Below are 57,671 nucleotides of genomic sequence, written 5' to 3'. Positions count from 1 at the left end.
TAGGTATTCAAGTGAAAATTGGCAGGGAAAATTCTTCGATAGCTATGGAAGATTGTAGTTTAATTTCTGCAACGTATTCGATTGGAGAAGAGCAACTAGGAACAATTGCGATTTTAGGTCCGACGAGAATGCAATACTCTCGTGTAATTAGTTTGCTGCAGTTATTTACAAGACAATTTACAGACGGACTTAAAAAGTAAATGAGAGTAATACATTCGCTCAAGTGATGAAATTTTCATTGCTGTGTGTAATATATAATGCTTAGGTAATCATGCTATACATGATACCTAATACCTTTTAAGGAGGTGAAAATTGTGGAAGAGCGTAACGAACAAGTGGTAGAAGAAGTGAAAGAAGCGCAAGTTGAAGAAGCTGTCACGACAGAAAACGGTGAAGAAGCTGTAGAAGAAAAAAGTGAAGCTGCTCTTTTACAAGAGAAAGTAGATGAGTTACAAGCGAAACTATCGGAAACGGAAGGTCGCACACTACGTCTACAAGCTGATTTTGAAAATCATAAGCGCCGCGTCCAAATGGATAAACAGGCTGCTGAAAAATATAGAGCACAAAGTCTTGTGTCAGATATTCTGCCAGCTCTTGATAATTTTGAAAGAGCAATGCAAGTGGAAGCAACTGATGAGCAAATGAAGTCCTTATTACAAGGTATGGAAATGGTGCATCGTCAATTGTTAGAAGCACTGACTAAAGAAGGTGTTGAAGCGATTGAAGCTGTTGGTAAACAGTTTGATCCTCATGAGCACCAAGCTGTTATGCAAGTAGAGGACAGTGAGTTTGAATCAAACGCGGTTGTGGAAGAATTCCAAAAAGGTTATAAACTAAAAGACCGTGTGATTCGCCCATCAATGGTAAAAGTAAATCAATAATTTACATAAATGTAGGAGGATTCGCTATGAGTAAAATTATCGGTATTGACTTAGGTACAACAAACTCTTGTGTAGCTGTTATGGAAGGTGGAGAACCAAAGGTTATCCCAAATCCAGAAGGAAACCGTACAACACCTTCTGTTGTAGCTTTCAAAAATGAAGAGCGTCAAGTTGGGGAAGTTGCGAAACGTCAAGCAATTACAAACCCAAATACAATTATGTCTGTTAAACGTCATATGGGTACAGACTATAAAGTAGAAGTTGAAGGTAAAGATTATACACCTCAAGAAATTTCTGCAATCATTTTACAAAACTTAAAAGCTTCTGCTGAAGCGTACTTAGGTGAAACAGTGACGAAAGCTGTTATTACAGTACCAGCATACTTCAACGATGCAGAACGCCAAGCGACAAAAGACGCTGGTCGTATTGCTGGTTTAGAAGTAGAACGTATTATTAACGAACCAACAGCAGCAGCACTTGCTTATGGCTTAGAGAAGCAAGACGAAGAACAAAAAATTCTAGTATATGACTTAGGTGGCGGTACTTTTGACGTATCTATCCTTGAGTTAGCAGATGGAACATTTGAAGTTATTTCAACTGCTGGTGACAACCGTCTTGGTGGAGATGACTTTGACCAAGTTATCATCGATCATTTAGTAGCTGAATTCAAGAAAGAAAACAACATTGACTTAAGTCAAGATAAAATGGCACTTCAACGTCTGAAAGATGCAGCTGAAAAAGCGAAAAAAGATCTTTCTGGTGTAACGCAAACACAAATTTCATTACCATTCATTAGTGCTGGAGCTGCTGGTCCATTACACTTAGAATTAACGTTAACAAGAGCGAAATTCGAAGAGCTTTCAGCAGGTCTTGTTGAAAGAACATTAGAGCCAACTCGTCGTGCATTAAAAGACGCTGGTTTTGCTCCAAGCGAATTAGATAAAGTTATCCTTGTTGGTGGTTCTACTCGTATCCCAGCTGTACAAGAAGCAATTAAACGTGAAACTGGTAAAGAGCCATATAAAGGTGTAAACCCAGATGAAGTTGTAGCATTAGGTGCTGCAGTTCAAGGTGGCGTACTTACTGGTGATGTAGAAGGCGTTCTATTATTAGACGTAACTCCACTTTCTTTAGGTATTGAAACTATGGGTGGTGTATTTACGAAACTAATCGAGCGTAACACTACAATTCCAACAAGTAAATCACAAGTATTCTCAACAGCTGCTGATAATCAACCAGCGGTAGACATTCACGTGCTACAAGGTGAGCGTCCAATGTCAGCTGATAACAAAACACTAGGTCGTTTCCAATTAACAGACCTTCCGCCAGCACCACGTGGTATTCCACAAATCGAAGTAACATTCGATATTGATGCGAACGGTATTGTTAACGTACGTGCGAAAGACTTAGGAACAAGTAAAGAGCAAGCTATTACAATCCAATCTTCTTCAGGTCTTTCTGATGACGAAGTAAATCGTATGGTACAAGAAGCTGAAGCAAATGCTGACGCTGACCAAAAACGTAAGGAAGAAGTTGAACTTCGTAACGAAGCTGACCAACTTGTATTCCAAACAGATAAAGTTGTAAAAGATTTAGAAGGTAAAGTAGATGCAGCTGAAGTAGCGAAAGCAACAGAAGCGAAAGAAGCATTACAAGCGGCAATCGAGAAAAATGAACTTGATGAAATCCGTGCGAAAAAAGATGCTCTTCAAGAAATCGTACAACAATTAACTGTTAAATTATATGAGCAAGCTCAAGCGGCTGCAGGGCAAGCGGAAGGTGCGCAAGGAGCACAAGACGCTGGTGCGAAAAAAGACAATGTAGTTGACGCTGAGTTTGAAGAAGTAAAAGAAGACAAGTAATACAATAAGTAAGATGACAAAAAGTCAAAGTCAAGCGTGCCTTGGCTTTGGCTTTTTTCACGAATAAGAAAAAAGTGGTTATTTGAGCTAAGACATTCTTGATAAGATCTTAAGTTTTAGGCTTTGCATATTGTAAGTGAGGAAACTTTGTTGCAAAGCACTTTCTTTCGGTGTTAAAATTACGTTTATGTGAAAGATTCGGGGGTTACAAATTTATGAATAAACGAGACTATTATGAGGTGCTTGGACTTAGCAAGGGCGCTTCTAAAGATGAAATTAAAAAAGCGTATCGTCGTTTGGCTAAAAAGTACCATCCAGACGTAAGTAAAGAAGAAAATGCAATTGACAAGTTTAAAGAAGTACAAGAAGCATATGAAGTATTAAGTGATGATCAAAAACGCGCACAGTATGATCAATTTGGTCACGCTGGTCCAAATCAAGGTTTCGGTGGTGGAGACTTTGGTGGAGGTTTCGGCTTTGAAGATATCTTTAGTTCATTCTTTGGTGGCGGCGGCAGACGTCGTGATCCGAATGCTCCGCGTCAAGGTGCTGATTTACAATATCAAGTTACTTTAGAGTTTGAAGAAGCAATTTTTGGTAAAGAATTAAACGTTGAGATTCCAGTAGAAGATCCATGTGATACTTGCCACGGTAGTGGAGCGAAGCCGGGAACTTCAAAAGAAACATGTAAACATTGTTCAGGAACAGGTCAAATAAGTGTAGAACAAAATACACCATTTGGCCGTATTGTAAACCGTCAAGCGTGTAACCATTGCTCAGGAACAGGCCAAATGATTAAAGAGAAATGTACGACATGCCATGGTTCTGGTAAAGTACGTAAACGCAAAAAAATTAATGTGAAAATTCCAGCTGGTATTGATAATGGTCAACAAATTCGCGTGTCTGGTAAAGGCGAAGCAGGTGTGAATGGTGGGCCGGCAGGTGACTTATATGTTGTTGTTCATGTGAGAAATCATGAATTCTTCGAACGTGATGGCGATCATATTATTTGTGAAATGCCATTGACATTCGCACAAGTAGCGCTTGGTGCTGAAGTAGAAGTACCTACAGTTCACGGGAAAGTGAAGTTGAAAATTCCAGCAGGAACACAAACAGGAACGGAATTCCGTCTAAAAGGAAAAGGAGCTCCGAATGTACGTGGATATGGTCAAGGAGATCAATACGTAGTGGTTCGTGTCGTTGTACCGACGAAATTAACTTCGCATCAAAAAGAATTATTACGTGAGTTCGCAGGTCAGGAAAATCAAGATGATAGCTTATTCGGAAAGCTTAAACGTGCTTTCAAAGGGGAATAATGGAAATAAAAAATGGAGTTGGTAAATTGTGAAATGGTCAGAAATTAGTATTCATACAACAGAAGAAGCAGTAGAAGCTGTCTCTCATATTTTGCACGAAGCAGGCGCTAGCGGGGTTGCAATTGAGGATCCGGCTGAGTTAACGAAAGAGCGTGAGCAACAATACGGTGAGATTTATGCACTTAACCCAGATGAATACCCAAGTGAGGGTGTTTTGGTGAAAGCATATTTCCCACAAACGGATTCTTTACACGAAACGGTTGCAAGTGTAAAATCATCTATTGATGCGCTACCATCTTTCGACATCGAAATTGGTACAGGAAACATTACAATTAATGAAGTCGATGAGGAAGATTGGGCTACTGCTTGGAAGAAATATTATCATCCAGTTCAAATTTCTGATACATTCACAATTGTGCCGACGTGGGAAGAATATACACCGTCTTCTCCAGATGAAAAAATTATTGAATTAGATCCAGGTATGGCGTTTGGTACAGGGACACATCCAACAACAACGATGTGTATTCGTGCGTTAGAAAAAACAGTTCAGCCAGGTGATACTGTAATTGATGTGGGGACAGGTTCGGGGGTACTTAGTATTGCAGCAGCAAAATTAGGTGCGGCTTCTGTTCAAGCGTATGATTTAGACCCAGTCGCAGTTGAAAGTGCAGAGATGAATGTGCGCTTAAATAAAACAGATGACATTGTCAATGTTGGACAGAATAGTCTATTAGAAGGTATTGAAGGTCAGGTTGATTTAATCGTAGCAAATTTATTAGCGGAAATTATTCTTCTATTCCCTGAAGATGCAGCGAGAGTTGTGAAGCCAGGTGGATTATTTATTACATCTGGTATTATTGCGGCGAAAGAAAAAGTAATTTCTGAAGCGTTAGAAAAAGCTGGATTTACAATTGAAGACGTGCTTCGAATGGAAGATTGGGTAGCAATTATTGCACGAAATGCGTAATATAGATTTTAGTCTATAAAGAACAGGGGAGTCTCTCACTATATAAGGTGAGGGACTTGCCGTTTGTTATATGAAAATGATAACGTTTCGTTCTTTTCGTAAGTATTGACTTACGAAAGGAACGAAACTCTACTAAGGTGATTATATGCAACGTTATTTTGTAGAAGAGAAATATGTAAATGAGACAAGTATTCGCATAATGGGTGATGATGTCCATCACATCGCAAGAGTGATGCGTATGTCAGCTGGCGACCACATTTATTGCTGTGTAAATGGTAAAACAGCAGAATGTTCAATTGCTGAAATTACCAGTGAATTTGTGGATACCGCTATTGTAGAATGGATAGAGGCGTCAAGCGAACTTCCTGTGTTCGTGACGATTGCAAGTGGACTGCCGAAAGGAGACAAGCTAGAGTTAATTTTTCAAAAAGGAACTGAGCTTGGGGCAGCTGCATTTTTACCCTTTCAAGCATCTCGCTCTATTGTAAAATGGGATGCGAAAAAAGCAGATAAAAAAGTTGAGCGTTTGAAAAAGATTGTGAAAGAAGCTGCGGAACAATCACATAGAAGTGAAATTCCAGAAGTGCATGCTCCTGCATCATTTAAGCAATTACTTGCAATGAGTAGTGAGTATGATAGTTGTCTTGTTGCGTATGAAGAGGAAGCAAAACAAGGTGAGAAATCTAATTTTGCGAAAGCTTTAGCGACGATTAAACCGGGTCAAAAGCTGTTAATTGTATTTGGACCAGAAGGCGGTTTAGCGGAGGAAGAGATTACTGCACTTCGTGAACATAAATTTGTACCATGTAGTTTAGGACCAAGAATTTTAAGAACAGAAACGGCTCCGCTTTATGCGTTAAGTGCCGCTTCTTATCATTTTGAATTGATGGGGTGATAATCAATGGCAACTGTTGCGTTCCACACGTTAGGTTGTAAAGTAAACCACTATGAAACAGAAGCGATTTGGCAATTGTTTAAACAAGGTGGTTATGAAAGAACTGAATATGAAAAGAAATCTGATGTATATGTTATTAATACATGTACAGTAACAAATACTGGAGATAAAAAAAGCCGTCAAGTAATTAGACGTGCTGTACGTCAAAATCCAGATGCGGTAATTTGTGTAACTGGATGTTATGCACAAACATCTCCAGCAGAAATCATGGCAATTCCAGGTGTAGATATTGTTGTTGGTACGCAAGATCGTGAGAAAATGTTAGGATACATCGAAGAGTTCCGTAAAGAGCGTCAACCAATTAATGCTGTCCGCAATATTATGAAAACACGTGTATACGAAGAACTTGATGTACCATATTTCACGGACCGTACACGTGCATCTTTAAAAATACAAGAAGGTTGCAATAACTTCTGTACATTTTGCATCATTCCTTGGGCGCGTGGTTTAATGCGTTCTCGTGATGGAAAAGAAGTTATTAAACAAGCGCAGCAATTAGTAGATGCAGGTTATAAAGAAATCGTATTAACAGGTATTCATACAGGTGGATACGGTGAAGATATAAAAGATTATAACTTAGCTGGATTACTTCGTGATATGGAAGCAGAAGTAGGCGGATTGAAACGTCTTCGTATTTCTTCTATCGAAGCGAGTCAAATTTCAGATGAAGTAATTGAAGTGCTGGATAAATCTGAAGTAGTTGTACGTCACTTGCATATTCCACTGCAATCAGGATCTAATACTGTATTAAAACGTATGCGCCGTAAGTATACGATGGAATTTTTCCAAGAGCGTTTAGATCGTTTGAAAGAGGCGCTACCAGGTCTTGCGATCACATCAGATGTAATCGTTGGATTCCCAGGTGAAACAGAAGAAGAATTCATGGAAACGTACAATTTCATTAAAGAGAATCGTTTCTCTGAATTACACGTTTTCCCTTATTCAAAACGTACAGGTACACCAGCAGCACGTATGGAAGATCAAGTTCCTGAAGATGTGAAGAACGATCGTGTTCATCGTCTAATTGAGCTATCTAATCAATTAGCGAAAGAGTATGCTTCTGGGTTTGAAGGTGAAGTACTCGAAATTATTCCGGAAGAGACATTTAAAGATGGTGACCGTGAAGGGTTATATGTAGGTTATACAGATAACTACTTAAAAATTGTGTTTGAAGGATCTGAAGAATTAATTGGTAAGTTAGTAAAAGTGAAGCTTACAAAAGCTGGTTATCCATATAACGAAGCGCAGTTTGTTCGTGTTCTTGAAGATGATGTGAAAAAAGAATCAGCAAGCGCGTAATAAAAAGCATGCAAACAAAAAGGGTTTGCATGCTTTTTTCGTTTGTGGAGAAGTTAAGTATTGAAAGAGGATGTAATGGATTGCTCGTTAACTGAGTATTTTTAGCGGTTCTCTGTATAAAAATAATTTAGTGATAAAAATATATTTATTTTTAAGGGAAAGAGATAACAGCTATCTACATAGTTTTTGAAAAAGGAAGAGCATCTATTCTTCTTTTATTCTGCCAAATGGTTGACCTGAAGTGATAAAATGTATTATAATCGTAAAAGACATGCTGAAGAAGTGTTTCTTTTTGCATGCTGAAGTTAGTATGTAAGTGTGATGTTTCGGAGGGAGGGAAAGAGAATGTCAAAAACAGTCGTTCGTAAAAACGAGTCTTTGGAGGATGCACTTCGCCGTTTTAAAAGATCGGTTTCTAAAACTGGTACACTTGCTGAAGCAAGAAAGCGCGAGTTTTATGAAAAACCAAGTGTAAAACGTAAGAAGAAATCTGAAGCGGCAAGAAAGCGTAAATTCTAAGAGAGGGTGTAAGTTATGAGTCTTCTCGGTCGTTTAAACGATGATATGAAACAAGCGATGAAGAATAAACAAAAAGAAAAATTAACCGTCATTCGTATGGTTAAGGCTGCTTTACAAAATGAAGGTATTAAACTGCAACATACTCTTACTGAAGAAGAGGAATTAACAGTTTTAGCTCGTGAAGTAAAACAGTATAAGGACTCCCTCCTTGAATTTAAAAAAGCTGGTCGTGAAGACCTTGTTGATAAACTGCAAAGTGAAATTCAGATTTTAAGCGCATATTTGCCGGAGCAATTAACAGAAGAAGAATTAGCTGATTTAATTAAGCAAGTTATTTCTGAAGTTGGTGCTACTTCTAAAGCAGATATGGGTAAAGTGATGACTGCTATTATGCCGAAAGTAAAAGGTAAAACAGACGGATCACTAGTGAATAAGCTGGTTATACAGCTATTAGCATAAAAAAACGTCTCATTTCGTATGAGACGTTTTTTTATGCTTTTTTTCAGTTTGGACGTGATATTACAAGCTCTTTTTTCATACATATGGGATGAGAGGGGGTCTTTTGGAGATGAAGAAATTAGAACAAATGAAGAATTGGTTAACGAAGCAAATAGACCTGCCAGTGGATGTGTTAATGGATCTACCTCGGATCACGCTTGTTGGGCAAGTGCATATCTATATAGAAAATCATCGAGGATTATTAGTGTTTTCAGATAAAGAGGTAAGATTGCTATTAAAACATGGTCAATTATTAATTAAAGGTCAATCCTTTGTTATTAAAACAATCCTTCCAGAAGAACTTTTACTTGAAGGGATAATTGAACAAGTGACATTTTTAGAAAATGAAAAGAAAGAGGAGTGAGGGGAAACTTCCGTTTGTGAAGTTTTTCTTCCTTATCCCCATTAACAGGTAGTAATCCAATCTTAATATTCAGTTCATACAAAGAAAATGCCCGATTAGTGAGGGGATAATTAGTGGGGATGAAACCCTCGCTGATTAAAGTTCCGCTTTATTTCATTTTAGTACGAGCTATTTTGATACTTAGAGTGAAAGGTATTGTATCTACTTTTAGAAAGGTAGTGGAGATAGTCGATGAAAAATAAATGGTTTATAAAGTGGCTTGGGTATGTAAAGGTACGGATTGAAGGTAGAGGGGCGGAACGCTTTGTTAACGAGTGTGTTCGTAGAAAATTATTAGTTTGGGATGTAAAGAAGATTGCAGATGAAACGTTAGTTTTTTGCATGTTATTACGAGATGTGAAAAAAATAAAACCAATCTATAGAAAAAATGAGTGCAAATTATATTTTATTGGACGTTACGGTTTTCCTTTTTGGAATAAGCGTTTAATTAAAAATAGTGGATTTTTAATTGGTTTTTTAATATTTTTTTTCGGAATGATTGCATTATCGAATATGGTGTGGAAAATTGAAATTACAGGAGCAAAACCTGAAACAGAATATATATTGATAAAAGAATTGGACAAAATGGGTATTAAAAAAGGGAAATTACAGTTCCAAATGCCTAATGTAGAAGATGTTCAACGTCATTTAACGGATAATATTAATGCGATTACTTGGGCAGGATTGGAAATAAGAGGGACAACATATCATTTTAAAATTGTTGAAAAAAATGAACCGAAAAAAGAAAAGGAACAACAGCCACAAAACTTAGTGGCAAAAAAAGAAGCGACTATTACAAAAACGTTTGTGGAAGTTGGAAAACCAGTCGTCATGAAAAATGACCATGTAGAAAAGGGGCAACTGCTCGTATCAGGGGTGTATGGTAATGAGGAGAATCCAACAGTTGTTTCGGCTAAAGGTATTGTATATGGAGAGACGTGGTACAAATCTGAGGTGGATGTGCCGTTAAAGACACAATTTCATGTGTATACGGGTAATTCGTATAATGAATATTTTCTTAAATTTGGGAGTGCTAAAATAAAAATTTGGGGATTTAAACATGATAAGTATAAGCGCTCTCGTACTGAAAGTGTAAAACATGATGTGAAATTATTTGGTTTTACATTACCAATTGCATACGAAAAAGATATTGTGCGAGAAGAGGAAGAAGCGAACCGAGAATATACTGAAAAGCAAGCGATGAAAGTAGCAAAAGAGATGGCAGAAAAAGAACTAAAGAAAAAATTGGATGAACATGCTATGATTGTAAGTGATAAGATTTTGAGTCAAGAGGTTGAGGTGGATCACCTAAAGGTCACATTACATTATACAGTGATTGAAAATATTGCAGAGCCACAACCAATATCTGAATCCGATATTCAAGGAGACTGAGTAATGGCAGAACAATTAGTAGAAATGAACCAACAATTGGAAAATCCCAACGAGGCAATCGCTCTTTTTGGGGTAAATGATGCTCATTTAAAAGTAATTGAACGAGAACTTAGTGTATCGATTGTGACTAGAGGAGAGTCTGTTCGTGTATCTGGCGCAGATGAAACTGTGGCGCTCGTAGAAAAAATCTTACAACAGTTACTTGTTGTTATCCGTAAAGGTGTGTCAATTTCGGAAAGAGATGTTGCGTATGCAATTCAGCTTGGGCAACAAGGAAAAATCGCTCAATTCGAAGAACTATATGAAGAGGAAATTTTTAAAACAGCAAAAGGTAAATCCATTCGTGTGAAAACGATGGGACAAAGACGATATATTCATGCAATGAAAAAGAATGATATTGTATTTGGAATAGGACCTGCTGGGACAGGAAAAACATACTTGGCTGTAGTAATGGCTGTGAGAGCGTTAAAGCAAGGGTATGTAAAGAAAATTATTTTAACAAGACCTGCTGTAGAAGCTGGGGAGAGTCTAGGGTTTTTACCGGGTGATTTGAAAGAAAAAGTAGATCCGTATTTACGTCCACTATATGATGCATTGCACGATATTCTTGGACAAGAATATACACAGCGTATGATGGAGCGAGGTGTAATTGAAATTGCACCCCTTGCTTATATGAGAGGGCGTACTCTTGATGATTCATTTGTTATATTAGATGAGGCGCAAAATACAACTGGTGCCCAAATAAAAATGTTTTTAACACGATTAGGTTTTACTTCTAAAATGGTTATTACTGGAGATCCTTCACAGGTAGACTTGCCAAAAGGGGTAAAATCAGGTCTTTCTATTGCTGCTAATGTTTTGTCTGGTGTATCAGGTCTTTCGTTCATTACACTGGAACAAACAGACGTTGTGAGACACCCGTTAGTGCAACGTATTATTGAGGCATATGATAAAATGGAATGATCCTATTTGTCAGGATCATTTCTTTTTGTATGATAAGGTTGGCGAACGGCATATTTTTTACTATCATTAAAGACGAGGGAAATAAACTATAGGTGATGTTGTATAAAAATGTTGCCCCAAAAAGCATCATTGGCTAGAAGAGATGAAAGTATGAATAGTTTCACTTTATTTCTGGAGAGGAGAAGGTATTGAAATCATGTCAAGATCTCAAGAAATTTCTAAGTGGTTTCGTAATTTACAACATTCGAAAAAACTAAGTTGGATTTCTTACGTTTTATTAGGAGCGGTACTGTTTTTTGCACTTATGAATAATGTGAAACCAGAGCAATTAGATGTTGAAATATACTCTATTGCAAAAAAAACAATCCACTCTCCTATTAAAATTGAAGATAAAGTTACAACGGAAAAAAAGAAAAAAGATGCCGCTACAAAAGTTGAAGATCAGTATACATATAGAAGTGAGCTTAAACAAAATAAAGTGGATATTGTTAATGATGTTTTTGCTAAGGTAGATGAAGTGGTACAAGAGATTAAAGCTATTGGGCCAGATGAGCAAAAAAAGATTACTGATGCTGATAAAGTGGACAAGTTGAAAAAGAAATTACCTGTCGATTTAACAAAAGATTTATCTGATTCAAACTTACTGAACTTGATTAACGCAGATTCAAGCCAATTGGTATTAGCGAAAGATGCAGCAGTCACAGCCATTAATAGTATAATGACTATGCATATTAAAATGGACGAATTGAAGGACGCAAAAGAGCGGTATGTAAGTGAGATGAATAGTGTTAATGTCGATAGTGGTCTAAAAGAGGCTGTTAAGGCACTAGGGAAATATGCAATTTCAGCGAATTATTTTTATGATCCGACTTTAACAAAAGAGAAGAGAAAAGCAGAGGAAGATTTAGTTGCACCTGTTTATATCCTTCAAGGACAAGTTCTTGTTAGGGAAGGAGAAACGATTTCAAGTGATATGTATAATCAGTTGAAATTAGTTGGGTTGCTAGAGAAAGGTAATACCTTCCAACCTTATGTTGGTTTGGCGGTGCTCATTTGTGTGTTGCTATACTTTATGCATAAGCAGTTTGAATTATTTTTACAGCGAAAAAGAGAAGATAGGCCGTATGTCTTAGCGTACATCACAATTCTGTCTATCACGATTGTTTTAATGAAAATCATTAGTTTATTTCAAAAGCTTGAATATGCGGGGATTGCGTATGTTGTTCCGGTCGCGATGGGGACGATACTTGTAAAATTAATGATTGGTGATCGATTTGTATTTTTAACAAGTATGATTTTTTCTGTGTGCGGAAGTATTATGTTTAATGAAGGTGTAACGAGTACACTGAATTATAGTGTAGGTATTTATGTTTTATTAAGTTCATTATCGGTTAGCATCTTCTTGAGAGAAAAAAATCGTCGTACGATGATTTTACAAGCTGGTATACTCGTTTCTGTATTAAATGTAGTCGTATTGGCGGCTTTGCTACTATTGCGAAATGGGAACTTTTCGCCTCTTGAAATTGGTATGCAATTATTAATGGCTGCAGTTTCAGGGATTATCTCTTCTGTTCTAGCTATGGGGATTTTACCGTATTTAGAAAGTGGACTCGGAATTGTATCAAGTATGAAATTAATGGAACTTTCAAGTCCGAATCACCCGCTCCTGCGTAAAATTTTATTAGAAGCACCGGGTACGTATCACCATAGTGTAATGGTAGCGAATCTGTCTGAAGCTGCTTGTGAAGCGGTTGGAGCAAATGGAGTGTTAGCGCGTGTAGGGGCATATTATCATGATGTAGGAAAGACAGTACAACCGCAGTTTTTTATTGAAAACCAGATGGGAATTAAAAACCCGCATGATAAATTAGATCCTGTAACGAGTAAAGATATTATCATTGCTCATGTAACTGATGGGGTGAGGATGTTGGAAGAGTATCATATTCCTCAAGAAATTGTTGATATTGCCGGACAGCATCACGGTACAACGTTGCTTAAATATTTTTACTATAAAGCGATTAAAGAGGATAAAGAGAAATATAAGGAAGAGATATTCCGCTATCCAGGATCAAAAGCGACATCTAAAGAGTCGGCAATTGTTGGTATTGCTGATAGTGTAGAAGCGGCGGTACGTTCGATGAATCATCCAACGCCAGATCAAATTAATAATTTAGTGCAAAGTATTATTAGAGATCGTTTGCAAGATGGGCAATTTAGTGAATGTGATTTGACATTTAAAGAATTACAAATTGTTGGTAAAACGTTATGTGAAACATTAAATGGTATTTTCCATTCTCGTATTACATATCCGGAACTGCCGGAAGAAAAGGAGAAAGAATGAGTTTATTAATTGATTTTATTGATGAAACAGAAGAAGTGAAAGACGAATATATAAGTTTGATTCGAGGATTGGTAGAGAAAGCAGCCCAAATGGAAAATATAGAAGAAGGAACAGAATTATCGGTTACGTTTGTAGATAATGAACGTATTCGCGAAATTAACCGTGACTACCGAGACAAGGATCAGCCTACAGACGTTATTTCTTTTGCAATGGAAGAAATGGGAGAAGGCGAAATGGAAATCGTCGGTGCAGAGATGCCACGTATGTTAGGGGATCTTATTATTTCTATTCCAAGAGCAAAAGAACAAGCTGAGGAATATGGACATTCTTTTGATCGTGAACTCGGGTTTTTAGCGTTACATGGCTTTTTACATTTGCTTGGTTATGATCACATGACAGAAGAGGATGAAAAAGAAATGTTTGGAAGACAAAAAGAAATTTTAGAGGCATTTGGATTAGGACGATGAAAAAAGGAAAACTTATAAATAGTTTTGGATATGCTATAGCTGGCATGTACTTTTGTCTTCGTCATGAACGAAATATGAAAATTCACTATTTGGCCGCAGTCATTGTTATATGCTGCGGCTTTTATTTCCATATTACAAAAACAGAATGGATTATATTACTTATTGTGATTGGGATTGTAATAAGTTTAGAGATGGTGAATACGGCTATTGAAAAAACAGTAGACTTAGCAATCGCTGATATTCATCCGTTTGCAAAAATTGCAAAGGATGTTGCAGCGGGAGCGGTTTTATTGTTTGCAATTATAGCTGTTGTAATTGGTGCTATTATCTTTTTACCGTATATGGTATAGTTGGCATTCCAAAGCTTTTATTAAGCTTTGGGAGCGCCGTGAAGGCCTTTAATGAAAGAATGTATCTATTCACATCTGTGAAGGGAAAGGATGCGGGAATATGAATAGCAAACAATTAATTCAAGAAGCAATCGAAGCGCGTAAACAAGCGTACGTACCATATTCTAAATTTCAAGTAGGTGCAGCTTTACTAACTAAAGATGGAAAAATATATCGTGGATGTAATGTTGAAAATGCATCATATGGTTTATGTAACTGTGCAGAAAGAACAGCTTTATTTAAGGCGATTTCTGAAGGGGATAAAGAGTTTGTAGCTATTGCAGTCGTAGCGGATACAAAGCGCCCAGTACCTCCTTGTGGAGCATGTCGACAAGTTATGGTAGAATTATGTAAACAGGATACGAAAGTATACTTATCAAACTTACATGGTGACGTTCAAGAGACAACAGTCGGAGAATTGTTACCAGGAGCATTTTTAGCGGAGGATTTACATGAATAGAAAAGGTTATAAATCAGGTTTTGTCTCTATTATTGGCAGACCGAATGTTGGGAAATCTACATTTTTAAATCGTATTATCGGCCAGAAGATTGCTATTATGAGCGACAAGCCACAAACAACTCGTAATAAAATTCAAGGTGTATATACAGAAAATGATTCACAAGTGATTTTCATTGATACACCAGGAATACATAAACCTAAACATAAACTAGGTGACTTCATGGTGAAGATGGCTCAAACGACATTGAAAGAAGTTGATATTGTTCTGTTTATGGTCAATGCAACTGAAGGATTTGGTCGTGGTGAGGAATTCATTATTGAGAAATTACAAGAAACGAAACAACCGGTATTTTTGGTAATTAATAAAATTGACCAAGTTCATCCAGAGCAATTATTAGAGTTAATTGATCAATACCGTAAGCTACATGAGTTTGCAGAGATTGTACCAATTTCTGCATTAGACGGTAATAATGTGGAAGCGTTAATTGGAGCAATTAAAAAGTATTTACCAGAAGGACCACAATACTACCCAGATAATCAAGTAACGGATCATCCAGAGCGATTTATTATTGCAGAGCTTATTCGTGAAAAAGTATTACATTTAACACGTGAAGAAGTGCCACATTCTGTAGCTGTTGTTATTGATGCAATTCAAAAACGTGAAGGCGGGGCAGTTTATATAAATGCAACGATTGTTGTTGAACGCGCATCACAAAAAGGAATTATTATCGGTAAGCAAGGGAAGATGTTAAAAGAAGTTGGTAAGCGAGCTCGCTTTGACATTGAAGCACTTCTCGGTTCTAAAGTATTTTTAGAAGTATGGGTGAAAGTGCAAAAAGATTGGCGCAATAAAATGTCACAGCTGCGTGACCTTGGTTTCCGTGAAGACGAATATTAATATGAAGTAAAGTTATGATCAGTGGATGTTTTGTTCATCCACTGATTATTGGTTTTCATAAACCTTGATAAATTAGGAAAAATTTTTCTCACATGAAAATGAACAAAATGGGTCAATTTAATAACAACAAAAGAAATTGGTTTATAGGCTACGCTTATTGAGAAAGGTGGATTCTTATGCTAGATTTTACCTGGAAGTTTTTCTCCAAAACAGGAAGCATTGAAACGTATTTGCTTTTGAAAGAAATGGAAAAAGACGTAAACGATGAGATGGATCAACATGAAGAGGAGTTAGCGCATTTAGATTCTCCAATTTCTTGACCCGTTTTGTTCAAACCTTGGATGGTGACGAACATGTTTCAAAAAGTTGAGGGCATTGTTATCCGTACGACAGATTACGGAGAAACGAACAAGATTGTTACAATATTCTCACGGGAATTTGGTAAGGTAAGTGCAATGGCAAGAGGGGCGAAAAAACCGAAAAGTCGGTTAGCAGCTATTTCGCAACTTATGACACATGGTCATTTTCTTATTCAAATGGGATCTGGACTTGGAACTTTGCAACAAGGCGAGATTATTTCATCTATGAAAGAAATTCGTGAGGATATATTTTTAACTGCTTATGCATCATTTATTATTGAATTAACTGATAAAGCAACAGAAGATAAGAAGCATAATCCGTATTTATTTGAAATGTTATATCAAACGTTGCATTATATGTGTGAGGGTGTTGACCCAGAGGTATTATCGTTAATTTATCAAACGAAAATGCTTCCGGTATTAGGGATGCGTCCGTATTTTGATACATGTGCTATTTGTCATCAAGCAACAGATTTTGTCGCCTTCTCTGTCCGAGAAGGTGGTTTTCTGTGCTCGCGTCATGCGGAGCAAGATCCGTATCGTATCCCGGTGGGAGAGGCTGTTCATAAATTATTACGTCTCTTTTTTCACTTCGATCTACACCGGCTCGGTAATGTATCGGTGAAGGATAGTACAAAAAAACAAATGCGCACAGTATTGAATACATATTATGATGAATATTGTGGGATTTATTTGAAATCAAGGCGTTTCCTAGAACAACTTGATAAGTTTCAGATATAATTAGGGCCGTATACGGTCCTTTTTACATACTTTCTTTTTCGAATAGCATATTTAGTATATAATATTTAAGAGATAGTATAACTTTTTTCGTTGTGCATTAAAGGTGGTGATTATCATAGAGCTGAATAAACGGCAAGAACATATCATTCAGATTGTAAAAGATCACGGTCCTATTACAGGGGAGTCAATTGCTGCGCAATTGGGTTTAACACGTGCAACGCTAAGACCAGACTTAGCAATTTTAACGATGGCTGGTTATTTAGAAGCGCGTCCACGCGTAGGTTATTTTTATACGGGTAAAACTGGGGGACAGCTATTATCTGAAGCTGTTAAGAAAATTAAAGTACAAGATTATCAATCTAGACCGGCTGTAATTGATAAAAATGTATCAGTATACGATGCAATCTGTACTATGTTTCTAGAGGATGTTGGTACATTATTTGTTGTAGATCAATCTACTTTATTAGTTGGCGTTGTATCTCGTAAAGATTTATTGCGAGCTAGCTTAGGAAAGCAGGATTTAACCTCTCTTCCGGTTAATATTATCATGACAAGGATGCCAAACATTGCGATGTGTCGCAGAGAGGATTCTTTATATGATATTGCGATGGAATTAATAGAAAGACAGATTGATGCGATGCCAGTTGTAAAGGATACGAAACAAGGTCTAGAAGTGATTGGACGAATTACAAAAACAAATATTACGCGTGCATTTGTCAATTTAGTAAATAACGAATAAGTGTAATTTGTTTAAAGTGAGGTAATGTAATGGATAATAAAATCGTATATGTCGTATCTGACTCTGTAGGAGAAACGGCTGATTTGGTTGTTAGAGCGGCAATGGGGCAGTTCCCATTCGCTCCTGATATTAGACGTGTACCGTATGTAGAAGATACAGGGACATTAAAAGAAGTGATCTCGATTGCCAAGAGCAATCAAGCGCTTATTTGTTTTACGTTAGTAAAGCCTGATATGCGTCAATATTTATTGACAGAAGCGGCAAAAGAAGGAGTAGAGGCATACGATATTATCGGACCTCTTATCGATCAAATTGAAGAAATTACAGGGCAAGTACCAAGGTATGAGCCAGGTGTCGTTCGAAGATTAGATGAAGAGTACTTTAAAAAAATTGAAGCGATTGAATTTGCAGTTAAATATGATGATGGCAGAGATGCACGTGGTATTTTAAAAGCCGATATCGTGTTGATTGGAATTTCACGTACATCAAAAACACCACTTTCACAATATTTAGCGCATAACAAACGTTTGAAAGTTGCTAATGTACCACTTGTACCGGAAGTGGATCCGCCTGAGGAATTATATCAAGTGGCAAAAGAGAAATGTTTCGGTTTGAAAATTACACCGGATAAGTTAAATCATATTCGAAAAGAACGATTAAAATCACTTGGATTAAGTGATGGAGCAACATATGCAAATATTAATCGTATTAAAGAAGAAATTGATCATTTTGAGGAAGTAATTAGTAAAATAAATTGTCAAGTGATTGATGTATCGAATAAGGCGATTGAAGAAACAGCAAATATTATTGTGAATGCAGTGCAAAACCAAAAAATGTTTTAGCACATTTACCAAAGGTGAATGTGCTTTTTTCGCTCGTGAGAAGTAGGTAGAGGAAGATGCGAAGTAGAGCATGAACTTTAGTCTTAGTAATAGAATATAGCGGAATGGTTATACTTATATTCTTCTGTTTTTTTATTATGCTAACGGAACGAGTTTGTTATCTTTAAATGCAAGATGAAAATTAAAGGGATATGTAGCGTAGTTGAAGAAAATATATTATAATAAAAAATTGTGATAAAAACCTATATTTTACGTTTAGACTTTAATTTTTCAGAATAAACTAGGGATAGGATTTGCGAAAAAGACATGTATTTACGTTAAATCGACAAAATCTAAACAAGAAAACGCACATTATGGAAGGATTCACAGAAGGGATGTAGAATACAGAAATATGCAAAACATCAATAACATGTTAGTTGATGCAGATGCGTGTCCCGTGAAGAATGAAATTGTGCAAGTTGAAACAAAATTTTATGTCGAAATTTTGTTTGTCGCATCTTATGCTCATCGTTCAAGAAAACAGCAAGGTATTGGGTCTATGTAGATTCTGAACAAGATGAAGTTGATTTTTATATTTATCAACATGCAAAAGTTACAGATCTCGTGATCACACAGGATGTGGGTCTTGCTAGTCTTCTTGTAAAAAATGGAGTATTGGTATTGTCTCCAAGAGGTACATTTGTAACAGATGAGCAAATGGATACAATTTTATATAGTAGGTATGTATCTGCGAAGTTACGCAGGTAGGGGGCTTATACGAAAGGCCTAAAATCATTTGTACAACGTGATCGACAGCACTTTCTAATAAATTTAGAAAAAATATTGTCGAATTATAAAGGAATCTTTTAATTTATATCGAATACAAAATACGACACGGAGCTGGAGTTATGGGGAACAGAATTCCCGAAGAAGTTGTTGAACAGATTCGGACATCATCCGATATTGTAGAAGTGATTGGTGAGTATGTTCAACTTAGAAAGCAGGGGCGTAACTATTTCGGCCTTTGTCCATTTCATGGTGAGAACTCACCTTCATTCTCTGTTTCATCTGATAAGCAAATCTTTCATTGCTTCGGATGTGGAGAAGGTGGAAATGTATTTTCCTTTCTTATGAAAATGGAAGGACTCGCTTTCACTGAGGCTGTTCAAAAGCTTGGTGAAAGAAATGGGATTACAATTGCAGAGTATACATCAGGGCAAGGACAACAAGAAGACATATCTGATGACACTGTCATCATGCAACAGGCTCATGAACTTTTGAAAAAGTATTATCATCATTTGTTAGTAAATACAGAAGAGGGAAATGAAGCACTTTCTTATTTATTAAAACGTGGTATCACAAAAGAGATGATAGAGAAATTTGAAATTGGTTATGCATCACCAGCTTGGGATGCAGCAACGAAAATTTTACAAAAAAGAGGTTTGTCGCTATCTAGTATGGAACAAGCTGGCCTTCTTGTAAGAAGTGAGAAGGATGGTAGTCATTATGACCGCTTCCGAGGAAGGGTTATGTTTCCAATCTATACTTTACAAGGTAAGGTGATAGCGTTTAGTGGAAGGGCGCTAGGAGATGATACTCCGAAATATTTAAATAGCCCTGAAACACCGATTTTTCACAAAAGTAAGCTGTTGTATAATTTCCACCAAGCAAGACCGTTTATTAGAAAACGTGGGCAGGTTGTCCTATTTGAAGGTTATGCCGATGTGCTAGCCGCGGTAAAAAGTGGCGTGGAAGAGGCTGTTGCGACAATGGGAACGGCTTTAACTGAAGAACAAGCGAAACTTCTGCGACGTAACGTTGAAACTGTTGTTCTTTGCTATGATGGTGATAAAGCAGGGCGAGAAGCGACGATGAAAGCAGGGCAATTATTATTGCAAGTTGGTTGCCAAGTGAAAGTTACACCATTGCCAGATAAGCTTGACCCTGATGAATATGTGCAACAATATGGAACAACGGCTTTTGAAAATCTTGTGAAATCAAGTATAAGTTTTGTTGGTTTCAAAATAAATTATTTGCGTTTAGGGAAAAATTTGCAAGATGAGTCTGGCAAAGAAGAATATGTGAAAAGTGTTTTAAAAGAGTTATCATTGTTGCAGGACGCGATGCAGGCCGAGTCATATTTAAAGTCATTATCGCAAGAATTTTCGTATTCAATGGAAACACTTTTGAATCAATTACACCAATATCGCAAAGAACAAAAGGTACAGCAAAAACAAATAAAGCAGGTCTCTAAGCCATCTCAAATTGTTCAAACTAAACCGAAATTAACAGGTTTTGAAAGAGCAGAAAGAGAAATTATTTACCATATGTTGCAAAGTGCAGAAGTGGCAGTGCGTATGGAATCTCATATAGAAGATTTTTATACAGAAGAACATAAAGGGATTTTATATGAACTATACGCATATTATGAAAAGGGAAATGAACCTTCAGTCGGAACATTTTTAAGTTGGCTCTCTGATGAAAAGTTGAAAAATATTATCACTGATATTTCGACGGATGAATTTATTAATCCAGAATACACAGAAGAAGCGTTACAAGGCCATTTGGAGGCGCTCAGACGTCATAAGGAAAAACTTGAAAAGATGGAAATTATCTTTAAAGTAAAACAAATGGAAAAAACAGATCCTGTAGAGGCTGCTAAATATTATGTAGCATATTTACAAAATCAAAAAGCAAGAAAATAGCTTTTTCGATAAAATTTTAGTATAATGAATGTTTGTATCTCGCGTAAGGAGGGGAACAGATGGCTGACAAACCAGCTCGTTCTAAACAAATTGAAACTGAAATGACCCTTGAGCAAGTGAAAGAACAACTCACTGAGCTCGGAAAAAAACGTGGCGTTCTTACATATGAAGAGATTGCAGAACGCATGAATGGATTTGAAATTGAATCCGACCAAATGGATGAATACTACGAATATTTAGGTGAACAAGGGATTGACTTAGTTGGTGACAATGACAACGACGAAGGTCCTAATAATCGCCAAATTACAAAAACGGAAGAAGAATTCGACCTCAATGATTTAAGTGTGCCACCAGGTGTGAAAATCAATGATCCTGTTCGTATGTACTTAAAAGAAATTGGTCGCGTTGACTTACTATCCGCTGAAGAAGAAATTCGACTTGCGACACGTATTGAAGAAGGCGATGAAGAAGCAAAACGCCGTCTTGCGGAAGCAAACTTACGTCTTGTAGTAAGTATTGCAAAGCGCTATGTGGGCCGCGGTATGCTTTTCTTAGACTTAATCCAAGAAGGGAATATGGGTCTAATTAAAGCGGTTGAAAAGTTCGATTATCGTAAAGGGTTTAAATTTAGTACGTATGCAACTTGGTGGATTCGCCAAGCTATTACACGTGCGATTGCAGACCAAGCGCGAACAATTCGTATTCCAGTTCATATGGTTGAAACAATTAATAAGTTAATTCGTGTACAACGTCAATTATTACAAGATTTAGGACGCGAACCATCTCCTGAAGAGATTGGTGAAGAAATGGATCTTGCTCCAGAAAAAGTACGCGAAATCTTAAAAATTGCACAGGAGCCAGTTTCTCTTGAAACACCGATTGGTGAAGAAGACGACTCCCATTTAGGTGACTTTATTGAAGACCAAGAAGCAACATCGCCTGCGGACCATGCAGCGTATGAATTGCTAAAAGAACAATTAGAAGATGTGTTAGATACACTAACAGATCGTGAAGAAAATGTTCTGCGTCTTCGTTTTGGTTTAGATGATGGACGAACTCGTACGCTTGAAGAAGTTGGGAAAGTATTCGGCGTAACGAGAGAACGTATTCGTCAAATTGAAGCAAAAGCACTTCGCAAATTAAGACATCCGAGCCGTAGTAAACGTCTTAAGGATTTCTTAGAATAGGTTATTTTTAAGTTTACTTCACGATTGTGAAGTAAACTTTTTTATTTTGTTAATTTTTGTTAAAATTTAGCTATCAGCAACGATTACAATTTCTTGTAATTTATTTTACAGAATTGTCTTTTGATTTGCAAATGCTCATTTTTCGATTTTTCGATTAATTTTGTTTATTCTATACAAAAAAATATGTAGAAAAGTGAAAAATATGATGAGAAACGTTAATATTTATCGAAATAATATGCGATATAAAAGTGAAAATCAATAAACTGAATTTATGGAATATTTTCAACGAGTAATAGTTTACTCTTTTCTGATAGAGCGTTTTCAAGTACAATGGAAATGACTGAATCATCTAACTATTTAGGGGTATAGAGGGGGGAGAAGAGATATGAAACGTAATCCGCTGATTCCGTTCGCTCTTATTGCAGCATTAGGTATTATCGTTATGTTTGTATTTTCATTTCAAGGGCTACATAAATCTAAAGAGTTAGCTGATGCAAAAAATGGCGGGAAACCAGCACAAACAGTATCAAAGCCAGAGGATATTGTGAAGCAAAGCTGTACGAGCTGTCATGGTGATCAGTTACAAGGAGCAGTAGGACCTAATTTACAAAAAATTGGTGGGAAACTCTCGAAAGATGAAATTAAAGAAATTCTTTCAAAAGGAAAAGGGAATATGCCACCAAATGTAGTTCCAGCTGATCAAGCAGCTAAAGTAGCTGATTGGTTATCGAAGAAAAAATAAAGTATAGAAAAACAAGCCTTTTGCTTTTGTGCAAAAGGCTTGTTTTTCTATACTTTCTAAAATACGATTAGTAATAGAGAATTGAAGTGTTGTTCTGGACTTGCAACAACTACTATAAATTCATTATCATGGAGACAGACTGACAAGAGAAGGAGTAATGGAAATACATGAATGAAGTAAAGCTTTCAAAACGATTAGAAGAAGTTGTGCGGGAGATTCCGGTAGGATCTACAGTAGCTGATATTGGGTCGGATCATGCGTATTTACCGTGTTATACAATTATAAATAATATTGCTACAAAAGCAGTTGCAGGAGAAGTTGTAGATGGGCCGTTTCGCTCTGCGCAAGCGACTGTAGCTGAGAGTGGCTTGCAAGATAAAGTAGATGTTCGTAAAGGTAATGGGTTAGCTGTTATTACCCCAGGAGAAGTAGATGTTATTACGATTGCTGGTATGGGTGGAGCGTTAATTCGTGACATTTTAGAAAGTGGTAAAGAAAAATTAAAAGGTGTAACGCGTTTAATCTTACAGCCTAATATTGCTGCACATCATATTCGTGAATGGTTTATTGAGAATGGCTGGGAGCTTATCCATGAAAAAATCGTAAAAGAAGACGGGAAAATTTATGAGATTTTAGTCGGAGAGCGAGGAGATATCGCAGTACCTTACTCTGAACATAAACAAGCTGAATTGTTTATGGGTCCATTTTTAATAAAAGAAAAAAGTGAGGCTTTTGTTGAAAAGTGGGAAGGGGAATTGAAAAACTTCCAAAATATTTTAAAGCAGTTAGAGCGTGCAGCAGAGTCTGAAGAGACAAAAGTGAAGCGTGCAGAAGTAGAAGCGAAAATGAAAATGATAGGGGAGGTTTTATCATGAGTAAAATTCCGAATGGCCATGAAATTATTTCTTTATTTGAAGGTATGTATCCGAAGCATTTAGCGATGGAAGGGGATAAGATTGGCTTACAGATTGGAGCGCTTAATAAACCTGTTCAGCACGTATTAATAGCGTTAGATGTAACGGAGGTAGTTGTGAACGAGGCGATTCAATTAGGAGCGAATGTCATTATTGCGCATCACCCTCTAATTTTTAATCCGTTAAAAGCGATTCATACAGATAAGGCGTACGGAAGAATTATTGAAATGTGTATTAAAAATGATATTGCAGTTTATGCGGCCCATACAAATGTAGACATTGCTACAGGCGGGGTAAATGATTTACTTGCTGATGCATTAGGGTTACAAAATACAGAAGTATTAGTTCCGACATACGCAGAAGAAATGAAAAAAATTGCTGTATTTGTTCCAGTAACTCATGCAGAAGAGGTGCGCAAAGCTCTTGGAGATGCGGGTGCTGGTCATATCGGTAATTATAGCCACTGTACGTTCGGTAGTGAAGGGGTAGGTACGTTTATCCCTAGAGAAGGGACAAATCCTTATATCGGGGAAACTGGGCAGTTAGAGCGTGTGGAAGAGGTGCGTATCGAAACAATTATTCCAGCTTCACTACAAAGAAAAATTATTAAAGCGATGTTGGTAGCTCATCCATATGAAGAAGTGGCCTATGATATATATCCGCTGGATAATAAAGGTGAAACATTAGGTCTTGGTAAAATAGGATATTTACAAGAAGAAATGACACTTGGACAGTTTGCTGAACACGTGAAACAATCATTACATGTGAAGGGTGCAAGAGTTGTTGGGAAGTTAGAAGATAAAGTGCGTAAAGTTGCTGTGCTTGGTGGTGACGGTAATAAATACATAAACCAAGTGAAATTTAAAGGGGCAGATGTATATGTAACGGGTGATATGTATTATCATGTTGCTCACGATGCGATGATGCTCGGTTTAAATATAGTTGACCCAGGACATAATGTTGAAAAAGTAATGAAGCAAGGCGTACAAAAACAATTGCAAAACAAAGTAGATGAAAAGAAATTTAATGTGCAAATTCATGCTTCGCAGTTACATACGGATCCTTTCACATTTGTATAAAAATAACGAAAACCGTTGCTCATGTAGGCAACGGTTTTTATTATTGCTGTTTTTTTACTTTTACACGTGGCAAAATCTTTTGAAGTGGTACATTTCGAGTTCTGTCCCATGTAGCTGGATTCATTGGATCATATTGCTCTAAGAAAGCTATAACCTCTTTCGTAATTGGCGTTGGAGTAGAAGCGCCTGCTGTAACTGCGACGTTTTCGATACCTTGTAGCCATTCTAATTGAATTTCACTTACATCTGCAACACGGTATGCTTTCGTACCAGCAATTTCTTGTGATACTTGCGCTAAACGGTTGGAGTTGTTACTTTTCGGATCACCGACAACAATTGTTAAATCCGCAACATCAGCTTGTTTAGCGACAGCTTCTTGGCGAACTTGAGTTGCTAAACAAATTTCCTTATGGAATTCTGCTGTTGGGAATTTTTTTTGGATGTCCTCCATTAAATGTTGAACATCCCATTGACTCATTGTTGTTTGATTCGTAACTAAAATTTTATCCGTTGGGATTTCTAATGTTCTTAAATCATCAGCTTTTTCGATAAGATGAACGATATCAGGTGCAATACCAACTGCGCCTTCTGGTTCTGGATGGTTTTTTTTGCCGATATAAATGACATGATATCCTTCAGCTTTCTTTGCTTCAATAAGGTCATGTGTTTTTGTAACGTCTGGACAAGTTGCGTCGATTGTCGTTAAACCTTTTTCTTTTGCACGTTGTTTAACTTCTGGAGAAACACCGTGTGCAGTAAAAATAACAGTACCAGAATCGATTTTATCTAAAATTTCTAATCGACTTGGACCGTCTAATGTAATGATGCCATCCTCTTCGAAAGCATCTGTTACATGCTTATTGTGAACAATCATACCTAAAATATAAATGGGTCTCGGTAATGATTTATCTAATGCGGCGTTACGTGCAATAACCATCGCGTCAACAACGCCGTAGCAATAACCACGAGGGGAAATTTTAACAATCTTCATGTGAGTAATCCTCTCCTTCTAAACAAGGGATACTTTTGTGCATAGTCCATTACATTATAAAGGAGGAGTGGATAGAAAACAAAGGATTGTTACACATATAGTTTTGGTTTTGTTGCTATTTGTTGGATAGGCTCTTCAGGTAATTCTTTTTCTATTATTGGCTCAATCACAATTTTTTTTCTTTTTCTCTTTTTTGGTGGAGGAGGTGGAGTGACTACTTCAACTTCTCCTGGCTGGTCTTCAGCTTGTTTTTCCTCCGTGCCTTTTCCAGAGGTGAGGATTTTAACAATGCTTGGTAGACTACGCATAATTGGACCGTATTGCTCGACGACAGGTCCTACCGATTGAACAACTTGGGATACTTTTTCGATATTATTTATCATATTAGTTGGATTCGAAATTAGATTCGAAAAAAAGCTTCCGATGCCGCTGCTAGATGTCGCAGCAGCTGTAGTTGTCGCCGTACCGCGCGTTTCATTTGATTCATACATTTGAGGTGGTATCATTTGTTGAGGATGTTGCTGCATATATGGTTGATATTGCTGTGAGTATTGTTGCTGGTATTGCTGTTGATATTGCGGTGGCGGTTGCTGGTGCATCATCGGCGGCCCTTCCATTTGCCGATAGGGAGGGACCATTTGCATGAAAGGCTCCGTAGGATCGTGTTTTTTAAAGAGTTTAGCAAGAAAACTTTTCTTTTTTTGTGCCATCGGTGGTAGTTGGGGAATTGGGTATGGTGTATAAGGATGATGTCCTTGATTAGGATGCATTTGCCCTATAGGGGGTTTCGGATACATATGAGAAATCCTCCTTTCTTCAATTAGGTATATACACATACAATATGCAGTGGAAGGAAAGAAGGTTAGTTTTTATGATGAAAACCTAAACTAAAGAAAAGATGGATTTTACTTGTAGATTTCGATATAATGTAGACTTGACTGATTTGTGCGCGCAGTAGAAATTTTAGAAAGAAGGTGTAACTTATGACACTACAAACTTTTACACAGTATGATTTTAAACCATTTTTAATAGATGCAGTTCGTGAACTACGCTTTTCAGAGCCGACAGGAATTCAACAGAAAATTTTCCCGGTTGTGAAAAAAGGTGTGAGTGTAATTGGACAATCCCAAACAGGTTCTGGGAAAACACATGCATACTTACTTCCTACATTAAACAGAATTGATGCAAGTCGTGAAGAAGTACAGCTTGTTATTACAGCGCCTACTCGTGAGTTAGCACAACAAATTTACGAAGAAATCGTGAAATTAACAAAGTTCTGTGCAGAAGAGCAAATGATTACAGCACGTTGTTTAATTGGTGGAACAGATAAGCAACGATCAATTGAAAAGTTGAAAAAACAACCTCATATTGTAGTTGGAACACCAGGACGTATTAAAGATTTAGTAGAAGAAAAGGCGCTATTTGTTTATAAAGCGGATACTATTATTGTCGATGAAGCGGATTTAATGCTTGATATGGGATTCATTCAAGATGTAGATAAAATTGCAGCACGTATGCCTAAAAACTTACAAATGCTAGTTTTCTCTGCAACGATTCCTCAAAAATTAAAACCGTTTTTGAAGAAATATATGGAGAATCCAGAACATATTCATATTAATCCGAAGCAAGTTGCAGCAGGAAATATTGAGCATTACCTTGTGCCTTCAAGACACCGTAATAAAATTGAATTAGTGAAAAATATGCTACTTCAATTTAAACCGTACTTAGCAATTGTCTTTACAAACACAAAGAAGAAGGCTGATGAAGTAGCCGATGGATTAGCAGAACGTGGGTTAAAAGTAGGGCGTATACACGGTGATTTATCACCACGTGATCGTAAAAAAATGATGAAACAAGTTCGTGATCTTGAATTCCAATATATTGTTGCGACTGATTTAGCGGCACGTGGTATCGATATTGAAGGGATTAGTCATGTTATTAACTATGAACTTCCATCAGATTTAGATTTCTTCGTTCACCGTGTTGGAAGAACTGCACGTGCGGGTCATTCAGGTATTGCAGTGACGATTTATGATCCAGCAAATGAAGAAGCGTTAGATAGTTTAGAAAAACAACGTCATATCGAGTTTAAGCATGTAGATTTACGCGGAGATGAGTGGGCGGATTTAGGTGAACGTCGTCGTCGTAAGAGTCGTAAAAAACCAAGTGATGGACTGGATGTTATGGCAACGAAAGTTGTTAAAAAGCCGAAAAAAGTAAAACCAAACTATAAACGAAAACTTGCAACAGAACGTGAAAAAGTTAAGAAAAAATATAGCAATAAAAAAAGATAAGGGATTTCCCTTATTTTTTTTTATCTCGCTACTTGTGAGAAAACCGATTGATGCGGGCTAATAATTAGTGAGGGATTAGAAACAACGTTGACTAAAGTTTCACTTTATCCGTTTAATTTCAGTGTAGAGTGCGGACTGTTTAAATAGTCATTTTAATTTGTGTAGTGCCTTTTTTATGAACAAACAATTCACTACATATTTCTACAAATTATGCTATCATTATATCTATTGTATATTGAAGAGGTGATTGTATGTTAAAGATTGGATCTCATGTTTCAATGAGTGGTAAGAAGATGTTATTAGCAGCAAGTGAAGAGGCTGTTTCATACGGTGCAACAACGTTTATGATTTATACAGGTGCACCACAAAATACGCGAAGAAAACCAATTGAAGAATTGAATATAGAAGCAGGAAGAAAACATATGGAACTGAACGGTATTGAAGAAATTATCGTCCACGCTCCGTATATTATTAATGTTGGGAATACGACGAAACCTGAGACGTTTCAATTAGGTGTTGACTTCCTTCGTATGGAAATTGAAAGAACTGCAGCATTAGGTGTGGCGAGACAAATTGTTCTTCACCCAGGAGCTCACGTTGGTGCAGGAGCAGATGCTGGTATTCAGCAAATTATTAAAGGGCTTAATGAAGTAATAACGCCAGAACAAACGGTTAATATTGCGCTAGAAACGATGGCAGGAAAAGGAACAGAATGCGGTCGTAGCTTTGAAGAAATTGCGAAAATTATTGATGGCGTAAAATATAATGAAAAGTTATCTGTATGTTTTGATACGTGTCATACGCACGATGCAGGTTATGATATTGTCAATGATTTTGACGGTGTGTTAAACGATTTTGATAAGATTGTTGGGATAGATCGTTTACAAGTACTTCATATTAACGATAGCAAAAATGTCCGCGGAGCTGGAAAAGACCGTCATGAGAATATTGGTTTTGGTCATATTGGCTATAAGGCATTGCATCACATTGTGCATCACCCGCAACTAAAGCACGTACCAAAAATTCTTGAAACACCGTATGTAGGTGAAGATAAAAAAGATAAGAAGCCACCATATAAATTAGAAATCGAAATGCTGAAAAATGGTACTTTTGATGAAGGACTTCTTGAAAAAATTAAAGCGCAATAAGGAGGGGATTTTCCCCTCCTTATTTTAATAGTTGCTGAAATAAAGTATTTACTTGTTGGGCAGTGGCGGGAGAGGTTACTTTTGCGATTTGTTTTAAGAGCTCTAGTCGCTCGGTATTATCGTAAATGTTAATATTTTTCCCTTTCATAAGTAAAACGATTTTATCAGCTTGTGCAGTTGTAATTGAAACTTCGTATTCTTTACTATATTTCAATAACTCTTTTGTAGAAATATGATTTAATTTTTTGTTCACAATTTGTTTAATGAGATTCATCGTGTTGTCCTCCTTCACCGTTCTTCTATCGAAATATATGTACGCATAGCTTGTATATATTCGTCTAAAGGTGCATTTTTTCCATGGGGAAAAGAAGCGTATGTTATAATATAAGAACAAAACTATAGAGAAAGAGTATAAGGAGGACTTATGGAAAAAAAGCAACATCGGAAAGAAAGTGTTATTCATCTCGTATATCGTTTAGTTATGATTGTCTTTGGGGCAGCATGTGCGGCGGTAGCGATTGAACTATTTTTAATGCCAAATAAAATTATTGATGGTGGAATTATTGGTATTTCTCTTATATTAGATTATCTTACTCCTAATATTTGGTGGTTAAGTTTTTCTACTTTAGTTGTTATCCTCAACATTCCGTTTATGTACTCCGGATATAAGCAAATTGGAAAAACATTCATGTTATCCTCAGCATTTGGGATTGTAGCTTTAGCATTTATTGAATCAACGTTGCATGCTGTTCCGCCATTTACAACAGAGCCAATTTTAGCAACAGTTTTTGGCGGTCTTATTTTAGGTCTTGGTGTAGGACTTGTTATTCGTCATGGTGGATCGTTAGACGGGACAGAGATTATGGGGATTCTATTAACGAAGAAATTACCGTTTTCTGTTGGTGAATTCGTAATGTTTGTGAACTTATTCATTTTTGCATGGGCAGCATTTGTGTTTGGTGTTGAACAAGCAATGTATTCTGTTATGACGTACTATATCGCATTCAAAACAATTGATACGGTAATCCAAGGATTGGACGAAACGAAAGCAGTTTTAATAGTATCGGATCAATATGAGGAAGTATCAAATGCAATTTTACACCGCCTTGGTCGTGGAACAACAAAACTTGTTGCTAAAGGTGGTTATACAGATAAAGAAAAAGAAGTTATTTATGCAGTTGTAACGCGTCTTGAAGTGACAAAGTTAAAATCAATTGTGCACGAAATTGATGAAAATGCATTTGTTACCATTATGAGCACGCAAGAGACAAATGGTGGTAAGTTTAAATCGGCAATTCATTAAAAAATGATTTGTAATATCTTTTAAAAGCAGAGAAAATTTCTCTGCTTTTTGTTATAATAATAAGGTTTCTGGAAATAAAGAATATATTTTGGGCAGATTGGTTTACAACTATAATAAGCTGTACTATAATTCAAATAGAGATAAATCGGAATCATTCTGAATTAAAATAGGTGAGATGCTATGAATAATATATTGGAAATAGAAGGGCTAACGTTTCGATATGAAGATCGAAACGTGTTAGAAGATATTAATTTGCAAGTTCCGAAGGGAGCTTTTTTAGGTTTAGTTGGACCGAATGGTTCAGGGAAATCGACTTTACTTAAATGTTTATTGGGTGTTTTAAAGCCGAAGCAAGGAAATATTCGATTGTTTGGCATTGATAGTAAAAAATTCAAAGAGTGGAATAAAGTCGGTTATGTATCCCAAAAGGCAAACAGCTTTAACTCAGGTTTCCCGGCAACTGTTTTTGAGGTCGTTTCAATGGGACTTGTTTCGAAAAAAGGTCTTTTTCGCTTTTTTACGAAAGACGATAAGGAGAAAGTAGAAAAAGCAATTGCTGATGTAGGCATGAGCGAGTTTCAAGGACGTAATATTGGAGAACTTTCTGGTGGACAACAACAACGTGTATTTATTGCCCGTGCACTTGTAAGTGATCCAGAGTTGCTTATTTTGGACGAGCCTACTGTTGGGATCGATGTGAAAAATGTGGAAAGTTTCTATGAGATACTAGAGGACTTAAACAAAAGATTAGGAATCACGTTAATTCTTGTTACTCATGATATGGGAGCTGTTACTGAAAAAGTAACACATGTTGCATGCTTAAACCAACATTTGCATTTCCATGGGAATGTAGAGAAATTCCGAGAGTTAGAAGATGCAGAAATGTCGATTTTATATGGACATCATGTTCATCGCTTAGAACATGAACATGAGCATCACGGGAGGATATAATGATACAGGATTTTTTACAATATGATTTTTTACGTAATTCTTTATACGCGGGTATTTTAATAGGGCTTGTCGCACCGCTTATCGGCGTGTTCGTTGTGATTCGCCGCATGTCGCTTATTGCGGATGCATTAAGTCATGTGACATTATCAGGAATTGCAGCAAGTTTATTACTTGAAAAAACAATCTTTACTGGTGGGTTTTTAAACCCTCTATATATGGGAATGGTTTTTTCAATCGGTGGAGCATTGCTAATTGAAAAATTACGTACTGTATATAAACATTATCAAGAGTTAGCAATTCCAATTATACTTTCAGCTGGGATGGGGATTGGAGTTATCTTCATTTCACTTGCTAATGGATTCAATACGGATTTATTTAGTTATTTATTTGGTAGTGTAAGTGCTGTAACAAGCACGGATTTAATTATTATTGGTATAGTCGCAATTGTTGTTATTGCAACGATTGTTTTATTATACAAAGAGTTGTTTTTACTATCATTTGATGAGGAATACGCTGTATCAACCGGTTTGAGTGCAAAGTGGATTCACTTTATCTTCATTATATTAGTTGCTCTTGTAATTGCCGTATCAATGCGTGTTGTAGGTGTTCTTCTCGTATCATCTTTAATGACGTTACCAGTTGCAGCAAGTATTCGTATTGCAAAAGGATTTAAACAAACAATTTTCTTTTCCATTTTATTTGGTGAAATTGCCGTAATTGGTGGAATGTTTGCTTCGTATCAACTTAATCTAGCACCAGGTGGTACAATTGTTATGATAGCGGTTCTTATTTTAATCGGTGCAATTTTATGGAAGAAGAAAAAAACTGCATAAAGTAGGGATAGGTATGAATCTAACAGAAGCTTTACGCCTAATGAAGGAAAAAGGATACAAACATACGGGGAAAAGGGAAGAGATGCTAAGATTATTCGCGGCGCATAATCGTTATTTAACTGCGAAAGATGTTTTAGAACATATGAAGGATGATTATCCAGGGCTTAGTTTTGATACGATTTATCGTAACTTAACGGTTTTTGCTGAAATTGGTGTTTTAGAGCAAACGGAATTAAGTGGTGAAAAACATTTTCGTTTTACATGCTCTATTATGGAACATCATCACCATTTCATTTGTTTAGATTGTGGTGGTACGAAAGAAATTACTTCCTGCCCAATGGATTTTATGAATAAAGATTTTAAAGGTTATGAGGTAACAGGGCATAAGTTTGAAATATATGGTCGTTGTCCAAAATGTGCAAAATGAGAGACTCGTCGGTTATATAACTGACGAGTTTTTGATTTAAATGTAAAAAGAAGGTTGCTCACAAAAATTGTGGACAACCTTCTTTTTTATTGTTCTTGTGTTTCTTTTTCTTTATCTCGTTCGGCAGCCATTTCAGCAGCGATTACATCGATTTCTTTTTTCAGTTCTTCTACCATTGTTTCTTCCGGTACTTTACGAACGACTTGCCCTTTACGGAATAATAAACCTTCTCCGCGTGCACCTGCAATACCGATATCAGCTTCACGAGCTTCACCAGGACCATTTACAGCGCAGCCAAGTACTGCAACCTTAATTGGAACTTGAAGTGTAGAGATGTATTCTTCTACTTCATTAGCGATGCTAATTAAATCAATCTCAATACGACCACAAGTTGGACAAGAAATAAGTGTTGCGGCATTAGATGCAAGACCGAATGACTTTAATAGTTCACGAGCAACTTTTACCTCTTCCACTGGATCAGCACTTAATGAGATACGAAGTGTATTTCCGATACCTTTACTTAAAATTGCTCCAAGACCAGCGGCGCTTTTTACAGTTCCAGCAAACAATGTTCCTGATTCTGTAATACCTAAATGTAATGGATAATCAAAAGCACGAGCAGCTTTTTCGTATGCTTCAATTGCTAAGTTAACATCAGAGGCTTTCATTGATACGATAATATCGTGGAAATCTAAGTCCTCTAAAATTTTAATATGGTGCAGTGCACTCTCAACCATACCGTCAGCAGTGGGGTATCCATATTTCTCTAAAATGTGACGTTCTAATGAACCAGCATTTACACCGATACGGATTGGAATACCGCGCTCTTTCGCAGCGTTTACAACAGCTTCTACTTTATGGCGACGTCCGATGTTACCTGGATTGATACGTACTTTATCAATGCCGCCTTCGATTGCTTTTAAAGCAAGGCGATAATCAAAATGAATATCAGCAACAAGTGGAATGTTGATTTGTTTTTTAATATCAGCAATAGCATTTGCTGCGCGTTCGTCTGGAACAGCAACACGGACGACTTGACAGCCAGCTTCTTCTAAACGTTTAATTTCAGCAACTGTAGCCTCAACATCATGTGTTTTTGTTGTCGTCATACTTTGTATAATTAATTCATTGTTACCGCCAATTGTTAAATTACCGACTTTAACTGGACGTGTTTTTGTACGATGAGTCATTTCATTCACGAATAGATCGCTCTCCTTATAAAAGAAGTTTCTTATTTTAGTCCCTTACATCAATGATAGTATGTGTGAGAAAGGGCTATAGAAACCAAAGTACTCGGTTTCACTTTTACTATTGTATCAGCGCCTTTATATAATTGACAAGGATTAAGTGATTACTTATTGATATAAGGGGAATTTATAAGACTTTCCAACTTGAATTTTTGTGGCAGATGTATTTTTATTTAATTGTTTAAAATCATCAATTACCTTTTCAATAGAAGGAATTTTTTTCTTATTAATTGCTTCTGTAATAGAAAGAACCGTATCACCAGTTTTTACTTCAATTGCTTTATACGCTGCATCTGCTTCTTTTTCTGTTTCTTTCTCTTTATTTTGTTTTGTATCTGTATTTTCTTTATTTATTGTTTGGGCAGCAGTTGTTTTTTTGTATGAACTTAACATCGGTAAAGTACCGATTTTTATATCGTAATAAAATATATAACCGAGAACAAGCACGAATAAGAGTATACCTAATCTCTTCATATCCTTCACTCCTTTGCTAGGAATATATGCTTGTCCAAAAAAAAAATGCCTATTTAGGCATTTTTTTATAATTCTTGTTTTTCTTTCGGTTTTGGAACTTCTTTAATCGTTAAGTATAGAACGATTAAAACAACTGCAATGTAAATAAACGTTGCACCAGGTACGTTTATTTTGAATAAATCCATAATCATAAAGAAGATTGTTGGAATTGTGTAGCTGTAAGCAGTTAATGTCCAAACTTGTTTATAAGATAATTTGCGCTGACCACTCATGGCAGAACCGATGAAGGCAAGTAACGTAACTCCTACAAAGGTAATAAATAATTGGAACAAATACAGTAAAAACCCAATAACGAATAATAAGATTGGATAAATACTGTCAAATAACGAAATGAAATCTTGTAAATCTTTCTTCTCAAGAGATGCACCTAATAAGTCATTATAGGAGTATGTTTGTGTTTGGCCATTTCCCATGGAGACTACTTTATCTTTTAAAACAAATAAACCTGTTTTATTTTGATATTTTTCTAGGTCTGTTGAATTTGGATCAAATACGAAAAGTGCATTTCCATCTTCTTTTTCGATAGGTTGATCGATATCAGCTTTGAGCTCACCATTTTCAATTTTAAAATCAGGTAAATCTTTTTCGATTACTTGATTTACCATGTTAACGCCATCTTGAATAACGCTACCGTACAAGAAAGTTCTTGGAATAGTAGTGATTAGGCAAAGGAGCATAATATACAAAATGGTTTTACCGATTTTTTGAAATCGGAAAAGCGCCATATCTTTAGGCGAATATACGCTTTTTGCTATTTGGGTAAATATGGACATAGATTCACTTCCTTTATGTATGTATAAAATCATTGTAACGTACGAATCTAGAGAAGCTCAAGATATATTATATTTACATATAGTAGAGAGGACTAAATTTCTTCTTATTAATTTTCTACTTTTGAAGAAGAAAAATGCAATTGACACTTTTCTTTTGTATATGGTAAATTTATCTTACATTTCTCAAACAAAATATCCGATAGGAATTTAGTTGTTTTTCAATGTCATATACATAATTGTGGACCCTTAGCTCAGCTGGTTAGAGCAGACGGCTCATAACCGTCCGGTCGTAGGTTCGAGTCCTACAGGGTCCATATCCATTTCACATGTTTATTATGTCAGCAGGAAGCTTCCTTGTAGAAGGGAGCTTTTTTTACGGAATATATGAGCATTTTAATTGAAAAGAAGTGGGAATTTTGCTACTTTAATGATAGCAAGACAAAGCGATTTAGTTGTTTGCACCCTATGGCAATTAGGGTAGAATGAAGTTGTATGTCACATATGTAGTGACAATACATAAACCGGGAGGAATATAACAATGGCAAAACACGAATTACCAAATTTACCTTATGCGTATGATGCTTTAGAACCTCACTTTGATAAAGAAACAATGAACATCCATCATACAAAACATCACAACACGTATATTACAAACTTAAACGCTGCTTTAGAAGGTCATGCAGAATTAGCTGACAAAAGCGTTGAAGAATTAGTTGCAAACTTAAACGAAGTACCAGAAGCAATCCGTACAGCAGTACGTAACAATGGTGGCGGACATGCTAACCACACATTCTTCTGGACAATCCTATCTCCAAACGGTGGCGGACAACCAGTAGGCGAACTTGCAACTGCGATTGAAGCGAAATTCGGTAGCTTCGATGCATTCAAAGAAGAATTCGCAAAAGCTGGCGCAACTCGCTTCGGTTCTGGTTGGGCATGGTTAGTAGTAAACAATGGTGAGCTAGAAGTAACAAGCACTCCAAACCAAGATTCTCCTCTAACTGAAGGTAAAACTCCAGTTATCGGTTTAGATGTTTGGGAGCATGCATACTACTTAAATTACCAAAACCGTCGTCCTGACTACATCGGTGCATTCTGGAACGTTGTAGATTGGAACGCTGCTGAAAAACTTTACCAAGAAGCAAAATAATTAAAGTTAATACAGATAGAAAAAAGCTAGGAGTTTTCTCCTAGCTTTTTTCTATGCTCTCTTTTTACATAATTGGGCTTGTCTTTGGAAGACTAGAACATGAAGTAAAGGAGAGTTGTGTATGAAGTGGAAACATGTAATTGGTGATGTTGAAGTGAATCGAGATTTAGTATTATTGCTCGTTATAGGAGGTTTATACACGCTCGCAATTTCTTTATCGAATACGTTTGTAAACATTTATTTATGGAAGCAAACACAAAATTATGTGAATCTGGGCTTGTATAATTTGGCCAGCGTTGTATTGCAACCTCTAACATTTCTTGTGGGCGGGAAATTAGCGAAGCGTATTGATCGCTCGATTTTATTGCGAATAGGCGTAGGCACGTTAGCTGTTTTTTTTATCGTTGTTTTAGTAGCGGGAAAAAGTGCATCTCACTATATTTTACTAATGGGAGCCCTTTTAGGAGTTGGTTACGGTTTTTATTGGCTCGCTTTTAACTTGTTGACATTTGAGATTACAGAACCAGAAACAAGAGATTTTTTTAACGGTTTTCTCGGACTTCTTACATCTTTCTCTGGAATGATTGGGCCGATAGCAGCAGGATATACAATTTCACGTATGGAAAAATGGAGTGGTTATACTGTCGTTTTCTTCCTCTCGTTAATGCTATTTGCGATTGCAGTCGTTCTAAGCTTTTTTTTATCAAAGAGGGAATGTGAAGGGCGCTATGAAATTGTGCAAGTATTGAAAGAGCGGCAAGTTGATAAAAACTGGGGAGGAATTACACGCGCTCACTTCTTCCAAGGTTTGAGAGAAGGAACGTTTATTTTCGTTATTTCGGTATACGTCTATTTAGCATCTGGTAGTGAGTTCGCATTAGGGAAATATAGTTTAGTTAATTCAGCTGTATCATTTGTATGCTATTATTTAGTCGCCCGTATGTTAAAGAAAGAATGGCGAAAAAAAGCAATTTTAATTGGGGGCATTATTTTATATGCGGTTGTATTTTTAGTTATTTTCAATGTTACATACACGAAATTACTTATTTATGCAGCATGTATCGCGATTGCATATCCTATTTTACTCGTTCCGTACGGATCCATGACATACGATGTAATTGGTAGAGCAAAACAGGCGAGAGAATGGCGTGTAGAATATGTAGTTGTCAGGGAATTATGGTTAAATGCCGGAAGAATTTGTTCCATTTTAAGTTTTTTATGTGCTGTAATATTCTTTCCTCCTGAAAAAAGTTTACCGTTCTTACTATGTATTTTAGGAGCTGGACATTTTCTTATTTATTTTGCGGTTAAAAATGTCAAATATGATGAGGGAAATGTGAACAAAACAAGCGTTGTAGCGCAAGGAACCACGCAGAATCAAACTGAACCAGAAGGTTAACTTCTCGCTTATTTTATGCTAGAATAGAAAAAGATGTAAGACAGCAGTGAGGGCACCTGTATGAAGGTGTCCCTTTCACATTACATAGCTGTTGGTAGAGGGGGTTTGTATGAGCAAGAAGCAGAAAAAGAAAAAGACCCACGTTCCCTTTCGGTTAAACGTGTTGTTTTTTTGCGTGTTTTTAATGTTCTCCGCGGTTATTGTAAGGCTTGGATACGTACAAATTGTTCGTGGTGAGGAATATAAAAATGAAGTTGAGAAAAAAGAAAATTCAACGATTAGTAATCCTGTACCGCGCGGGAAAATATTTGATCGTAATGGACAACCTGTCGTAGATAATGAGCCTATTCGTACCATTACATTTACAAAAATGAAGGGATCAACTGCACCGGATCGCTTAGAAACGGCGAAAAAGTTAGCAGATTTAATTGAAGTCCCAACAGATAAGTTAACAGATCGCGATAAAAAAGATTACTGGCTTTCTTTACATAAAAAAGAAGCAGAGGGAAAAATCACAAAAAAAGATCGTGAAGAGTTAAAAGCGAATAAAATTGACGATAAAGAACTAGATGAGCGTCAACGAAATCGTGTAACAGAAGAAGAGATTAATCAATTGTCAGCAAAAGATTTAGAAATACTGGCAATTAAAAGTAAGATGGAAAGCGGATATGCAATGACGCCGCAAATCGTTAAAAAAGGTGCAACAGAAGAAGAATACGCGATTATTAGTGAGAATTTAGCGAAGTTACCAGGTGTAGATACAAATGTTGACTGGGAGCGAAAATATAAGTATGATGATATGTTCCGAAGTGTACTTGGTGGTGTAACTTCTTCTGATGAGGGGTTACCGAGAGAGAGATTAGATTACTATCTTGTTCGCGATTATAATCGTAACGATCGCGTAGGGAAAAGTTATCTTGAGCAACAGTATGAAGATAGTTTACATGGTACAAAAGCTGAAGTGAAAAATGTTACAGATAAAAACGGTAATATTTTAGAAACTATTAATGTGTCACAAGGACAACGAGGTAATGACCTCAATTTAACAATTGATATGGAATTACAGAAGCGTGTAGAAGAGATTATCACGAAAAATTTATTGAGATTTAAAGGGAGCGAACCCCTTTTAGACCGCGCATTCGTTGTAATGATGAATCCAAAAAATGGTGAAGTTTTATCTATGGCGGGGAAACAATTAGTTAACGAAGACGGTCAAACGAAAGTAAATGACTTTGCGTTAGGTACCATGACAAGTACTTATCCGATGGGTTCAACTGTAAAAGGTGCAACATTACTTACTGGATATCAAACTGGTGCGATTCAACCAGGGGCAGTACAATTAGATGAACCAATTAAATTAAAAGGTACACCTACGAAGTCATCTTGGAAAACGATGGGGTATATTAATGACCTTACAGCGTTAAAAATGTCTTCTAACGTTTATATGTTTAAAACAGCGATGAATATCGCTGGTGTTCCATATGTTAGAGGTGGTACGTTAGATATACCACAAAAAGCATTTGATACTATGCGTTATTATTTTGGTCAATTTGGACTTGGTGTAAAAACAGGCATTGATTTACCAAATGAAACTGCTGGTCAAATAGGTAAAGGAAATCAACCAGGTTTCTTATTAGATTTAGCAATTGGACAGTATGATGCGTATACACCGCTCCAATTAGCGCAATATATTTCGACGATTGCCAATGGTGGATATCGTATGCAACCGCAAGTTGTAAAGGAAATTCGTCAGCCATCGGCGAAGCCAGATGAAGTTGGAAAAGTTGTTCAATCTATGGAACCGAAAGTGTTAAATCGTGTTGATATGCCTGAATCGCAAATTAAACGTGTTCAAGAAGGATTTAGACAAGTGTTTAACGATTCAGGTGGTACAGCTACAAAATACTTTACAGGTGCACCATATAAAGCAGCTGGGAAAACGGGTACCGCTCAAACTGTATATGGCGGAGATAAAGAGATTGGTAAAAATGCAAAAGGTGAGCGTGTTGAAACATATAATTTAACATTAGTAGGTTATGCGCCACTTGAAGATCCAGAAGTAGCATTTTCTGTTGTTGTGCCGTGGGTACATGATGATAAAACAGGGATTAATGGATATATTGGTCGTGAAATAATGGACGCTTACTTTGATTTGAAAAAACAAGCATTAACTGGTGAAGCTCCAAAAGATGAAAAAGAGAAAAAAAATAATACGCAAGGTGATGAATAAAAAAGTTGTAAAAAAAGCACACTATCTGAAAAGATAGTGTGCTTTTTTTTATGCTTTATGCATATGGTTTAGTAAATGTGGACAAGCATAAAGTGTTAAAAAACAGCACATAGTTTCAAAAATAACAAGATGAATGCGTACATTCTTGTATTGTCCTGCGTGATAGGAAGATAACAGTTTTATCCTACAAAAGCCCGATTGGTGAGGGCTAATAATCAGTAGGGGATGGAAGGCCCACACTGATTAAAGTTTCACTTTATGGATGATTAGAAAAGCTTCTGCACCTAAATCACAAAACTTTAGATCAAATTTGTATGTATAGTAATTTTTGTGGAACTTTACAAAACTTTTACAAACAATTAAAACCGAATTAATAGTTTAGCAGTATTCTTATATCTGTAATCCTGTTATTTCCGGTTACTTCTAGGAGGAAGAACACGTGAAATGGATGAGCGTTTCGATTAAAGTTTTGACATTATCGACATGTTTCCTTTGTTGTAGCATGTCTACTGCATTTGCTTCAAATGAAATGGGAGAAGTGAGAGTTGATGGATCCTCAACGGTTTTTCCTATTATAGAGGCAGTAGCAGAGGAATATACGAAGGTTCATCCAAACGTGAAAATTTCTATTAGTATTTCTGGGACAGGAGGAGGATTTAATCGTTTCAGTAAAGGAGAAGTAGATATAAACAATGCTTCGAGAGTGATGAAACAGGTAGAAGAAAATGCGATGAAGAAAAACGCTATTCAGTTTACACCGTTTGAGGTTGCTTACGATGGTCTTACGATTGTTGTAAATCGTCAAAATACGTGGGTAAACAATATGACGATAGACGAGTTACGTCTATTATGGAGTGAAGATGGATGCTTAAAACGGTGGTCACAAATTCATTCATCATGGCCGCGTGAACAAGTGAAATTTTATGCGCCAGGCGTAGACTCTGGTACTTATGATTATTTTCAAAATGTCATCTTACAAAAAAGTCGCCTTGTAAAAACGGTCTCTTTGTCTGAAGACGATCAAGTTATTATGCAAGGGGTAATGAATGATAAAAATGCCATTGCTTTTGTAGGATATGCTTATTATATGGCCAATCGAGATAAGGTGAAAGCAATAAAAGTGAATGGTGTATTTCCAACGAAAGAGACCATTCAATCAGGTACGTATAAGCCATTATCTAGGCCGCTCTTTACTTATGTGAATCATGCATCTATCCGAAATAAAATTAGTGTAGCAAATTATGTTGAGTTTATGATTAAACATGTTGGAAAGCTTGCTGAAGAGGTCGGATATGTAAAATTACCAGAAGAAAAATATAATGAACAGCTGCGAATGTTAACAGAAATAAAAAGGTAATGTCAGGGTGGAAAGGGGTTTTCATCTTTGGCTCATAATGACAAAAGTCAAATTACATTTTCTGTACAACATTTGATTGAGAGAAATACAAATAGAAGAAGAAAAACGCAGCGAATCAATCGAATTGTTCCGTTAATACTAAAAGCAATTGCTAGCGTGTCCATTGTAACGACACTTGGAATTATTATTACGTTGGCAAATGAAACAATTATGTTTTTTCAAAAGATACCATTGTATTCTTTTTTGACTGAGAAAGAATGGTTACCTTTTTTTGAAGATCCGAAATTCGGTATATTACCACTTATATGTGGAACAATTCTTGTAACAGCAATTGCTATGGTTGTAGCAATTCCTATTGGTTTAGGTTGTGCCGTATTTTTAAGTGAATATGCTTCAAATGGTGCCCGGAAAATACTAAAACCGTTGTTAGAACTATTAGCAGGCATCCCGACAATTGTATATGGCTTTTTCGCATTAACAGTTGTCACACCACTTTTACAACGGATTATACCAGATTTGCAGTTCTTTAATGCTATTAGCCCAGGCATCGTTATAGGTTTTATGATGATACCTACGATTGCGTCTCTCTCTGAAGATGCGATGAGAGCTGTGGCAAAAGGCATTAAAGAAGCCTCGTTAGCACTAGGAGCAACTCGTTTTGAGATGGTCAAACAAGTGGTGTTTCCATCAGCTTTTACGGGTATAATGGCAGCGATTATATTAGCAGCTTCTAGAGCAATTGGTGAAACGATGATTGTTGTTATTGCAGCCGGATCAACACCTAATGTATCGATAGATCCGACCCAATCCATTCAAACATTAACAGCATATATTGTACAAGTGAGTTTAGGGGATGCTCCGCACGGAACAATTACTTATTACAGCATGTATGCTGTAGGTGCGACGCTATTTATGTTTACTTTTTTTATGAATATTATTTCGCAATATATTATGCGCCGTTTTAGGAAGGTGACATAATATGCGGATGCTAAACCATAAAAAAATACAAGAAAATATGGCATCACGTTTTTTGAAAGATCGAATTTACAAGTTGTTTTTTTATATAGCAATTTTGTTTTCTGTAGCAATACTTTTTATATTGCTGGTTCAAATTTTTGAAAAGGGTATAAGTTATCTTTCAATAGATTTCTTTACAAACTTCGCGTCACGTAATCCGAAAGAAGCAGGGATTGCTGCTTCTTTATCAGGGACAGTATTATTTATGAGCATTGTTATACCGGTCTCTTTTATATTTGGAGTCGGAACAGCTCTTTATTTAGAGCATTACGCGAAGGACTCCGTCTTTAAAAAGTTAATAGAACTAAATAACCAAACGTTAGCAGGGGTACCTTCCGTTGTGTTTGGTTTACTCGGATTAACTATTTTTGTATATGCTCTCCACTTAGGAGAGAGCATAGTCGCGGCGGCACTGACAATGAGCTTGCTCGTCTTACCAACTGTTGTTGTAGCGAGTCAAGAAGCGATTCGAGCTGTACCGAGTTCATTATTAGAGGCTTCTTACGGATTAGGTGCTACGAAGTGGCAAACAATGTATCAAATTGTATTGCCGGCAGCTTTGCCAGGGATTGTAACGGGATGTACTTTAGCGGTATCGAGAGCAATTGGTGAAGCAGCACCATTGTTAGTTATTGGGGCACTTGCATTTGCAAATTATGTTCCGTTCAGTATGCTTGATAGATTTACGGTTTTACCAATTCAAATTTTTAATTGGATGAGTAGACCACAAGAAGAATTTCAGTATGTAGCAGCAGCTGGGATGATTGTTTTGCTAGGATTGCTGCTCTTTATAAATATATTTGTCTTATGGTTACGAAATCGAAAATAAGTTGGAAGTGGATGAAAGGGGAATTCAAATGGTAGCAACAGTAGTAAATGTACAGGTGAAAAATGAAGAGAAAATCGAGACAGCACCAAAGAAAGTAGTATTTGATACGAAAAATTTAAACTTATGGTACGGAGAAGATCACGCTTTAAAAGATATCAATTTAAGTATTCATGAGAATGAAGTTACAGCAATTATCGGTCCAAGTGGTTGCGGTAAATCAACGTACTTAAAAACGCTAAATCGAATGGTAGAGTTAGTGCCTATAGTTCGAACTACAGGTGTTATCGAATATAGGGAACGAAATATATTTGATAAGTCATATCCGGTTGAAGAATTGCGTACGCATGTGGGAATGGTGTTCCAAAAGCCAAATCCATTCCCAAAATCTATTTATGAAAATGTAGCATATGGTCCGAAAATTCATGGTATTCGTGACAAAAAAACACTTGATGAAATCGTTGAAAAAAGCTTGCGCGGGGCAGCGATTTGGGATGAGTTAAAAGACCGTTTGCATGATAACGCCTACGGTTTATCTGGTGGACAGCAACAACGTCTATGTATTGCACGCTGCTTAGCGATTGAGCCAGACGTTATTTTAATGGATGAGCCAACATCGGCGCTAGATCCAATTTCAACATTAAAAGTAGAAGAACTAATTCAGGAGTTAAAGAAAGATTTTAGTATTGTTATCGTAACGCACAACATGCAACAAGCAGCACGTATTTCAGATAAAACTGCTTTCTTCTTAAGTGGGGAAGTTGTGGAATATACAGAGACAAACAAACTATTTACAACACCTGCAGATAAGCGTACAGAAGACTACATTACAGGACGATTTGGTTGATATCGTTGTAAGGCTAAGAGTAAATGCCCTCTTAACAGAGGGCGTTTCTTATTTTTACCTCATTTTAAAGGGAAGTAATATTTCTTTTATCTCAAAGCCTTAATAAATATATTAGAGGCTAGATAGGGGATTAATATATAATGACACATAATATTGAGGGGGAAGAAACAATGGTAAGAGAACAGTTTCAAGGTGACTTAAAAACGTTACAGCAAAAGGTGATTGAACTTGGTGAGTTAGCAAGAGAAGCTTTATTAATTGCTATGGAAGGTCTTCACAACAGGGATGTAGAGAAAGCGTTAGAAGTCATTGATGGGGATTATCGCATGGATAATTTAGAAGAGGAAATAAATGACCTTGCGCTTATGCTTATTACAAAACAGCAGCCTGTAGCAAGTGATTTAAGAAGAATTTTCATTTCAATTAAAACAGCGACAGACTTAGAGCGTATTGCAGACCATGCTGTTAATATTGCGAAATCGACAATTCGTCTTGGAGAAAAAGAAGTGGTTGTTAGCTTGCATAATCTTGAGGAAATGTTTGAGATTGCTCATAAAATGTTAAATTTAGCATTAGAAGCATACGAGCAAGAAAATTTAACTTTGGCTAAACAAATTGCTGAAATGGATGACTCAGTTGATGAAATATATGGAAAGGCGATTCGTGAATTTATATCTTCTATCCCTGGGCAACCAGAAGCGATTACACAAATTACACAACTATCCTTTGTTGCAAGATATATTGAGCGTGTAGCAGATCATATTACAAATATTGCTGAGAATGTATTTTATTTAGTAAAAGGAAAGCATTATTTATTGAATGAGTAGGGAAAAAAGTAGGTGATGAGAAATCACCTGCTTTTTTTAGTCAAAACATGACAAAAAAAGCTCGTTGTTTCCTTTAGTTTATGATGATAAGATGTATCATAATTAATGGAAAAATAAGTACATAATTGTTAATAATGTCTTATTAATAATTTTACCAAGTTAATAGTAAGCGCTTTCTTTTGGCTGGAATTTAAAAGATACATTCATGTATAAAGTGAAACTTAAATGAGTGGTTTTTATTTTTATCTCACACTGATTATTAGTCCGCACCAATCGGGCATTAACTGCCAGTTAATGCGGGGGAAATGATATACATATGGTATACGGAGTTATTGAACATTATATAAGTGGAGGCTGAAGTATATGAAGGGGGTTATTTTAGCTGGAGGAAAAGGGAGACGCCTTAGACCATTAACGTGTAATACTCCAAAACCGATGTTACCGTTGTTAGAAAAACCAGTTCTTGAATACAATATTGAATTATTACGTCAGCATGGTATTCGTGAAATTGCAATTACAGTTCAATATATGAGTACTGCCATTAAGCAATACTTTGGTGATGGTAGTAAATGGGGAGTTGACTTGTATTATTTTGAAGACTCTCCTCCGCTTGGAACAGCAGGAAGCATTAAGCAAGCGGAAAGTTTTTTAGATGAAACATTTGTTGTTATTAGTGGGGATGCACTAACTGACTTTCAATTGTCAGAAGGAATTGCATTTCATGAACAGAAGAAGAGAATGGTAACGATGTTTGCGAAAGAAGTAGAAAATCCACTCTCCTTTGGGTTAGTTGTAATGAATAAAGAACAAGAAGTTATACGATATATAGAGAAACCGAGTTGGAATGAGGTTGTTTCTAATGTTGTGAATACAGGTATTTATATAATGGAGCCGGAAATTTTTTCTTACATACCATCCATGGGATTTTTTGATTTCAGTCATGATGTGTTTCCGTTATTGGCAAATAAAAACGCATTATTTGCATATTTATCAGAAGATTATTGGCTAGATATTGGTACATTTGATCAATATCGGCAAGCACAATTCGATTTGTTGACGAAAAAATTGAAAGTACCTATTCCATATACAGAAGTATTACCGATGGTGTGGATGGGGGAAGGTGTAACAATTGGGAAAGGGACGAAAATTCATGGTCCTTCTTTTATTGGAGAAGGAGCAATGATTGGTGCGGGGGCTGTAATTGAACCGTACTCTATTATCGGAAAAAATAGTATCGTTTCAAGTTATTCTCATCTTCAAAAAAGTATTGTTTTTGCGAATGCTCATATAGGAAAAAATTGTGAGTTATTAGAAACAACAATAGGAGAGCATACAATGGTCGAAGATGACGTTACACTCTTTCAAAAAAGTATTGTAGCGGACCATTGTCATATCGGGAAAAGTACAGTAATTAAGCAAAAAGGAAAACTATGGCCATATAAGGAGATAGATAGTCATTCAGTAGTAGGTTCTGCCGGTGTTCAAGAGAGTGAAAAGAGTGCAGGATGGCTACAAAAAAGCCGGATTGTAGGAAGAGGTAATGTTGAAATTACTCCTCAATTTATTGTGAAAGCTGCAATGGCTTATGGATCTCTTTTAACAAAGGGGGAGAGTATATTAATCGGAAGTCAGGAAAATATAGAAACAACTTCCTTTAAAAATTTATTCCTCCATGCCATTCATGGCATCGGGATTCATACGATGGAATGTAAAGAAATGAATGAGTCACTTTTTCAGTATGCCATTCATAATTTGCAATGTGCAGGTGGAGTTTTCATTCAAGTGGAAAACGAAAGAGGCATTGTAATACAGCTGTATGGTAAGGATGGCACGTTGTTGACGTATAAGCAGCAAAAAGCGATAGAACAAGTATATATGTCTGAGTCGTTTTATTACGTCTGTGAGAAAGAAATGGGCCGAAATAAACAGGTTCACGTTTCTTTAAATAATTATGTAGAAGCTGTATTAGAGCGCATTGATATTGAAACGATACAAAAACAGAGGTTTCATCTTCTTATTAATAAGAGAAATGATATGTTACAACATTTACTTATGCTCTTTTTACAAAGGCTTGGGTGCACAGTTACATGGATTTATGCGAGTGAACAAAAAGATCATGTGAAAGCTTTGATGAAATCGAGTAAAGCAAATATGGCGCTTATGTTCTCTGAGCACGGAAATCACTTCGAATTATATGATAATCATAGTAATATTTACCAAGGGACTGATTTTGAAGAAGTAGGTATTCCTGATTTATTACTCGAATCTGCAGGTAATATTTACCCAATGTCTTTGAAGCTAGGAGAATGTTATCTTCTCTTTTATATGCATGATGGAAAAAAACCTTTTCAAATAAGATGGAAGAGAGATATTTTATATCGAATTGGAAAATTATTTGAATTAATAGCGTTGCAAGGAAAAACGTTAGTTAGCATAGTAGAGAAATCACCTCCACTTTATCTACTTTATGATGAAGTTGTATGTTCGTGGAAAGAAAAAGGGGAAGTAATGAGGAAATTATTGGACGATATGGAAAGAAAAGAAGAAGGGATATTAGAAGGAATACAGTTCAAATATACAGAAAAAGAGTGGTCTTATATCGTTTCTGATACAAAACAACCAAAATTTTTGGTGTATTCACATGCTAGAAACCCATTAATAGCAAGGGAAAACATGAAAAATCTTATAGAAAAAATTAGACAATATCAAAAGGTGTAGAATTTTTATTTTAAAAGTGGTATTATAGTATAGTCTGATTTAAGTTATTAGTGACTGGAGGGAAATAAGAATGCGTGTGAATATTACTCTAGCATGTACAGAATGCGGAGATCGTAACTATATCTCAAAGAAAAATAAACGTAACAACGCTGAGCGTATTGAGCTTAAAAAGTATTGCAAGCGTGACAAGAAGTCTACGTTACACCGTGAAACAAAGTAAGCAGTAGGAATATTTTCCTACTGTTTCTTTTTTTTTATGCGATTCCTACGTTAAAAGTGATACACTATCTTCGTAGAGTAAAGTGTCACTGCAAGGGGGAAAAGTGTGTGAAGGAAGAGAAAATACGTTTGCGTAAACAAATAATAGAACACATGAATTCTTTATCAGAAGAACAGTATATAACTTTATCGGAACAAATTGCAGTTTCGTTGTATGTGCAAAAAGAGTGGATTGAAGCTAAAACAATCGGAATAACTCTCTCAATGGAAAATGAAGTGGATACATATCCTATTATTGAAAAAGCGTGGAAAGAAGGAAAGAAAGTAGTTGTCCCGAAGTGTAATAGAGGGACAAGGACGATGTCTTTCCGACAAATTAGTAATTTTGAACAATTAGAAACGGTATATATGAATTTGCGTGAACCGATCCCTATGCTTACAGAAGAAGTGGATGCGGATAAAATTAATCTTCAAATCGTGCCAGGCGTAGCTTATACGCAGCGAGGAGAACGGATTGGATATGGTGGGGGCTATTATGATCGTTACCTCGTGCATTATAAAGGGAAAACGCTATCATTAGCTTATGATTTTCAAATAGTAAAACATATTCCGGTAGAGCCATTTGATAAAAATGTAGAAAAAATTATTACAGAAAAAGGAACAATGGTTATAAATGGGCTTGTATAGACAAATAAAAATTGACGAGACTTTTTCTTCTTGATTATAATAAAATATGTGAACGTTTTCTTATTATAATTTTTTATAGTAAGTGAGCATAGAGGGTGATAAAATGATATCCATTTATGATATTCAGCAATTGCTAAAGAAATTTGGCACGATTATTTATACGGGTGATCGGATCGCTGATTTACAATTAATGCAAGATGAGCTACGTGAATTAAATCAATCACAGCTAATCGATCCACAAGACTATCAAACAGCTTTATTTTTGTTGAAGCAAGAAATTCAAAAAGAGATAAATAAGAATTAGATAAAGGTAGGTAAGCAGCATGGAAGAGAAATGGTTGGTTGGTGTTGACCTTGGTGGTACAACGATTAAATTAGCATTTATTAATGTGTACGGTGAAATTTTACATAAGTGGGAAATCCCTACGAATACAAATGAGCAAGGAAAACATATTACACTTGATGTAGCGAAAGCTATCGATAAAAAGTTAGAAGAGTTAGGTGAATTAAAAAGCAAGTTGATTGGTATTGGTATGGGAGCTCCTGGTCCTGTACATGTGGCATCTGGAATGATCTATGAAGCGGTTAATTTAGGATGGAAAAACTATCCGTTAAAAGATTTACTAGAAGTAGAAACAGGGTTACCTGTTGTTATTGATAATGATGCAAACTTAGCGGCGCTTGGTGAAATGTGGAAAGGTGCTGGTGAAGGAGCAAAAGATTTAATTTGTATGACACTTGGCACTGGTGTTGGTGGCGGTGTAATCGCCAATGGTGAGATTGTACACGGTGTAAGTGGTGCTGCCGGTGAGATTGGACATATTACAGTAGTAACAGAGAATGCTTTCCCATGTAATTGCGGGAAGTCTGGTTGCTTAGAAACAGTAGCATCTGCAACGGGTATTGTGCGTGTTGCTATGCAAAAAATACAAGAGACTGATAAAGAGAGTATGTTACGTTCTATGTTAGCAGAAGAGGGGCGTATTACATCAAAAGATGTATTTGAAGCACATGGACAAGGTGATGAACTAGCAGGCGAAGTAGTAGAAAAAGTAGCTTCTTATTTAGGATTAGCTGTAGCAAACCTTTCTAGTACGTTGAACCCTGAGAAAATTGTAATTGGTGGTGGCGTATCTAAAGCTGGTGACGCACTATTAGAGCCAATTCAACGCTACTTTGAGCAATATGCTTTCTCACGCGCTGTAAAGAGCACGAAGTTAGCCATTGCAACACTTGGCAATGATGCTGGTGTTATTGGAGGAGCGTGGCTTGTAAAAAAGCACAAATACGAGGCAAAGATGATATAAGTAGTGAAATATGAGAAGAGGAAGGGGCAGCCCTTCCTCTTTTTATGCAAAATCTTGATGAAGAATAAAACTGCAAATGAATTAAGCTGTTGGTGGGTATCCACTATAGAGAACAGTCATGATTGTAAACCATCCGAAAACGAGTACAGTTGCAATAGCAAAGCCGCTCGCGAATAAGTTTTTTTCACGAAGTGTTCTAAGTGTAGCAAATACAGCTAACAGAGTGACTAGCGCAAAAATAATAACAAGGCCCATACAATATCCTCCTCTGTCTACCCATTATTATAATGAGTTTTTGGAATATTTACTCTTTTATATTGTACATGTTTTAAAAATGATTGTCGAGATAGCATCCTTTCTTTTCCTAAGAGAAAGAAATGTTGTATCATTAAAAGTAAGTTTAATAACTGGAGGAGATTTTTATATGAAATGGACACAAATGCCGTTAGGCCCATTACAAACAAATGCTTATATTTTAATGAACGATCAAAATGAGTGTATTATCTTTGATCCTGGTCATGAAGGAGAGAAACTTGTTACATATTTACAAGAAGAACAATTAAAACCGCTGGCGGTTTTATTAACACATGCTCATTTTGATCATATTGGTGCTGTTGATGCGGTAAGAGACGCTTTTCATATTCCTGTATACGTACATAAAGAAGAAGCGGATTGGTTAGGGGATGCAACTGTGAATGGATCACAAATTTTTATGATGAACCGCAGTATTACAGCAAAACCAGCAGATCATATTATTGATGCAGAGGGTGCATTAACAATTGGTTCATTTAATTTTGAAATTTTTGAGACGCCAGGACATTCTCCAGGGAGCATTTCTTATTATTGTAAAGAGGCAAATGCTGTATTTTCTGGTGATGTATTATTCCAAATGAGCATCGGAAGAACAGATTTACCTGGCGGAAGCTTTGCCGAATTAATTGGAAGCATTGAAGAGAAATTATTTGTATTACCAGATGAAACAGCGGTGCTATGTGGACATGGTCCAGAAACAAGCATTGGTTTTGAAAAAGAAAATAATCCATTTTTACAATAAGGAGTCATTATGGGGATGGAGCTCATTTTAAGAGAATGGATGGGGAAAGAGAAGGATTATTCAATTTCATATAGTATGTATATGAACCTCGTATTGTATACAGAAGAACATGGCTATTATATGAAGGAACGTGACAAGATTGGAAGGCATGGGGATTTTTTTACAAGTAGCAACGTATCCTCTGTTTTTGCAAAAACTTTTGCTAAGTTTTTTACTCGTCTTGTTGAAAATGGTGAAGTTTCTCCAAATATTTGTGAGATTGGTGGGGGAACAGGAAAATTTGCCTATGATGTTTTACAAGAATGGAAACAATTATCTCCGGAAACTTTTATCAATGTAAACTATTCAATTATTGAAGTGAGCCCTTTTCATAGAAAATTACAGCAGGAGAGTCTTTGCTCATTTAATAATGTGTCGTATTATACATCTTATATTGAAATAGGAGAGTCTTTCGAAGGGATTATTTTTTCGAATGAATTATTTGATGCGTTTCCTGTTGAAGTAGTTGAGAAAAGAAATGGAATTTTGTATGAAGTACGTATCACGTATACAGATGATGGGAACCTTGCAGAAGTATTTAGACCGATAGAGAAAAAAATCGGTCGTTACTTATTGAAATATAACATTCATATTGCGGAAGGACAGCGTTTTGAAGTGCCTATTGCAATGGAAGAGTATATAGAAGAGATTGCGAAATGGTTTCAGAAAGGTATATGTATTACAATTGATTATGGATATACAAAAGAAGAATGGATGAATCCTGCACATCATGAAGGAAGTTTAAGAGGATATTATAAGCATAAGCTAATTCGTAACCCTCTTGCATATCCAGGAGAAATGGACCTTACTACTCATGTTCATTGGGATGAGTTGAAGGTGATTTTCGAGCTACAAGGAATGAATACGATATGGCATAGGAAGCAATCAGAGTTTTTGTTAGCAGCAGGAATATTAGATCAGCTTGCTAGCCATCAAGATACCAACCCTTTTTCTGAAACTCAAAAACTAAATCGAGCTATTCGTTCTATGATTTTGAACGGAGGATTAGGTCATGCTTTCGATGTCGTTATACATACGAAAGACATGAAAGATTTATATTTGAATCGTTATTTGTACATGTGAAAAAACAAGACACAGTAATTTCTGTGTCTTGTTTTTTAATACGACTTGTAGTATGTAGCATTATATATTTTCCTCTCATGATATATATTTATATTAAAGATATGAGATGAAAAATATAGAATACGTTCTTTTTCTCTGTCTATTGGTCCCTAACCTAATAATACGCGAACGAGTTGAATAATTGTTTCGTTTTCTACTTTGTAGTAAATTTCTAATCCTTTTCTTTCACTAGAAACGATTTTAGCACTTTTTAACTTTGCTAAATGCTGTGAAATTGTAGATTGTGGCATGTTTAAGCCTGTGTACATTGTAGAAACGTTGCTTGGGCCACGTTCAATTAATCCCTTTACAATACATAAGCGAACAGGATGAGCAAGCACTTTCAATAATTCTGCATTGCTTTCATATAGTTCTATTTCTTTTTGAAAGGTTTCTAACATGTTCTTTTCCACCTCCGTGTGAGCTGTTATACCATACTATACATACCAAAAAATTAGAGAAAAGAAAACAGTTGTTGCAGAAAAAAAGTCCTAAAGTAAAGAAATTGTAAGAAAAGAGACCCTGATGTAAATAAAATAGATAAATTTGTACAGTTTTGTAAAATGATATTTTTGGGTGAAAATTTTGATGCATTTTAAAAATTGAAAGATATAGATATATTTGTAACACAATTTTATCATGATTTTCTTATTCTTTCAAATGAATATACAAAATTTTTAAAATAATGCAAAAAAGGAATTATAATGTTATATATAGAATATAAAACAGGTTAAAATAAAAGAAGCCGAATGTAATCAGCTTCTTTATGGTGATAATGAAATACTTGAGTGTAGCTGATAAATCTTAGCATGATCAAGTCATTAATCATTTATTCTAGAGTTCATTTTTTATCAACTTTAAAAATCTGTTGTTCCATATATTCTCATAAAAATCAATCGTCTCTTGTGCAGACATAAATGAATTATTCAGAGTAGAGGTTGCTTTCTGTACCATGAAGTTTTCGTATCCTAATCCATGAGAAAATTTAATCGTAGCATCCATACAGTATTCTGTTTGGGCACCGCAAAATTCAATGCGATGTACAGATAATTTGTCTAAAATCTCTTTTAAGTTTGTTTTATAAAATGAATTTGCATGTGTTTTTCTTACAAAAAAATCGTGGTTTTGAACATCTAGATTGGCATGAATAGCCCAAAGTTCTTCTTCAGGTACTAATTCTTCATCGCAGTGTTGAACAAAAATGATTGGTTTATGTAATTCTCGATATAAAGCGATTCTATTATTTACTTTAGTGAGTAAATTTTGTAAATCAAATAAATGGTCTCCGTTGTAACATACGCCATTTTGTAAATCGATAACGATTAAAACATCGGCACAAGTCTCCATTATTTTTACCTCTTTCACTTTACAATATATTAATAATTCTATCATTTGAGGATGTATTATGCACTCTTGTTTTGTAATGAATTATAGAAAGATACGAAGAAATCAAAAAAGAATTCGATATATTAGACAACATAAAAAGATGATATGAGAACCAAATTTCATATCATCTTTTTAAATAACTATTTTATCCCGCTATTTGTGGGAGTCGGGCTGCCCGTAAAAGCCCAATTGGTGAGAGCTAATAATCAGTGGGGGATGAACAAAACCCCCACTGATTAAAGTTTCACTTTATTTGTTGAAGAATTTTATTATTCGTACACAGCTTCGTTTCTTTCATTTATGCATTTATAGGTTCTTCTACATAAGAAAGAGCATTCTCGAAATCAGATATTAAATCGTTAACATTTTCAAGACCAACCGATAAACGAAGTAATGAGTTGGAAATCCCTCTTTCATCACGTGCTTCCTGTGATAAAGCTGCATGTGACATTTTTGCTGGATATGAAAGAATAGATTCAACAGCTCCTAGACTAACCGCAAAAACGGGTAATTTAACTTTCGATAAAAATTGGCGCAGTGCATCTTCGGATTGTAAGGTGAAAGATAAAACAGCCCCAGCCGATGTTGCTTGAGATTGTTGAATACTATAGCCAAGATGTGATTGTAATCCAGGATAATAGACATTTTGAACTTTAGAGTGCTCTTGTAAAAAATGTGCAATTTTATTGGCATTGGTAGCTGAATGTTCGAGACGTACATGCAATGTTTTCAGACCGCGAAGCACGAGAGAACAATCTTGAGGTCCTAAAATAGCACCAAAAGCATTTTGTAGAAAGCCGAGCTTTTGAGCGAGCTCTTCATCTTTTACGACAGCTAATCCGGCGGTGACATCGCTATGACCAGCAATAAATTTTGTTGCACTATGAAGTACGACATCGGCCCCAAGATCAAGCGGCTTTTGAAATAGTGGTGTCAAAAATGTATTATCTACAAATGTAAGAGCATTGATTGATTTCGCTAATTCACAAACGGCACGAATATTCGTTACTTTTAATAGTGGATTAGAAGGTGTTTCGATGTAAAAGAGTTTTGTATTCGATTTAATATTTTGTCTCACTTCTTCTAAATTGGTCATATCAACAAATGTGTGTGAAACACCATAACGGGAGAGAACTTCAGTAACAATTCGATAAGTGCCGCCATATACATCTTCTGAAATAAGAACATGGTCACCTTGCGAAAGAAGGAGAAATGCAGTAGAAATTGCTGCAATGCCTGATGCAAAGGCGAATCCTTTTGTTCCACCTTCTAATAAAGCAATGATATCTTCAAGAGCTTCACGTGTTGGATTACCAGATCGACTATAGTCATACTTTCCGAAAGTATCTACATCAAACTGGTGAAATGTTGATGTGTTATAGATGGGAACGTTAACAGCTCCTGTTTGTGAGTCATGCTTATATTGATTATGCAGTAAAAGCGTATCTACGGAATAACTCATATTCTTACACCTTCTTTTACAAGTTTAATGGCTTGTTTTAAGTCTTGAATTAAATCGTTACTATTTTCAATGCCAACGGAGAATCGAAGAAGACGATTGCATACACCGTTTGCCGTTCTGATTTCTTCAGGAATATCAGCATGCGTTTGTGTAGCTGGATAAGTCATTAAACTTTCCACACCGCCAAGACTTTCAGCAAATGTAATTAAGGATAAAGATTGTAAGAATGGATTAATCCATGTTTCATCTTGAAGACGAAATGAAATCATACCGCCTCTTCCTGGATAAAATACATCCGTCACACCGTCTTCATTGTTTAAATAAGCAACAACTGCTTTCGCATTGTCTTCATGTTGTCTCATGCGAAGCGCTAAAGTTTTCATACCACGAATTAATAGCCATGAGTCAAATGGACTTAGGACAGCACCAGAGGCATTATGATAATGAGCGATTTCTTCACAAAGTTCCTTGCCTTTTGCAATGACAAGTCCGCTTAGTACATCGTTATGCCCACCTAAATATTTCGTTGCACTATGAAGTACGATATCGGCACCTTCTGTTAATGGTTGCTGTATATAAGGCGTGTAGAATGTATTGTCTACAATAAGAAGTAGTCCATGCCTTTTTGCTACACTTGCGACAGCTGCGATATCAGTAACTTGCATTAGTGGATTAGTCGGGGTTTCTATAAAAATAGCTTTTGTTTCAGTTGTGATAGCTTGCTCAATTTGTTTAATAGATTGTGTATTTACGTATCTACATCGAACATTCCACTTTTTTTCATGCTCAGAAAATAATCGATACGTTCCCCCATATAAATCTTCAGATACAATAAGTTCGTCTCCAGAACGGAATAACGAAAGGACAAGGAGAACAGCTGCCATTCCTGAGCTACAGGCATAACCTTGATCGCCATTTTCTAGGTCTGCGATTGCTTGTTCTAAAAGACCTCGAGTTGGATTTCCAGTCCTTGAATAGTCAAATCCTGTGGATCTACCAATCCCTTCATGCCGATAAGCAGTTGAGAAATAAACTGGTGGATTAACAGTTCCTGTTGTAGTTTCGCTACGATTCCCGATTTGTGCTAGTTTTGTTTCGATTGTTGACATGTGAAAATTCCCCCTTTGTAAAGTGAACGACTATGTGAATGTAAAATAAAAAAAGCCTTCTAAGAAGAAGGCTTTCGGTTTGAATAGAGTCTTCTTCTCATCTGTCAAATCTTTCACAATTTGCTGGAATTAGCACCTTATTAACGAATGAACGTTAATGGTTGCTGAGGCGTCATAGGGCCAGTCCCTCTACCTCTCTAGATAAGAATGTTCGTATGAAATTTTTATTATGTTTTTAACTTTACAACAAAAGATAATTGAATTGCAACTCTATTTAAAATAATTTTTATTTTTACGCAAGTGTCATTGACTTTTATTTTTGTGCATGCTAAATTTATTAAAAAATTAACAAACATTGTTAAAAGGGGAGCGCATTTCCTTTTAGCTACATAAATAAAATAATAAAGACAAACTCTTATTGAGAGCGGTGGAGGGAAAGGCCCTGTGAAACCCGGCAACCTTCAAACGAAAAGTTTGAAACGGTGCTAATACCTGCAAAACGAATGTTTTGCATAATAAGAGGAGGAACGATTATGTCCCCTCTTCAAAGTGAAGAGGGGGTTTTTATATTGATAGAAATGAGGGAGATACGTGAAATTACTAGATTTATTATCAAAAGGAATTGTAATAGGTGACGGTGCGGTTGGAACGTTATTACATTCGCATGGTTTACAAAGTAGTTTTGAAGAATTGAATTTGTCTGATCCGGACTTAATTATATCAATCCATAAACAATATGTAGCTGCTGGAGCGGATATTATTCAAACGAATACGTATGGGGCAAATGAAGCGAAATTACGTATGTATGGCTTGGAAAATCAAGTTGTCCAAATTAATAAAGCGGCGGTGAAGCTTGCGAAAGCATCAGTAACAGAACGAAATGCAATTTTAGGGACAATTGGCGGTATGAAACATATTGGAGCTGTTACAACGACTGATATAGAGCGAGAATTTATGCTACTTGAGCAGGCAGGTGCTTTACTAGAAGAACAGGTTGATGGATTACTATTAGAAACTTTTTATGATGAATTTGAATTATTGCATGCCGTTAAAGTATTGCGTAAACAAACGAATATTCCGATTGTAGCTCAGTTAGCGTTACATGAGGCAGGTACGACTCAAAATGGGAATGATGTAAATGAAATATTAAAACAGCTTTTAGATTACGGTGCAAATGTCGTTGGATTGAACTGTCAACTAGGACCACTTCATATGACGGAAGCTTTCAAAATGATATCGATCCCTCAAGATGGCTATTTATCAGCATATCCGAATGCAGGTCTCCCAAATTATGTGGAGGGGCGTTACGTGTATGAGGGAAGTCCAGCATATTTTGAAGAGATGACACCAAAATTTATTGAACAAGGTATTCGTTTATTAGGCGGTTGTTGTGGTACCACCCCGAAACATATTGCAGGAATGAAACGTGCTATTGCAAATATTGCCCCCGTAATAGCAAAGGAGACGATTCCAAGGCCTAAAGTGGTCCATACACACGAGAAGCGTTCGAGAGCTCA

The 57,671-nt window shown here is 36.3% G+C and carries 61 protein-coding genes, 1 tRNA gene and 2 riboswitches (2 of these 64 only partly in view); of the genes, 51 read left to right on the top strand and 11 right to left on the bottom strand.

The window, feature by feature from the left end; genetic code table 11:
• The 28 genes from hrcA to MR109_RS04090 form a co-directional block, all read left to right on the top strand.
• A protein-coding gene (gene hrcA / locus MR109_RS04225) for a heat-inducible transcriptional repressor HrcA (RefSeq protein WP_242271157.1) crosses the window boundary here: on the top strand, positions 1–200 show its final stretch. 817 nt of this gene lie to the left of the window's left edge; the window shows 200 of its 1,017 coding nt (coding positions 818–1,017); its start codon lies off the left edge, out of view; its stop codon occupies positions 198–200.
• A gap of 114 nt (positions 201–314) precedes the next feature.
• On the top strand, positions 315–881 hold the full coding sequence (grpE, locus tag MR109_RS04220; protein ID WP_071718592.1) for a nucleotide exchange factor GrpE: 567 nt from the start codon (positions 315–317) through the stop codon (positions 879–881).
• Between the two features lie 26 nt (positions 882–907).
• Positions 908–2,743, top strand: coding sequence for a chaperone protein DnaK (dnaK, locus tag MR109_RS04215; RefSeq protein WP_002173509.1), 1,836 nt, complete (start codon positions 908–910; stop codon positions 2,741–2,743).
• A 215-nt stretch (positions 2,744–2,958) separates the two neighbouring features.
• Positions 2,959–4,059, top strand: a complete 1,101-nt coding sequence (dnaJ, locus tag MR109_RS04210) for a chaperone protein DnaJ (RefSeq protein WP_002173508.1) — start codon at positions 2,959–2,961, stop codon at positions 4,057–4,059.
• A gap of 28 nt (positions 4,060–4,087) precedes the next feature.
• Positions 4,088–5,026: a 50S ribosomal protein L11 methyltransferase gene (prmA, locus tag MR109_RS04205; protein WP_242271156.1), complete on the top strand. Its 939-nt coding sequence runs from the start codon at positions 4,088–4,090 to the stop codon at positions 5,024–5,026.
• Positions 5,027–5,171: 145 nt separating this feature from the next.
• Positions 5,172–5,921: a 16S rRNA (uracil(1498)-N(3))-methyltransferase gene (locus MR109_RS04200; protein ID WP_002173506.1), complete on the top strand. Its 750-nt coding sequence runs from the start codon at positions 5,172–5,174 to the stop codon at positions 5,919–5,921.
• A gap of 6 nt (positions 5,922–5,927) precedes the next feature.
• Entirely contained in the window at positions 5,928–7,280 is a 1,353-nt protein-coding gene (mtaB, locus tag MR109_RS04195) for a tRNA (N(6)-L-threonylcarbamoyladenosine(37)-C(2))-methylthiotransferase MtaB (RefSeq protein WP_242271155.1), read from the top strand.
• Positions 7,281–7,625: 345 nt separating this feature from the next.
• Positions 7,626–7,799, top strand: a complete 174-nt coding sequence (gene rpsU / locus MR109_RS04190; protein WP_000048061.1) for a 30S ribosomal protein S21 — start codon at positions 7,626–7,628, stop codon at positions 7,797–7,799.
• Between the two features lie 15 nt (positions 7,800–7,814).
• Positions 7,815–8,258, top strand: a complete 444-nt coding sequence (locus MR109_RS04185) for a GatB/YqeY domain-containing protein (RefSeq protein WP_002173504.1) — start codon at positions 7,815–7,817, stop codon at positions 8,256–8,258.
• Between the two features lie 109 nt (positions 8,259–8,367).
• Positions 8,368–8,661 (top strand): sporulation protein YqfC, encoded by a 294-nt coding sequence (gene yqfC / locus MR109_RS04180; RefSeq protein ID WP_002088680.1) that lies wholly within the window; start codon positions 8,368–8,370, stop codon positions 8,659–8,661.
• A 231-nt stretch (positions 8,662–8,892) separates the two neighbouring features.
• Positions 8,893–10,092, top strand: coding sequence for a sporulation protein YqfD (yqfD, locus tag MR109_RS04175; RefSeq protein ID WP_098473247.1), 1,200 nt, complete (start codon positions 8,893–8,895; stop codon positions 10,090–10,092).
• Between the two features lie 3 nt (positions 10,093–10,095).
• On the top strand, positions 10,096–11,055 hold the full coding sequence (locus MR109_RS04170) for a PhoH family protein (protein ID WP_002173502.1): 960 nt from the start codon (positions 10,096–10,098) through the stop codon (positions 11,053–11,055).
• A gap of 196 nt (positions 11,056–11,251) precedes the next feature.
• Complete coding sequence (locus MR109_RS04165) at positions 11,252–13,396, top strand: HD family phosphohydrolase (protein ID WP_242271154.1); 2,145 nt, start codon at positions 11,252–11,254, stop codon at positions 13,394–13,396.
• A complete protein-coding gene (gene ybeY / locus MR109_RS04160) occupies positions 13,393–13,863 on the top strand; it encodes an rRNA maturation RNase YbeY (RefSeq protein ID WP_071718598.1) in 471 nt (156 codons plus the stop codon). The genes MR109_RS04165 and ybeY overlap by 4 nt, the downstream gene beginning before the upstream one ends.
• The gene (locus MR109_RS04155) at positions 13,860–14,213 is read left to right on the top strand and encodes a diacylglycerol kinase family protein (RefSeq protein WP_242271153.1); all 354 of its coding nucleotides are present in this window, start codon (positions 13,860–13,862) and stop codon (positions 14,211–14,213) included. Before ybeY ends, MR109_RS04155 begins: the two co-directional genes overlap by 4 nt.
• Before the next feature lie 100 nt (positions 14,214–14,313).
• On the top strand, positions 14,314–14,712 hold the full coding sequence (locus MR109_RS04150) for a cytidine deaminase (RefSeq protein ID WP_098303788.1): 399 nt from the start codon (positions 14,314–14,316) through the stop codon (positions 14,710–14,712).
• Entirely contained in the window at positions 14,705–15,610 is a 906-nt protein-coding gene (gene era, locus MR109_RS04145; protein ID WP_001080234.1) for a GTPase Era, read from the top strand. Before MR109_RS04150 ends, era begins: the two co-directional genes overlap by 8 nt.
• Positions 15,611–15,786: 176 nt before the next feature.
• Positions 15,787–15,930 carry a YqzL family protein gene (locus tag MR109_RS04140; RefSeq protein WP_000883924.1) on the top strand — a complete coding sequence of 48 codons (144 nt, stop codon included), beginning with the start codon at positions 15,787–15,789 and terminating at the stop codon, positions 15,928–15,930.
• A gap of 33 nt (positions 15,931–15,963) precedes the next feature.
• Positions 15,964–16,710, top strand: a complete 747-nt coding sequence (gene recO / locus MR109_RS04135; protein WP_002173498.1) for a DNA repair protein RecO — start codon at positions 15,964–15,966, stop codon at positions 16,708–16,710.
• Between the two features lie 106 nt (positions 16,711–16,816).
• Positions 16,817–17,449, top strand: coding sequence for a transcriptional regulator CcpN (locus tag MR109_RS04130; protein ID WP_000583755.1), 633 nt, complete (start codon positions 16,817–16,819; stop codon positions 17,447–17,449).
• Positions 17,450–17,478: 29 nt separating this feature from the next.
• The gene (locus MR109_RS04125; protein WP_242271152.1) at positions 17,479–18,291 is read left to right on the top strand and encodes a pyruvate, water dikinase regulatory protein; all 813 of its coding nucleotides are present in this window, start codon (positions 17,479–17,481) and stop codon (positions 18,289–18,291) included.
• 391 nt (positions 18,292–18,682) lie between these two features.
• Complete coding sequence (locus tag MR109_RS04120) at positions 18,683–18,835, top strand: hypothetical protein (RefSeq protein WP_242271151.1); 153 nt, start codon at positions 18,683–18,685, stop codon at positions 18,833–18,835.
• The gene (locus tag MR109_RS04115; protein ID WP_308197268.1) at positions 18,787–19,038 is read left to right on the top strand and encodes a DUF188 domain-containing protein; all 252 of its coding nucleotides are present in this window, start codon (positions 18,787–18,789) and stop codon (positions 19,036–19,038) included. Before MR109_RS04120 ends, MR109_RS04115 begins: the two co-directional genes overlap by 49 nt.
• 140 nt (positions 19,039–19,178) lie before the next feature.
• Positions 19,179–20,975, top strand: coding sequence for a DNA primase (dnaG, locus tag MR109_RS04110; RefSeq protein WP_242271150.1), 1,797 nt, complete (start codon positions 19,179–19,181; stop codon positions 20,973–20,975).
• Between the two features lie 59 nt (positions 20,976–21,034).
• On the top strand, positions 21,035–22,162 hold the full coding sequence (gene rpoD, locus MR109_RS04105) for an RNA polymerase sigma factor RpoD (RefSeq protein WP_000764062.1): 1,128 nt from the start codon (positions 21,035–21,037) through the stop codon (positions 22,160–22,162).
• Positions 22,163–22,547: 385 nt separating this feature from the next.
• A complete protein-coding gene (gene cccA / locus MR109_RS04100; protein WP_002173495.1) occupies positions 22,548–22,904 on the top strand; it encodes a cytochrome c550 in 357 nt (118 codons plus the stop codon).
• A gap of 167 nt (positions 22,905–23,071) precedes the next feature.
• Positions 23,072–23,779, top strand: coding sequence for a tRNA (adenine(22)-N(1))-methyltransferase (locus tag MR109_RS04095; RefSeq protein ID WP_002173494.1), 708 nt, complete (start codon positions 23,072–23,074; stop codon positions 23,777–23,779).
• Entirely contained in the window at positions 23,776–24,897 is a 1,122-nt protein-coding gene (locus tag MR109_RS04090) for a Nif3-like dinuclear metal center hexameric protein (protein WP_242271149.1), read from the top strand. Before MR109_RS04095 ends, MR109_RS04090 begins: the two co-directional genes overlap by 4 nt.
• 40 nt (positions 24,898–24,937) lie before the next feature.
• Here MR109_RS04090 and MR109_RS04085 read toward each other — a convergent pair whose 3' ends face one another.
• Positions 24,938–25,888, bottom strand: a complete 951-nt coding sequence (locus MR109_RS04085) for a 4-hydroxy-3-methylbut-2-enyl diphosphate reductase (RefSeq protein ID WP_242271148.1) — start codon at positions 25,886–25,888, stop codon at positions 24,938–24,940.
• An 89-nt stretch (positions 25,889–25,977) separates the two neighbouring features.
• A complete protein-coding gene (locus MR109_RS04080; protein WP_242271147.1) occupies positions 25,978–26,685 on the bottom strand; it encodes a YqfQ family protein in 708 nt (235 codons plus the stop codon).
• Between the two features lie 186 nt (positions 26,686–26,871).
• On the opposite strand from MR109_RS04080, the gene MR109_RS04075 reads away from it, so the two are divergent.
• Together MR109_RS04075 and MR109_RS04070 are read left to right on the top strand one after the other, a co-directional pair.
• A complete protein-coding gene (locus tag MR109_RS04075; RefSeq protein ID WP_002173490.1) occupies positions 26,872–28,182 on the top strand; it encodes a DEAD/DEAH box helicase in 1,311 nt (436 codons plus the stop codon).
• Between the two features lie 251 nt (positions 28,183–28,433).
• Entirely contained in the window at positions 28,434–29,330 is an 897-nt protein-coding gene (locus MR109_RS04070) for a deoxyribonuclease IV (RefSeq protein ID WP_025147420.1), read from the top strand.
• A gap of 19 nt (positions 29,331–29,349) precedes the next feature.
• Here the strand turns inward: MR109_RS04070 and MR109_RS04065 are convergent, their stop codons facing one another.
• Positions 29,350–29,604, bottom strand: a complete 255-nt coding sequence (locus MR109_RS04065; RefSeq protein ID WP_002173488.1) for a DUF2624 domain-containing protein — start codon at positions 29,602–29,604, stop codon at positions 29,350–29,352.
• A 150-nt stretch (positions 29,605–29,754) separates the two neighbouring features.
• On the opposite strand from MR109_RS04065, the gene MR109_RS04060 reads away from it, so the two are divergent.
• The 4 genes from MR109_RS04060 (at position 29,755) to MR109_RS04045 (ending at position 32,844) form a co-directional block, all read left to right on the top strand.
• Positions 29,755–30,633, top strand: a complete 879-nt coding sequence (locus MR109_RS04060; RefSeq protein WP_002173487.1) for a YitT family protein — start codon at positions 29,755–29,757, stop codon at positions 30,631–30,633.
• Between the two features lie 180 nt (positions 30,634–30,813).
• Positions 30,814–31,584, top strand: a complete 771-nt coding sequence (locus MR109_RS04055; RefSeq protein WP_002173486.1) for a metal ABC transporter ATP-binding protein — start codon at positions 30,814–30,816, stop codon at positions 31,582–31,584.
• The gene (locus tag MR109_RS04050; protein WP_071718608.1) at positions 31,584–32,417 is read left to right on the top strand and encodes a metal ABC transporter permease; all 834 of its coding nucleotides are present in this window, start codon (positions 31,584–31,586) and stop codon (positions 32,415–32,417) included. The genes MR109_RS04055 and MR109_RS04050 overlap by 1 nt, the downstream gene beginning before the upstream one ends.
• A gap of 13 nt (positions 32,418–32,430) precedes the next feature.
• A complete protein-coding gene (locus MR109_RS04045) occupies positions 32,431–32,844 on the top strand; it encodes a Fur family transcriptional regulator (RefSeq protein ID WP_025147421.1) in 414 nt (137 codons plus the stop codon).
• A gap of 86 nt (positions 32,845–32,930) precedes the next feature.
• Here MR109_RS04045 and ispG read toward each other — a convergent pair whose 3' ends face one another.
• From ispG to yqgB, 3 genes are all read right to left on the bottom strand, one after another.
• Positions 32,931–34,034, bottom strand: coding sequence for a flavodoxin-dependent (E)-4-hydroxy-3-methylbut-2-enyl-diphosphate synthase (gene ispG / locus MR109_RS04040; RefSeq protein WP_162861751.1), 1,104 nt, complete (start codon positions 34,032–34,034; stop codon positions 32,931–32,933).
• A gap of 165 nt (positions 34,035–34,199) precedes the next feature.
• Positions 34,200–34,565 carry a hypothetical protein gene (locus tag MR109_RS04035; protein WP_002173482.1) on the bottom strand — a complete coding sequence of 122 codons (366 nt, stop codon included), beginning with the start codon at positions 34,563–34,565 and terminating at the stop codon, positions 34,200–34,202.
• A gap of 65 nt (positions 34,566–34,630) precedes the next feature.
• Entirely contained in the window at positions 34,631–35,398 is a 768-nt protein-coding gene (gene yqgB, locus MR109_RS04030; protein ID WP_002173481.1) for a protein YqgB, read from the bottom strand.
• Positions 35,399–35,638: 240 nt separating this feature from the next.
• On the opposite strand from yqgB, the gene MR109_RS04025 reads away from it, so the two are divergent.
• The 14 genes from MR109_RS04025 to glcK all read left to right on the top strand — a co-directional run bounded on the left by MR109_RS04025 (position 35,639) and on the right by glcK (position 49,982).
• Positions 35,639–35,712 (top strand) — tRNA-Ile (locus MR109_RS04025).
• Positions 35,713–35,936: 224 nt separating this feature from the next.
• On the top strand, positions 35,937–36,548 hold the full coding sequence (gene sodA, locus MR109_RS04020; protein WP_002173480.1) for a superoxide dismutase [Mn]: 612 nt from the start codon (positions 35,937–35,939) through the stop codon (positions 36,546–36,548).
• A gap of 121 nt (positions 36,549–36,669) precedes the next feature.
• On the top strand, positions 36,670–37,947 hold the full coding sequence (locus tag MR109_RS04015) for an MFS transporter (RefSeq protein ID WP_071718609.1): 1,278 nt from the start codon (positions 36,670–36,672) through the stop codon (positions 37,945–37,947).
• 109 nt (positions 37,948–38,056) lie between these two features.
• Entirely contained in the window at positions 38,057–40,177 is a 2,121-nt protein-coding gene (locus tag MR109_RS04010; protein ID WP_071718610.1) for a peptidoglycan D,D-transpeptidase FtsI family protein, read from the top strand.
• A gap of 439 nt (positions 40,178–40,616) precedes the next feature.
• The gene (locus MR109_RS04005; protein WP_071718611.1) at positions 40,617–41,534 is read left to right on the top strand and encodes a PstS family phosphate ABC transporter substrate-binding protein; all 918 of its coding nucleotides are present in this window, start codon (positions 40,617–40,619) and stop codon (positions 41,532–41,534) included.
• Between the two features lie 27 nt (positions 41,535–41,561).
• Entirely contained in the window at positions 41,562–42,512 is a 951-nt protein-coding gene (pstC, locus tag MR109_RS04000) for a phosphate ABC transporter permease subunit PstC (protein WP_098473259.1), read from the top strand.
• Position 42,513: 1 nt separating this feature from the next.
• Positions 42,514–43,380: a phosphate ABC transporter permease PstA gene (gene pstA / locus MR109_RS03995; RefSeq protein ID WP_048374197.1), complete on the top strand. Its 867-nt coding sequence runs from the start codon at positions 42,514–42,516 to the stop codon at positions 43,378–43,380.
• Between the two features lie 28 nt (positions 43,381–43,408).
• Complete coding sequence (gene pstB / locus MR109_RS03990) at positions 43,409–44,224, top strand: phosphate ABC transporter ATP-binding protein (protein ID WP_025147430.1); 816 nt, start codon at positions 43,409–43,411, stop codon at positions 44,222–44,224.
• 170 nt (positions 44,225–44,394) lie between these two features.
• Entirely contained in the window at positions 44,395–45,051 is a 657-nt protein-coding gene (gene phoU / locus MR109_RS03985; RefSeq protein ID WP_025147431.1) for a phosphate signaling complex protein PhoU, read from the top strand.
• A gap of 363 nt (positions 45,052–45,414) precedes the next feature.
• A complete protein-coding gene (locus tag MR109_RS03980) occupies positions 45,415–47,769 on the top strand; it encodes a sugar phosphate nucleotidyltransferase (protein ID WP_242271146.1) in 2,355 nt (784 codons plus the stop codon).
• Positions 47,770–47,839: 70 nt separating this feature from the next.
• Positions 47,840–47,989 (top strand): 50S ribosomal protein L33, encoded by a 150-nt coding sequence (gene rpmG / locus MR109_RS03975; protein ID WP_001265616.1) that lies wholly within the window; start codon positions 47,840–47,842, stop codon positions 47,987–47,989.
• 107 nt (positions 47,990–48,096) lie between these two features.
• Positions 48,097–48,675, top strand: a complete 579-nt coding sequence (locus MR109_RS03970) for a 5-formyltetrahydrofolate cyclo-ligase (protein ID WP_242271145.1) — start codon at positions 48,097–48,099, stop codon at positions 48,673–48,675.
• A gap of 103 nt (positions 48,676–48,778) precedes the next feature.
• Positions 48,779–48,979 (top strand): YqgQ family protein, encoded by a 201-nt coding sequence (locus MR109_RS03965; protein WP_002173470.1) that lies wholly within the window; start codon positions 48,779–48,781, stop codon positions 48,977–48,979.
• A 19-nt stretch (positions 48,980–48,998) separates the two neighbouring features.
• The gene (gene glcK, locus MR109_RS03960; protein ID WP_002173469.1) at positions 48,999–49,982 is read left to right on the top strand and encodes a glucokinase; all 984 of its coding nucleotides are present in this window, start codon (positions 48,999–49,001) and stop codon (positions 49,980–49,982) included.
• An 81-nt stretch (positions 49,983–50,063) separates the two neighbouring features.
• Here glcK and MR109_RS03955 read toward each other — a convergent pair whose 3' ends face one another.
• Complete coding sequence (locus tag MR109_RS03955) at positions 50,064–50,237, bottom strand: DUF2759 domain-containing protein (protein WP_025147434.1); 174 nt, start codon at positions 50,235–50,237, stop codon at positions 50,064–50,066.
• A gap of 169 nt (positions 50,238–50,406) precedes the next feature.
• On the opposite strand from MR109_RS03955, the gene MR109_RS03950 reads away from it, so the two are divergent.
• Together MR109_RS03950 and MR109_RS03945 are read left to right on the top strand one after the other, a co-directional pair.
• Positions 50,407–51,036, top strand: a complete 630-nt coding sequence (locus tag MR109_RS03950; RefSeq protein ID WP_098473262.1) for an MBL fold metallo-hydrolase — start codon at positions 50,407–50,409, stop codon at positions 51,034–51,036.
• Positions 51,037–51,045: 9 nt separating this feature from the next.
• Positions 51,046–52,158: a class I SAM-dependent methyltransferase gene (locus tag MR109_RS03945; protein ID WP_242271144.1), complete on the top strand. Its 1,113-nt coding sequence runs from the start codon at positions 51,046–51,048 to the stop codon at positions 52,156–52,158.
• 149 nt (positions 52,159–52,307) lie between these two features.
• Here the strand turns inward: MR109_RS03945 and MR109_RS03940 are convergent, their stop codons facing one another.
• From MR109_RS03940 to metI, 4 genes are all read right to left on the bottom strand, one after another.
• Positions 52,308–52,598: an ArsR/SmtB family transcription factor gene (locus MR109_RS03940; protein ID WP_000894375.1), complete on the bottom strand. Its 291-nt coding sequence runs from the start codon at positions 52,596–52,598 to the stop codon at positions 52,308–52,310.
• Between the two features lie 433 nt (positions 52,599–53,031).
• Entirely contained in the window at positions 53,032–53,544 is a 513-nt protein-coding gene (locus MR109_RS03935; RefSeq protein ID WP_242271143.1) for a cysteine hydrolase family protein, read from the bottom strand.
• 337 nt (positions 53,545–53,881) lie between these two features.
• Complete coding sequence (gene metC / locus MR109_RS03930; protein ID WP_002173464.1) at positions 53,882–55,045, bottom strand: cystathionine beta-lyase; 1,164 nt, start codon at positions 55,043–55,045, stop codon at positions 53,882–53,884.
• Positions 55,042–56,154, bottom strand: coding sequence for a cystathionine gamma-synthase/O-acetylhomoserine thiolyase (gene metI, locus MR109_RS03925; RefSeq protein ID WP_098303811.1), 1,113 nt, complete (start codon positions 56,152–56,154; stop codon positions 55,042–55,044). The genes metC and metI overlap by 4 nt, the downstream gene beginning before the upstream one ends.
• 94 nt (positions 56,155–56,248) lie before the next feature.
• A riboswitch (SAM riboswitch) is annotated at positions 56,249–56,362 on the bottom strand.
• Positions 56,363–56,566: 204 nt separating this feature from the next.
• Positions 56,567–56,676, top strand: a riboswitch (SAM riboswitch).
• 69 nt (positions 56,677–56,745) lie between these two features.
• Here metI and MR109_RS03920 point away from each other — a divergent pair.
• Positions 56,746–57,671, top strand: partial view of a bifunctional homocysteine S-methyltransferase/methylenetetrahydrofolate reductase gene (locus tag MR109_RS03920; RefSeq protein WP_242271142.1) — the 5' portion only. It continues 916 nt past the right edge of the window; the window shows 926 of its 1,842 coding nt (coding positions 1–926); its start codon is at positions 56,746–56,748; the stop codon falls past the right edge of the window.

The sequence above is a fragment of the Bacillus cereus group sp. BfR-BA-01310 genome (assembly GCF_022664325.1).
GTDB classification, from domain to species: Bacteria; Bacillota; Bacilli; order Bacillales; family Bacillaceae_G; genus Bacillus_A; species Bacillus_A paramycoides.
Note: the sequence above shows the minus strand (reverse complement) of the source record. Positions and strands in the feature narration are given on the sequence as shown.

What these genes read in the sequence shown, in the direction of transcription:
- dnaK (WP_002173509.1), top strand. Translation starts at nt 908, where the DNA reads ATGAGTAAAATTATCGGTATTGACTTAGGTACAACAAACTCTTGTGTA.
- dnaJ (WP_002173508.1), top strand. Translation starts at nt 2,959, where the DNA reads ATGAATAAACGAGACTATTATGAGGTGCTTGGACTTAGCAAGGGCGCT.
- MR109_RS04200 (WP_002173506.1), top strand. Translation starts at nt 5,172, where the DNA reads ATGCAACGTTATTTTGTAGAAGAGAAATATGTAAATGAGACAAGTATT.
- mtaB (WP_242271155.1), top strand. Translation starts at nt 5,928, where the DNA reads ATGGCAACTGTTGCGTTCCACACGTTAGGTTGTAAAGTAAACCACTAT.
- rpsU (WP_000048061.1), top strand. Translation starts at nt 7,626, where the DNA reads ATGTCAAAAACAGTCGTTCGTAAAAACGAGTCTTTGGAGGATGCACTT.
- MR109_RS04185 (WP_002173504.1), top strand. Translation starts at nt 7,815, where the DNA reads ATGAGTCTTCTCGGTCGTTTAAACGATGATATGAAACAAGCGATGAAG.
- yqfC (WP_002088680.1), top strand. Translation starts at nt 8,368, where the DNA reads ATGAAGAAATTAGAACAAATGAAGAATTGGTTAACGAAGCAAATAGAC.
- yqfD (WP_098473247.1), top strand. Translation starts at nt 8,893, where the DNA reads ATGAAAAATAAATGGTTTATAAAGTGGCTTGGGTATGTAAAGGTACGG.
- MR109_RS04170 (WP_002173502.1), top strand. Translation starts at nt 10,096, where the DNA reads ATGGCAGAACAATTAGTAGAAATGAACCAACAATTGGAAAATCCCAAC.
- MR109_RS04165 (WP_242271154.1), top strand. Translation starts at nt 11,252, where the DNA reads ATGTCAAGATCTCAAGAAATTTCTAAGTGGTTTCGTAATTTACAACAT.
- ybeY (WP_071718598.1), top strand. Translation starts at nt 13,393, where the DNA reads ATGAGTTTATTAATTGATTTTATTGATGAAACAGAAGAAGTGAAAGAC.
- MR109_RS04155 (WP_242271153.1), top strand. Translation starts at nt 13,860, where the DNA reads ATGAAAAAAGGAAAACTTATAAATAGTTTTGGATATGCTATAGCTGGC.
- MR109_RS04150 (WP_098303788.1), top strand. Translation starts at nt 14,314, where the DNA reads ATGAATAGCAAACAATTAATTCAAGAAGCAATCGAAGCGCGTAAACAA.
- era (WP_001080234.1), top strand. Translation starts at nt 14,705, where the DNA reads ATGAATAGAAAAGGTTATAAATCAGGTTTTGTCTCTATTATTGGCAGA.
- MR109_RS04140 (WP_000883924.1), top strand. Translation starts at nt 15,787, where the DNA reads ATGCTAGATTTTACCTGGAAGTTTTTCTCCAAAACAGGAAGCATTGAA.
- recO (WP_002173498.1), top strand. Translation starts at nt 15,964, where the DNA reads ATGTTTCAAAAAGTTGAGGGCATTGTTATCCGTACGACAGATTACGGA.
- MR109_RS04125 (WP_242271152.1), top strand. Translation starts at nt 17,479, where the DNA reads ATGGATAATAAAATCGTATATGTCGTATCTGACTCTGTAGGAGAAACG.
- MR109_RS04120 (WP_242271151.1), top strand. Translation starts at nt 18,683, where the DNA reads ATGCAAAACATCAATAACATGTTAGTTGATGCAGATGCGTGTCCCGTG.
- dnaG (WP_242271150.1), top strand. Translation starts at nt 19,179, where the DNA reads ATGGGGAACAGAATTCCCGAAGAAGTTGTTGAACAGATTCGGACATCA.
- rpoD (WP_000764062.1), top strand. Translation starts at nt 21,035, where the DNA reads ATGGCTGACAAACCAGCTCGTTCTAAACAAATTGAAACTGAAATGACC.
- cccA (WP_002173495.1), top strand. Translation starts at nt 22,548, where the DNA reads ATGAAACGTAATCCGCTGATTCCGTTCGCTCTTATTGCAGCATTAGGT.
- MR109_RS04095 (WP_002173494.1), top strand. Translation starts at nt 23,072, where the DNA reads ATGAATGAAGTAAAGCTTTCAAAACGATTAGAAGAAGTTGTGCGGGAG.
- MR109_RS04090 (WP_242271149.1), top strand. Translation starts at nt 23,776, where the DNA reads ATGAGTAAAATTCCGAATGGCCATGAAATTATTTCTTTATTTGAAGGT.
- MR109_RS04085 (WP_242271148.1), bottom strand. Translation starts at nt 25,888, where the DNA reads ATGAAGATTGTTAAAATTTCCCCTCGTGGTTATTGCTACGGCGTTGTT.
- MR109_RS04080 (WP_242271147.1), bottom strand. Translation starts at nt 26,685, where the DNA reads ATGTATCCGAAACCCCCTATAGGGCAAATGCATCCTAATCAAGGACAT.
- MR109_RS04075 (WP_002173490.1), top strand. Translation starts at nt 26,872, where the DNA reads ATGACACTACAAACTTTTACACAGTATGATTTTAAACCATTTTTAATA.
- MR109_RS04070 (WP_025147420.1), top strand. Translation starts at nt 28,434, where the DNA reads ATGTTAAAGATTGGATCTCATGTTTCAATGAGTGGTAAGAAGATGTTA.
- MR109_RS04065 (WP_002173488.1), bottom strand. Translation starts at nt 29,604, where the DNA reads ATGAATCTCATTAAACAAATTGTGAACAAAAAATTAAATCATATTTCT.
- MR109_RS04060 (WP_002173487.1), top strand. Translation starts at nt 29,755, where the DNA reads ATGGAAAAAAAGCAACATCGGAAAGAAAGTGTTATTCATCTCGTATAT.
- MR109_RS04055 (WP_002173486.1), top strand. Translation starts at nt 30,814, where the DNA reads ATGAATAATATATTGGAAATAGAAGGGCTAACGTTTCGATATGAAGAT.
- MR109_RS04050 (WP_071718608.1), top strand. Translation starts at nt 31,584, where the DNA reads ATGATACAGGATTTTTTACAATATGATTTTTTACGTAATTCTTTATAC.
- MR109_RS04045 (WP_025147421.1), top strand. Translation starts at nt 32,431, where the DNA reads ATGAATCTAACAGAAGCTTTACGCCTAATGAAGGAAAAAGGATACAAA.
- ispG (WP_162861751.1), bottom strand. Translation starts at nt 34,034, where the DNA reads ATGACTCATCGTACAAAAACACGTCCAGTTAAAGTCGGTAATTTAACA.
- MR109_RS04035 (WP_002173482.1), bottom strand. Translation starts at nt 34,565, where the DNA reads ATGAAGAGATTAGGTATACTCTTATTCGTGCTTGTTCTCGGTTATATA.
- yqgB (WP_002173481.1), bottom strand. Translation starts at nt 35,398, where the DNA reads ATGTCCATATTTACCCAAATAGCAAAAAGCGTATATTCGCCTAAAGAT.
- sodA (WP_002173480.1), top strand. Translation starts at nt 35,937, where the DNA reads ATGGCAAAACACGAATTACCAAATTTACCTTATGCGTATGATGCTTTA.
- MR109_RS04015 (WP_071718609.1), top strand. Translation starts at nt 36,670, where the DNA reads ATGAAGTGGAAACATGTAATTGGTGATGTTGAAGTGAATCGAGATTTA.
- MR109_RS04010 (WP_071718610.1), top strand. Translation starts at nt 38,057, where the DNA reads ATGAGCAAGAAGCAGAAAAAGAAAAAGACCCACGTTCCCTTTCGGTTA.
- pstA (WP_048374197.1), top strand. Translation starts at nt 42,514, where the DNA reads ATGCGGATGCTAAACCATAAAAAAATACAAGAAAATATGGCATCACGT.
- pstB (WP_025147430.1), top strand. Translation starts at nt 43,409, where the DNA reads ATGGTAGCAACAGTAGTAAATGTACAGGTGAAAAATGAAGAGAAAATC.
- phoU (WP_025147431.1), top strand. Translation starts at nt 44,395, where the DNA reads ATGGTAAGAGAACAGTTTCAAGGTGACTTAAAAACGTTACAGCAAAAG.
- MR109_RS03980 (WP_242271146.1), top strand. Translation starts at nt 45,415, where the DNA reads ATGAAGGGGGTTATTTTAGCTGGAGGAAAAGGGAGACGCCTTAGACCA.
- rpmG (WP_001265616.1), top strand. Translation starts at nt 47,840, where the DNA reads ATGCGTGTGAATATTACTCTAGCATGTACAGAATGCGGAGATCGTAAC.
- MR109_RS03965 (WP_002173470.1), top strand. Translation starts at nt 48,779, where the DNA reads ATGATATCCATTTATGATATTCAGCAATTGCTAAAGAAATTTGGCACG.
- glcK (WP_002173469.1), top strand. Translation starts at nt 48,999, where the DNA reads ATGGAAGAGAAATGGTTGGTTGGTGTTGACCTTGGTGGTACAACGATT.
- MR109_RS03955 (WP_025147434.1), bottom strand. Translation starts at nt 50,237, where the DNA reads ATGGGCCTTGTTATTATTTTTGCGCTAGTCACTCTGTTAGCTGTATTT.
- MR109_RS03950 (WP_098473262.1), top strand. Translation starts at nt 50,407, where the DNA reads ATGAAATGGACACAAATGCCGTTAGGCCCATTACAAACAAATGCTTAT.
- MR109_RS03945 (WP_242271144.1), top strand. Translation starts at nt 51,046, where the DNA reads ATGGGGATGGAGCTCATTTTAAGAGAATGGATGGGGAAAGAGAAGGAT.
- MR109_RS03940 (WP_000894375.1), bottom strand. Translation starts at nt 52,598, where the DNA reads ATGTTAGAAACCTTTCAAAAAGAAATAGAACTATATGAAAGCAATGCA.
- MR109_RS03935 (WP_242271143.1), bottom strand. Translation starts at nt 53,544, where the DNA reads ATGGAGACTTGTGCCGATGTTTTAATCGTTATCGATTTACAAAATGGC.
- metC (WP_002173464.1), bottom strand. Translation starts at nt 55,045, where the DNA reads ATGAGTTATTCCGTAGATACGCTTTTACTGCATAATCAATATAAGCAT.
- metI (WP_098303811.1), bottom strand. Translation starts at nt 56,154, where the DNA reads ATGTCAACAATCGAAACAAAACTAGCACAAATCGGGAATCGTAGCGAA.